Source organism: Thalassobacillus sp. C254 (assembly GCF_001310615.1).
Genome location: NZ_BAXQ01000007.1, coordinates 57672 through 115342 on the forward strand (window position 1 = coordinate 57672; position 57671 = coordinate 115342).

The window sequence follows — 57671 nt, forward strand, 5'->3', positions numbered from 1 at the left end:
GGGAGTTATTTCAAGTAAGAAAGATTTTAGAAACGGGGATTGCTGAAACAGCAGCGCAACATCGATCACCAGAAGATATCAAGGAAATTGAGACTCTTATGGATAGTCCGTTAGATGGCTGGGAGGCAGATTTTAAATTCCATTTAACAATTGCCAAAGCTACAAAGAACCAAATTATCATTCAGCTCCTTGAATTTATTTCAGCCACGACGAAACAGGCCATGAAAGATTTTCATGATTATATTCAACAGGATCCTGAAAACTTACGAATTATTCTCGATCAACATCTAACTATTCTTGAAGCAATTAAAACAGGTGATTCAAAACAGGCAAAAGAAGCAATGAAGGAACATTTAAACTATGTCGAAGGCTGTTATATGATATTTTTTCCGAAGAAACGACAGCATGATATGTAAGCGCTGTTATATATATTTTATCAAATAAAGAAACATGGTTTCCTATTACGAAACAAAGAGGTGTGAAAATGATTACTTCCAATTTATTAAGCGACTTGAGGGGATTGCTACCTGAGACTGAAATTGAAGAAAGAGGCACTCCAAATCATCTATTAGGAAATGACGGAGATATAGTCATTTATCCTACATCAGAAGAAGAAATTTCCCAGATTCTTTCTTATGCAAATGAGAATAACAAGAAGGCAGTAATAAGTGGTATGGGGACGAAAAGAGGATACGGTGGGGTGGAGGAAGCTGCAGATATCTTACTATCTTTAACCAACTTCAAAGGGATCGTTGAACATACTGTCGGAGATATGACTGTTACCGTAAAACCAGGTACTCCGTTTAAAGAACTTCAGGAACATCTTGCAAAGCATGATCAAAAAATCGCATTAGACCCTCCATTTTCTGACTTTGCTACGATAGGAGGTATCATTGCTGCAAATGAAAGCGGTCCCAAAAGACTTGGCTACGGGTCGGCAAGAGATTTAGTTATAGGATTAAAGGTAGTTTACCCAAACGGTGAAGTTATTCGTACAGGGGGCAAAGTGGTGAAAAATGTTGCTGGGTACGATATGAATAAATTGTTTATTGGTTCCATGGGGACTCTAGGTGTTTTATCAGAAATCACCTTAAAGCTTCGCCCAATACCTAAACATGAAAGCTTGGTACTTCTATCTTTTGAAGAGTCTTCTTTAGAGAATATCAAACAGTTAGCTGTGAAAATTCTGGATTCTTTAATCGAACCCGTCTCCCTTCAACTGTTAAATCCTTCGGCTGCCCAGGAATTGACCGGAAAGTCAAATTATACTCTCGCGATTGCATTTGAGGATGTTGAAAGCTCGGTTAAATACCAGGAAGATTTTATAAAAAACCTACAGCCAGAAAACACATCCTTCACGCTTCTTCAAGAAGAAGAGGCAAAGGAATTCTGGCAGAAGTTCAGCAACCTGGCTCCAAATGGAATAATGACCATCACAGGTAATGAAACAGAAGCTGCTTTAAAAGTTGGTGTCAAAAACCTGGACGTGTTCAAAGTAATACGGGAATGTGAGCTGTTAGAGGAAGGATTTAACGTTAAAGTGATCAGCCACGGCGGCCTTGGCCATGGCTGAGTGAGGTGATCATAAAAGGTGCAAGTGAAAACGTCCTTGCAGCCATTCACAACCTGCGAGAGTCAGTGAAAGAATTAAAAGGGTATGCAATTGTGAAATATCTTCCTTTATCAATGCGTCAAACAATGAATGTCTGGGGTGACAAACCCTCTTATTTCTTTCTTCTGGAAGGAATAAAAACAAAAATAGACCCAGCCAAAACGTTAAACCATAAACGTTTCATAGGAGGTTTGTAACATGAGTATTAAAGAAAAAGAAGTTCTTCAGGATCCGCCATGCAGTTCCCAAAGTCTTGGAAACTACCTCTGGGATGATAAGCCAGATCCAGATAAATGGGCCGATTGTGTGCACTGCGGAATGTGTCTTGAATCTTGCCCAACCTATGAAATCACCGGGCAAGAACAGCATTCACCTCGCGGCAGAGTTCATCTTATCAAGTCAGTCGCTGAAGGAAAGCTGGAAGTGAATGAACAGTTTCTCGATCCCGTATTTGCCTGTCTGGACTGTCGCGCCTGTACAACTGCTTGTCCGGCAGATGTAGATGTAGGCGGGCTCATTGAAGAAGCAAGAGGTCAAATCCGTCAGGCCATGCCTCTAACTGGCTGGAAAGGCCAGGTAAGTAAGTTATTCCTTAAAGGATTGTTTCCTCATCAAGAGCGCTTGAATTCCATCGGAAGCCTGTTAAAGTTCTATCAAAAGAGCGGGGTACAAAAGGTGGTACGAAAAACGGGGCTCATGAATGTTATGCCTCCGCATCTTGTACAGATGGAAGCGATTATGCCTGATGTTAAACAGCCTGTACGAAAGAAATATAAGGATGAAGAAATTGTAAAAGCAAAAGGCGAAACAAAAGGTGAAGTTGCATTCTTAACAGGTTGTGTAATGGATGTCATGTTTAGTGATATTAATGATTCTACTGTTAATGTTCTAACACGAAACGGAAACGATGTAGCCATTCCGAAAAATCAAACCTGCTGCGGAGCCCTCCATGTTCACGCAGGTGACCGTGATACAGGCCGAAAGCTTGCTAAGCAAAATATAGAAGCCTTTAAAGATGCCGACACGATTGTAGGTAATGCTGCAGGCTGCGGTTGTATGCTGCAGGAATACCCTGAGCTTTTCCATGAGGACCCAGAGTGGAAAGAAAAAGCAGAAGAATTTTCTGCTAAAGTGGTCGATGTTTCCAAGTACCTCTATGATACCGGTTACGAAAAGCCAAAAGCGGAAATTAACACTCGTCTGACGTACCATGATGCTTGTCACCTCGCACACGGACAGGGAGTAAGAAAAGAACCGAGAGAGCTTCTTATCGATATTCCAGGTGTTGAAATGGTTAATATGCCTAATGCCGATCGCTGCTGCGGAAGTGCCGGGGTATATAACATCACAAATCCTGAAATGGCAGATGCTGTTCTTGAAAGCAAAATGGAAAATGTGCCGGATGATGTAGAAATGATTTCTATGGGGAACCCAGGTTGTATGCTGCAAATGGCTATGGGGGTTCAGAAGTATGGACGGAATCAAAAGATAGTTCATACCATTCAGCTCCTTGATTGGGCTTACCAGAAAGAGGACAAAGAAAAGGAGGGGAAATAATGTTTAGCACAAAGAAAAAAATCAAAACAAATGACAAGCATATTAAGAACCTTGCAGCTATAGCAGGCGGGGCCGACTCTATTCTTTACCATAAAGAAGACCTTCTTGCCTATGACTGCGATGGATTTGTCATTCACAAACACCTTCCAAAAGCAGTTGTTTTCCCGAAAAATACTGAGGAAGTTGCAGAGCTGGTAAAGTACTGCTCTGCAAACAACCTTCCTTTTTTGGCCCGCGGGGCAGGTACTGGACTAAGCGGCGGTGCGATTCCAGTCAATGGAGAAGTGGTAATCAGTCTCGTCAGAATGAAAAAGCTCTTAAGCGTGGACCTTGAAAATCGAAGAGCAGTGGTAGAGCCAGGCTATATTAATCTAAAACTGACTAACTCAATTTCTGATAAGGGATATTATTACGCTCCTGATCCATCCAGCCAATATTGCTGCACCATTGGTGGAAATGTGGCTGAAAATGCAGGAGGGGCTCACTGTTTAAAGTATGGGGTAACAACAAATCATATCTTGGGTTTGGAAGTAGTCATGCCAAACGGCGAAATCGTGGAAATTGGAAATGATGGGATTGCCGATGCTCCAGGCTATGATCTATTGGGCTTGTTGACAGGATCTGAAGGCACTCTTGGCATAGTCACAAAAATAACGGTAAGGATTTTGAAAAACCCTGCCGCCAAACAAACAGTGCTTGCTTATTTTGATGATGTAGCTGATGGCAGCCAGGCTGTCTCTGACATTATATCAGCAGGGATAGTGCCGGCAGCTCTTGAAATGATGGATAAGATTGCTATTGAAGCAGTTGAAGCAGCTGCGTTTCCAGTTGGACATCCAAAAGACATTGAAGCACTGCTGCTCATTGAAGTAGATGGAATTGCTGCAGGGATTGATGAGCAGATTGACCAGATTCTCGATGTTTGTAAAAAGAGGAATGTCCGAACCGTTAAAGTAGCACAAGGTGATCAGGAGCGAGCCAGTTGGTGGGCAAACCGGAAAACAGGATTTGGAGCCATGGGAGCCATTTCTCCTGATTATCTCGTACAAGATGGGGTAATTCCACGGAGCAAGCTGCCTCAGGTTCTAAAACAGATTAATGACATCAGTGACGAGTACGGCTTGCGAATTGCTAACATTTTTCACGCAGGTGATGGGAATCTCCATCCTCTCGTATTATTTGATTCTGCGAAACCAGGAGAAACCGAAAAAGCACTTGCAGCGGGAAGTGCCTGCCTGCAGGTCTGCGCGGACGTAGGAGGTTCAATTACTGGCGAGCATGGTGTCGGTATTGAAAAGAAAGAGGAAATGCGTTTTATTTTCACAGATAAAGAAATTAAAGCTCAAACAGATGTTAGAGAGGTATTCAATCCATCTAACTTATTGAATGCAGGAAAGCTTTTCCCTTCTCCTGGCCGTTGTGCTGAAGTAAAGAAGGAACTGAAAGAAGCAGCAACGACTTAGAAGAGAGATAGCGAAATTTTGAGAATATTATTGAATATTAAACGCTTTCATGTTAGAATTTAGGAAATTGGAACGATAGGAAACAATGTTTCCTAATAAGAAACGAATGTAACTATATCTAAGGAGGCACTACTATGTCTGAATACGTTAAAATCGGAAACATTCAAGTAGCAGATGTACTACACAAATTTATAAATGAAGAAGCTTCCAAAAACGGGATTAGATAAAGAGCAATTCTGGGCCGACTTTGATAAATTAATTCATGAACTTACTCCTGAAAACAAATCTCTCCTTGAAAAACGAGAGGAAATTCAATCACAACTGGATAATTGGTATAAGGAAAACAAAGGAAGCTTTGACTTTGATAAATATAAAGCATTTCTTGAAGAAATTGGTTACTTAGAATCTGTTCCTGAGGACTTTGAAGTGACCACCAGCAACGTAGATGAGGCTGTGACAAAGCAAGCAGGCCCACAGCTTGTGGTGCCAGTAAATAATGCTCGCTACGCTATTAATGCGGCAAACGCCGTTGGGGAAGTTTGTATGATGCACTTTACGGAACGGATGCAATCAGTGAAGAGGGCGGCGCTGAAAAAGGCCCAGAATACAATCCTGCACGCGGGGACAAAGTTATTGCATACGCAAAAGAATTTTTGGACAACACCATTCCGTTGCAGGAAGGATCCCATAAAGATGCAGAGAAATATGAGATCAATGATAACACTCTATCTGTTACTCTTTCAGGAGGAAACAAAACGGGACTAAAGGATGCAGGAAACTATTAGGTTACCAGGGAGTATCAGAAGATCCTTCTGCCATCTTATTTACAAATAATGGATTGCACTTTGAAATCCAAATTGATCCGTCCCATCCAATCGGAAAAACGGATAACGCCGGGGTGAAGGACGTACTAATGGAGTCAGCTCTTTCAACAATTATGGATTGTGAGGATTCCGTTACAGCTGTGGATGCGGAAGATAAGGTCCTGGTATACAGGAATTGGCTCGGCTTAATGGATGGAAGCCTTTCCGTTTCATTTTCCAAAGGCGGCAAGACAGTAGAAAGAACATTAAACCCTGACCGTACTTATACTGCACTTAACGGCGGAGAAATATCGTTATCAGGACGTTCTCTTATGTTTATCAGAAACGTAGGACACCTTATGACAAACAATGCCATCCTTGATAAAGACGGGGAGGAAGTTCCTGAAGGGATCCTTGACAGCGTGATTACCAGCTTAATTGCTAAACACGACCTATTGAAGAATGGTCCTTATCAAAACACCACAGAAGGCTCTGTATATATTGTTAAGCCAAAAATGCACGGGTCAAAAGAAGTGTCATTTGCCAACAAGCTGTTTAACAGAGTCGAAGACCTCCTGGACCTGGAAAGAAACACATTGAAAATTGGTGTCATGGATGAGGAGCGCCGCACTACGTTAAATTTAAAAGCATGCATCAATGAAGTAAAAGAAAGAGTAGTCTTTATTAATACTGGATTCCTTGATCGTACAGGAGATGAAATCCATACTTCTATGGAAGCCGGGCCGATGATTCGCAAAAGCGAAATGAAAACTTCAGCATGGCTTCAAGGTTACGAAAAATCAAATGTAGCAGTGGGACTTGACGTGGGCTTAAAAGGAAGAGCCCAAATTGGAAAAGGTATGTGGCAATGCCAGATTTAATGGAAGAAATGTTGAAGCAAAAAGGCGGACAGCTAAAAGCAGGCGCCAATACTGCCTGGGTTCCTTCCCCAACTGCTGCCACACTGCACTCACTTCATTACCATGAGATCGATGTGAGTGAAGTACAAAAAGAGCTTGCAAAAGACACCACTGATTACCGCAACGATATTCTTCAGGTCCCTGTAGCTGAAAACCCTAACTGGTCAGCCGAGGACATCCAAGCAGAGCTTGATAACAACGCTCAAGGTATCTTGGGTTATGTCGTTAGATGGGTAGAACAAGGAGTTGGCTGCTCTAAAGTACCTGATATTAATAATGTAGAACTAATGGAAGACCGTGCTACACTGAGAATTTCCAGTCAACATATGACTAACTGGCTGTATCATGGAATTTGTTCAGAAGAGCAGGTATTGGAAACACTAAAACGTATGGCGAAAGTTGTGGACGAACAAAATGCTGGAGACCCGGCTTATCGCCCGATGGCACCTAATTATGATGATTCAGTAGCATTCCAAGCGGCTTGTGATCTAGTATTTGAAGGACGTAAGCAGCCAAGCGGGTATACTGAGCCAATCTTGCACCGCAAACGTATCGAAGCTAAGGCCAAACTTGCTCAGCACCTAAGCTAATATATATATCATCTTTCAGTAATGGTGATTTCCTTTTCAGGATCACCATTACTTACTGAATAATTATTGATAGTCGTTGACAGAAAGGACAATGTATATGAAATTCGTTAGATTTAAAAACAATTCAGATATGTTAACCGGAGAATTGACAGCAGAAGGGATCAAGGAAATCAAGGGAGATTTGCTTGGAACCTGGGAGTACACAGGAAAAACATTTCAAGAAAGCGAAGTAACTTTAACTGCTCCCCTTGAGCCTAATCAGATTATTGGTATTGGAGCTAACTTTGTAACGAAGACCGAAGAACTTCCAGAAACTTTACCTGAAATTCCAGTATTCTTCTTCAAACCTACTTCGTCTGTGATTGGCCCGGAAGAAGATATTGTTATCCCAGAAGCCATCGAGGAAGTAAAGTTCGAATCTGAACTGGCTGTTATCATTGGAAAAGATACGAAGGACGTTTCTGAAGACGAAGTACTAGACTACGTGTTTGGATATACGGTTGGAAATGACGTAACTGCACCTCAATATTTCCATGAAGCAGGCCATTGGACAATTGGCAAATCCTTTGATACTTTCACTCCGTTAGGACCTGTCATAGAAACTGAACTGGATCCACTTTCTATTAGAGTGGAAGCCCGACTTAATGGAGAAGAAAAACAAAACAGCGGAACAGAACTAATGATTGTACCTATCAAAAAATGATTTCGTACTTATCCTCTGTAATGACCTTGAAAAAAGGCGATGTGATCTTAACAGGCAGCCTGTAGGAGCTGAATTAGTTGGAGAGAACAATGAGATTGAGTGTGAAATAAAAGAAATAGGTGTTTTGAGAAACAACTTTGTAAAAGCAAAGAAAACAGCTCAATCACTGTAAAAATGATATGCTGACCTCCTGATAAATCAGGTGGTCGGCTCTCCTTAGATTAGAGAATAAATTTTTTATGTGTAGTATTTACTGAATAATCTAAATTGTAGAATGGAACTTTACGTACATTCATTCATTCAGTAAACATAATTATTAAAGCGCTTTCATATTTTGCAACACGAGTACATGCTTTGCGAAAAGGGGTTATAAACTGTGGTATAGAATTTTGATAAGCATTTGGTACCCCATTAAAATTCTCCACCACAGGTTATATTTATATAAGTTTTAGCATTTTTTTACCTTTTAAAAGGAAAGGGGAGAACGTAGTGGGAACTGGATTATTGGCTTTCTTATCATTATTGCCTATTATTGTGGTTGCTGTATTCCTGGTTGGTCTTCGATGGCCTGCAAGTAAAGCTATGCCTATTTCATATTTTGTTGCAGTTGGTCTTGCATTATTTATTTGGGGGGTTCCAGCTAACAATGTCGCTGCAGCATCTGTACATGGACTTATAACAGCAGGTACGCTATTATACATTATATTTGGAGCTATTTTGCTCCTCAATACCCTCCAGGAAAGCGGAGGAATCAAAACAATCAGGCAGGGATTTACTGATATATCTCCTGACCGCCGAATTCAAGTCATCATCATTGCCTGGCTCTTTGGGTCTTTCATTGAGGGGTCGGCCGGATTTGGTACACCTGCTGCGGTGGCGGTTCCATTACTAGTGGGGCTCGGGTTCCCGGCAATGGCTGCCGTTGTTGCTGGTATGACCATACAAAGTACTCCAGTATCCTTTGGTGCTGTAGGGACACCAATGCTTGTCGGTGTACAATCCGGGCTGTCTGCTGACGCCAGTATTACTGATAACTTTTTAGCACTAACTCATGTCATTGCAGGACAGACTGCGATTTTACATGCAGTAGGGGGTACGCTCATACCTTTATTTGTTATCGCTATGATGACCAGGTTTTTCGGTAAAAACAAATCCTTTTCTGAAGGGATAAAGGTCTGGAAGTTTGCTTTGTTTGCCGCCTTTGCGATGACCATTCCGTATGTCATTGTGGCAAATGTACTAGGGCCGGAATTCCCATCAATGATAGGGGGACTTGTTGGTTTACTCATTGTTATAACAGCTGCTAAAAAAGGTTTCTTAATGCCAAAAGAAGACGAAACATGGGATTTCGATGAGAAGTCCAAGTGGGATCCTGAGTGGATTGGAAAAATCGAGATTAAAGACATTGCCATAAGAGCGGAAGCATGAGCATGGTTCGAGCCTGGACTCCTTATATTCTTGTAGGGTTGTTCCTTGTAATCTCAAGACAGGAATTTCTTCCTTTTAGAGAGTGGCTTCAAGCATGGGTAGTGGGACCTGAAAACATTTTTGGTTCAGAAATTTCTTCTACCTTCCAGCCTTTGTTCTCACCAGGTTCAATTTTCATTCTAGTTACTCTTATTACATTCTTTATTCACGGTATGAGTACAAGTGCTTACAAAAGAGCATGGGCTACTTCTGGAAAAACCACTCTGGCAGCGTCGGTGGCCTTAATCTTTACTGTGCCAATGGTTCAAGTATTCTTGAATTCCGGGGGAGGCACTGCAGGCTATGATGGTATGCCGATCGTGCTGGCCAATGCCGTAGCTGCTATAAGCGGCGATTATTGGCCGTTGTTTGCAACCTTTATTGGCGGCCTTGGAGCATTTATTGCCGGCAGTAACACTGTAAGTAACATGATGTTCTCTTTATTCCAGCATGATGTGGGATCACAAATGGGTGTCACTGCTTCCTGGATTGTAGCTTTACAGGCAGTAGGCGGTGCTGCAGGTAACATGATAGCGGTACACAATGTAGTAGCAGCTTCTGCAGTTGTTGGTTTAGTTGGTAAAGAAGGAATGATTATTAGAAAAACAGTCTTTCCATTCTTATACTATGTAACAGTAACGGGGGCTCTTGGATATTCCATTGTTTGGTATGGTGAGAAAGGACTCTTTAATCTTGGAACCTTTATCGTACTGGGAATTTTCCTTTCAGCATTCTATATTATTTCCTCAAACAGGAAACGTGTGGATATCATCCAAAAAAATACGACGGTTGGTTTCAAATAAAAAAAGAAAAAAGCTTGTCTCCAGTAAAGGAGGCAGGCTTTTTTATAAATAAAAGAATGTTTTCTTCCATCTATTCTTTCTTCGAAAGTAAAAGAGTAAAATAAAGAAAAGGTAAAAGGGAGGCCTGTGTATGGCTCGTTCTGTGTACTATTACGCTGTAATGTTTATTACCTTAATGATGATGATAGGAGGTACAGTGGCTGCTTTTATGAATGGAGCCGACCTCGTGGTCCCTCAGGGCTACTATCTTACCTATGAAGAGTTCAAGGATGAACAGGCTTATAAACTTGAGGAAGGTACAGTTACAGAAAGAAGAAGCGAAGAAGCTTTAGCTGCTGATTACGATCGTCAAGTAAAGGAGTTTACCATCATAGAAAAACAGCGAGCCATGAATGATTTAATTAAAAACATTGGGTGGATTATTATCCCGTTTCCAATTTTTTCTCTTTGCGAGTAACCAGGTTCGAAAAAAACAAAGTAGTGGTACGTCTTCAATTTAATTGCTCCAGGAAGAATTTCTTTTAGCGAAACTAGGAATAGCTAAAAGAAAACAAAGGAGTTGAAGCAGGATGGACCAGCACACATATATAGACCAGCTTGAAAAGCTTTACGTTCTTATGGAGACAAGACACATGCTTAAGGAAAAGATAGAGGTTTCATCTTCTGAATCAGCGCCAGCTGCTGTTTTAGAAGATATTAAAAAAATTGAAGAGGAGATTGCTTTCTATTCTGGAGGGCAATCCATTGAAGAAATTGAAGCTTCATTAAATGCTCCCCTTTTTAACCCTTCATATATAGAGGAAGAAGAGAGTTAATTCTCTTCTTTCTTTTTCTTCAAGTGAAATAATAACACACTCAGATATAAGAGCGCCCCAATTAAGTCTACGATAACATGAGGAGTGATCAACAAAAGAGAAGAAATGAATAATACGGCCTTTTCCAGAAGGGATAATTTTTTCTTTATATAGCCAATAATCACAGAAGATAGACCCGCGATCCCCAAGGTTGTAAATAAAATGTTCCATAAAATTTCGAAAAGAGAACCTTGCATTAACAATGATTCATTATATACAAAGGCAAAGGGAATAATAAAGGCAGACAAGCTCAGCTTAAAAGCGGCAAGTCCTGTTTCACCAGTTTTGGAACCTGATATGCCAGCTGCACTGTATGAGGCAAGTGCTATAGGGGGAGTTATCATAGAGAGCACTGCAAAATAAAGCACGAACATATGGGAAGCGAGAGGACCGATACTAAAAGCTTGCAGTGCTGGGCTAATAAAATTGCGCCCATAATATAAGCAGAGGTGGTTGGCATTCCCATTCCCAGTAAAATACAGCCACCTGCAGTTAAGATTAACGCAATGATCATAATATCTGAAGACAACAATGTAATTAGACTTGTGAATTTCAAGCCAAGGCCAGTAAAGCCGATTACCCCTACAATAATACCTGCTATTGCACATGGAATCGTGACATGTATTGCTTGTTTAGCTCCTTTATTTATTGCTTCTATGATGGTGTGTCTATTCAGCTGATATGGTTTCCGGGCCCATCCGAGTATAATAACTGCCCCAATTGCCCAAATGGCTGCACGATGAAGTGAATACCCAGTAAAGATTAAAGTGACTAATAAAATAAGTGGTAGCAGTAAGTGAAGACGAATGATGATGTTATCCATACTTTCCTTGACTTGGACAATGGAGAGCTGTTCTTTTGATGCTTTTAGGTGGACAATAATGAGTAAGGAAACATAATAAAGAAAAGCCGGAATCATAGCAGCAACAATTAATTCTACATAGGGAATGCCAATCATTTCAGCCATAATGAAAACAGCAGCACCCATTATGGGAGGCATCAACTGCCCACCTGTAGAAGCAAGGGATTCAATCGCTGCCGAATCTTTTTTTGAGTATCCGGCTTTTTTCATCAGTGGAATTGTGAAAATTCCTGTACTAGCTACGTTAGCAACAGCACTTCCGCTAACGCTTCCCATTAAGCTGCTGGAAATGACTGCCGCTTTTGCTGGTCCGCCCTTTGATCTTTTAGTTAGGCGAAAGGCAATGTCATTAAAAAGCTGACCTCCTCCAGATACATAAAAGAAAGCTCCAAAGATAACAAAATAAAATACATAATCTGCAGCTACACCAACGGGTATTCCGAAGATCCCGTCTGTTGAATAAAACAGCAGATCTATGAGATGAGGGAAATCTAACCCCCGGTGTCCTAAAAGGCCTGGAAAAAGTGGTCCGGCCAACGCATAAACGATAAATACCAAGGCCAAATATGTGATCATTTTCCCAACGATTCTTCTCGATATTTCAAGCAGTAATAACAGGTAAAGAAATCCAGCAAACAAATCTAGCGGGGAAAGTGTATCGACAAATTGAATTCTTAAATCTAGACGTGGCATGTGAAAAAGAAAATAAGCGCCCAACACCAACGGAATAAAAGGTAAAAGTATATTTAAAACCCGCTTAAATAGTTCCTTCCTTTTCATGGGTAAAGGAAAAAGGGAATATGAAAGAGACAAAGCAAAAGACAGATGGATAATTCGTTGCTGCATAGCAGGGAGCATGCCATTAATTGCTGTATAGATGTGAAAAGTAACCCAGCCTATAGCAATCAAAGTAGATAACAGAAGGTGTTTCTTTTTCATGGCGCTCCCTCCCATTTCCTTTCCGTTTTGTTTAGTCCTTAATCCAATTTCTTTCCCGATAATATTTCTCTGCTCCTGGATGAATTTTAATTGTCTGCAAATCTAGCCTTTCTATTGTTTGCTTAGGGTTAAAATCTTCTAATGCCTGATGCCCTTGGCTGAGCCTTTGTTTATTTTCAATTAGACTCTTTGTTATTTCATAGGCCATATCATCAGAAAGGTTTTCATTTGCGATCAAGGTTGTTGCAAAACCTACCGTTTCAATTTCTTTCGTTTGACCTTTAAATACATTAGCAGGAAATACAGCTTCATCAATTCCTGATGCTAAAAGCTCTTCTCTATATTCTTCTTCAATGGAAAGGAAGGTGACTGGTGTCTGCATAGCTATTTCTGTAAAAGAAGGGTGGCCGACTGTCATCATTTGTATGAACATATCTGCTCGCCCGTCATTAAATGAGGAAGAGACTACATCAAAGGACGTATTTGTTACCGAACCGCCATAAGAACGTAAAACATCATAATCCAAATCATGGGCATTGAGAATTTCTCTTGCTAAAAACTCTCCTTGACTACCACGGTTCATGGTGTAAAGATTAACAGGAATTTCTTTAGCCTTAATATCGCCAATAGACTCAATCCCATGTTTCTCTTTAAATTCATCCCGAATAATAATTCCAATGTAATAATGATCAAGGCCATCTAATAATAAAGTCAGGTTTTCATATGGAGTATCATAAGCTGCAGAACCCTCAGCAGCCCACTGGTTGTTTACACTGAATGTTAATCCTACATCCGCTTCCCCTTCAGCAACCACCCGCACGTTACCAAGACCTCCAGCATAGGGGAGAACATCAATCTGATTTACATCGGTCATTTCTTCACGTAATATTTCAGCCATCGTTGCTCCATACACATACCAACTGCTTCCTTGAGAAAAGGTAGCCAGCTTCAGCGTGTCGTTCTCTTCTTTGCTACTAAAAGAAAAACAGCCGCTTAGTATAAGGACAGAAGTTAGCATCAGAGCCGCCCAAATCCGTATTGTTTTCATACACTTCTCCTTACGGGTATTCAATTAATTTATATAATACGGTATGAATTCCTTCCGTTTATGGGTGGGTGTTTATCTATCTTTTCCATAAAAAATAGGCAGAACAAATTAGTTCTGCCTAAAGAAGAGCCAGTACACTTTCATTAAGTACCAGGAAAAAGGGTTACCGTGTAAAATGATTAGCATATCCTGAGGCTATTATTGCTTCAGGTTTAATTTTAGGTTCCACCCCCATAGACTCCATACGAGAAACCATTTCATTTACAAATTCTCTTGTTTTATTTCTCGGCCCGTCCCCAATATCAATGTGTCCTTCGATACTAAAGGAGGATCCATGATAAATATAGGCAGTATAATATTAATCAGGTTATTTTTTCGTTCCTCTGTAAATAAACTAACCACTTCTTCAGTTAATGATGTCTCATAGGATATTCGCGGATGAAGGATATCCATTCTTCTTGGTACTACTGTTTTTCTGTAGCATGCCCATACGCCTTTTCCTTTTCTCTGAATCGCCACTCCCGTGATAAAACGAGTAGACCGAGAATGAACCTGGGAATCTGTTCCAACCATAAGCCTGTAATTTCCACGAGGTTCCTTTTGCATAAATCGTTCAATACGTTGATATACTTGTTCAAATGTCATTGAACGTTCCGATAAATTTTGAAAGCTCAGATCATATACTTCGAGGTGTCTCATAATTTTTTCACCTGCCTATTATTATTGTTTAGGCTAGCAAGGGCTTTTATATCCTTCTTACTACGTAGTATTGATTCAAAAGGGTGTATTTAAGTTTAGCAAATCATTCCTATTTGATTGATTTACTATATCTTATGTGAGAGGTCTAAATACTTGTCACATTTATGAGAAATTGGAGGGAATTAGGTATTCAGGCAAACATTATAAAGGCTAAAAGAACGGACAAAGGATAGAGTAAAAGTAAAAAGGAGCTTTCAAAATGAGAAATAAAGGTTATATATTTATTTTACTTTTTCTACTTTGTAATATCATCTTATCTGGCTGTAATGGAGGGGGAGACACACAAGAAGGTGCACAGGGAGGGACAACTATCCAAGGAACACAGCATGGTGCTCAGCAGCAAAGAGGCCAGAACATTGAAAGAGAGTGGTTTGCTGTACCTTTTCCAGGGATGCCTGAACAAAGAGAAGGGGAAGTAAGGATCCCTGATCCAAACCAAAACTTAGATGAAGAGCTGGACCCGAACCAGCCAGATCCAGACCCTAACGGAAATATTGGACAGGATCCAGAACCCGACACTGAATTAGGACAAGAGGAACAAAGGCCCGAGGAGCTGCAGCCAAGAGAAGGGGAAGAAGACAGAGATGCGCAGCAGGAGCCCGAGGCTCAAAATATCAGAGAAGAAGTCATCAGACTGACAAATCAAGAAAGAGAGCAAAACGGGTTAAACAGTCTTGAACAGCATGGCCAGTTAATGGACGCTGCACAAGCAAAATCTGAAGACATGGCTGAACAGAATTATTTTTCCCATACTTCCCCAACATACGGTACACCTTTTGAAATGATTGAGGATTTTGGAATCGATTATCAAAGTGCTTCAGAAAATATTGCAGCCGGTCAGCAATCAGCAGAACAAGTAGTAAGGAACTGGATGGAAAGTGAAGGTCACAGAAGAAATATTCTTGATGCAAATGTGACTCACATTGGTATCGGCTTTGAGGATGATGGAAATTATTGGACTCAATTATTTATTCAACAATAAAGAATTTGAAATCCTGGTATTCCAGGGTTTCTTTTTTTTGCTTGTCTTACCTATCCATATGATTTAACTTCAGCAGGAAAGGGAAGAGACCATGTAAAAGCAATTGGATTGGAAGGTGTAATAAACATGGATGAAGTGTTAAAAGAAGTATATCACTCAATCACTAAAAGGAAGTCACCAGCTTTACCAGAAGTATCCTTACCAGAGAAAGAAACCAAGGGACAAAAACAGCTTGTTTTTTGTCTGTTACAGATCACAGGGGAAGAGCATACGTAACAAGAGGAGCCCATACTTCACTTTCTTCAGCTATTGAAGGAGCAATACTTTCCTTTTTTGAAAATATGGACTCTCCTCACTTTCAATCTGAGGCAGTCAAACTAGATATTATGACATCTGTTCGCCCGATGAAAAAGGAACAGCCATTCATACATATAAAGAAGGATAAGATAGGGTATAAGCGGGGGCTTCATGGTATTGCTTTTGGAGAGGACTTAGAATTAGCATTTCTGCCTGAAGAAGTAACTGCTTACCAAATGATAAAGGATAAAAAAATTAATCCTGATAATGTTTTGGCGGCCTTTGGAAAACATTTTTCTACTTACAAACCAGGAGAAAATCAAGCTGTTGAAAGGCGATAAAGAAATAAAAGCCTATAAATTTCAAACTCAATCGTTCTATACAGATGGAAAAAAAGTAAAAGAACTGTATCGAGGGCATCCAATGTATAAGGATGTTACTAGCGAAGATGTTCAAGAAGCGATTGAATGGACAAACAACTATTACTTTAAAGAAGTGGTTAATCAAAATGGCAGCTTTACTTATTCCTACTTGCCTCAAGAAAACCAGCAAGAAAAACGATATAATATTTTACGTCATGCCGGTACAGTATACTCCATGTATGAAACATATGAACACACTAAGGATGAGCAAGTATATCAAGAAGCGTTACGTGCCTTGGATTATTTATTAGAACAGGTAAGAAACCATAAAATCAATGAAGAAACTGTAAAAGTTGTCGTGGAAAAAAATGCGATGAAGCTAGGGGGCAATGCCCTTGCGATTATTGCCCTGGCTAAATATACAACGTTAACAAAGGATACACAGTACCTTTCCATTATGCAGGACCTCGCAGCCTGGATAAGTGAAGTTCAGAATGAAGAGGGTCGCTTTACTATTCATAAACAAAAATACAGATCAGGGGAAGTGTCAGATTTTGTTTCCCACTTTTATCCCGGCGAATCAATATTAGCGTTAGTGCGTCTTTATCAAATAGATAAAAATGAGAAATGGCTGGATGTAGCAGAAAAAGCTGCTCACTACCTGATAAACATAAGGGACAAAAATGAAAATGAAGATACCATTGCGCACGATCACTGGCTGTTGTATGGGTTAAATGAACTTTACCGTGAAAGATCAAAAGAGTTATATAAAAATCATTCGTTTCTTGTAGCAGAAGCAATCATGAAAACCCAGTTTGTAGACCACGCCGATGAGCCGGATTGGCTTGGAGGGTATGCAGTGCCAAGGACTCCGCCTGAATCTACACCTGTCGCTTGCAGAAGTGAGGGATTGTGTGCTGTTTACAAATTAGCAAAAGATTATCATCAAGATGAATTGGCTGACCGGGTAAAAGAAGCAATTAGAAATGGTATTGGGTTTCAGCTTCAAATGCAGCTTCGCCCAGAATCAAGCTTATACTATGAAAATAAAAATCTTTGTTGGGGAGCTTTCCAGCGAAGCTTAAATCGCTTTGATTTACGCATTGATTACACGCAGCATAATATTTCCAGTTTTATTGCTTTTTACAACATTCTAACTCGTAAAGATCAGGAAGCGGCTGCAGTCAGTGAATAACTTGAAGAGACGGACATATTGTCTGTCTCTTTTTACTCGTCGAAAGCAAAGCTTATGGTATGATAATGGATAAACACTTTCGATGATCCTATTGTTGAGGAATGATGTGTATGTATCTGGCATTTCAAGCGTTTTTAGAGCCTGGTGACATTTATATCAGGCTGGTGGTTGCCTTTATCTTCGGTGCCATTATTGGATTAGAGCGTTCACTCAAAAGAAAAAACGCTTCGATAAAAACAACCATTGTGCTTTGTGTAACAAGCTGTGTAGTTACAATTGTAAGTATTTATTCTGCCCAAATTTATTCGGAAATGACCACAAGCACCTTAATGGATCCTTTGCGTTTGGCCGCTCAGCTTATCTCAGGTATAGGGTTTATTGGAGCAGGCGTCATTCTTGTCCGAAACAATGATGTGGTTTCCGGCATAACCACGGCAGCGATTATGTGGGCCTCTGTAGGTCTTGGGATTGCTATAGGAGCAGGGTTTATTGCAGAGGCATTTATGGCACTTGCCTTATCATGGTAGGGGTAGAATTTTTACCACACCTTTTTAAAATCCTCGGACCTGCATCACTGCGGGAAAAAGAATTAAAATGCAAAATTATAGTCGATAACGAAGACGTAATGACAGATATTTTAAAGGAAATGAAAAATAATGCAATGAAGCCAAGAAAGGTACGAGTAAGAGATCTGCGCGATTCAGACAACAAACAATTGGATCTACTTTTATTAGTAAATGAAAAGAGGTACACGACAGACGTCTATCACCATCTGAAACAAATTAAAAACATCATAAGCGTTGACATCGAGTCCCTAAACTAGGGACTCTTTTTTGTGGTGCCTGGCACCCTGAGTGTCTGTAACAAAAAAAATGCTAGAGATACTGGTAAATAAGGATAAATTATTACAGCGGCAAAGGGGTGCCAGGCACCTATGAAGGTACCTCTGTATGAAACCCGGGCAATGAGGAATGCTATTTGTAAGAAAGATGAAAGGCATTGAAGAAAGAGAGGTACATATCAATGGGCCAGCCATTAATTTTTTCTGCCTCGATTGGCCATGGGCACAATCAGGCAGCAAAAGCCATTCAACATGAATTTAATAATCAGGGATTTACCCAATAGTAATAGATACCTTTCAAGAAATTAGTCCTCTTCTTCATAAATGCATGGTAAAAAGTTATTTTCAGCTTATTAAGACGGGTCCCCTCTTGTGGCGGAAAGCATATTTTTATGCTGAAAAAAACCCTATATTTTTATTATTAGACCGGGTGGCGACGCTTTTTTCTGACAAGCTGTTCAGCTTGATCAAAAGTTATCGCTGTAACTTTATCATTTCAACTCACCCGTTTGTAACAGCATTTCTGTCCAGAGTAAAAAGAATAAAGAAATTAAAGCAGCCTTTTTATACCATTATTACTGATTTTGTCCTTCATCCAGCGTATGTAAGAAATGAAATTGACGGGTATTTTACAGCATCCCCTCACATTGAAACATTTGCTGAAAAACATAAAGTATCTGCTGAGCAGTTTTATCACACGGGCATCCCAATTATTAAAGATGACGTTATTTCTTTGTCCAAAACCTATGCCCGCTTTCAGCTTGGTCTAGATCAAACTGACAAAATATCCTCCTCATTGCAGGAGGAGGATTGGGCTATGCGAATTATGTGAATATCATTCGGTCTCTTGACAACCTTGAAAAACCAGTCGAGATAATTTGTATGATGGGGCACAACAAGAAAGCAGAAGAAAAAATCCTCAGGCTTCGATCGAAGCATTCCATCAAAGTCGTTGGGTTTACCCAAGAGTTTCTCATCTATTTACGGGCCAGTGATTGTATCCTTTCTAAAGCAGGCGGATTAACGATGGCTGAATCACTCGCTTGTGAGACACCTATTATTATCTATAATCCTGTTCCAGGGCATGAAGAGCATAATGCTCGCTATCTTGCTCAGGAAGGAGCAGCTCTTTTTGTCAAACATTCTCATGAGCTTCCTGCAAATTTAGAAAAAGTATTATACGACCAGTCCTTTTATGACCGATTGCAAAAAAGAGCACAGTTGTTAAAAAACCAGATGCTGCTTCTGAAATCGTTCGAAAGATCACGTTATTATACGAAGACCAGCAAGCTAATGGCTGACAAGGGGAAAACAAGCCTCTCCTGTGATTGGTAATATAAGGATGTTTCTCAGGGGCATTTCTTGCAATTTATCTTTTGTTGCAAGGGTCATTATAAGGTTTATTTTATTTAAGGAGTTATAAGTAAAAATTATCCATCTTATCATCAATTTCTTTTTGAGTAATTCCGATATAATCTTTTGTAATGGCAGGGGTAGAATGATTAAATATTTCCTGAAGGACAGCGACATCCTTGGTTTGATTATAAAAATGGTAGCCAAGTGTTTTTCTCATGGAATGGGTGCCAATTTGTTCGATCCCTGCTTTACCAGCCGCTTTCCGCAAAATTCTGTAAGCCTGGACTCTAGTAAGGGGAAGATTGGTTTTTCTTGAAGGAAAAAGGTATTCTTCATCTTGCATATCCTCTGTGTAATCTGCAATATCCTGCCATAGTTCCCGGTTAATCCGAAAAGTGCCTGACTTCCTCGTTTTTGTTTCCTTCACTCTTATGTGTGTTTTGTTCCGGACATCTTTTACTTGAAGGGGAAGGATGTCACTAATTCTCATCCCTGTGTTTAAGCCCAGCACAAACATAAAGTAATTTCGCAAACTGTCTCTTTTCAATGCTCTTTTCATTCGGTCAATAGCTTCAAGTTCTCTGATGGGCTGTACCTTTTGCATTCCTTGGGTCCGCAAGGAATGGTAGTCGCTCATTTCTTTTCTTTTATCCCCCGTTTGTTTTTGCCTGCTTAATAACGAGATTTTCTGCTGCAAGAGCCGGCTGCCAAATGTCTCTTGAAGCTTTTTCGCTTCTTCTTCGGTTAAAAACACATCTGGTGCAACCTCTTTTTTTCCATTCTGCTCACCTCTCAATATGTAACCTCTAATGTAACGTGAATTTAATATGTTACATTTAGAGTAGCATAGTAGACAGTGGAAAACCATATTTATAAAGGCAGACAGGCAAATTAGTGAGTGTCTGTCTTAATGTAACAAAATGTATAGTTTGTTACCTATTAATTAGCTTACATAAGCGATCTGGCAAAGAGTTTACATGCTCCTTTATAAGTATGGTAAAAACAATACGGAAGGACAGCTAAGAAGAGGAAAAGACCCTTACAGTGTCAAAGCTTTAATTGAGAACGAAAAAAATACAGCTGTTAAGCCTGCAAGGTCATATTATGTAAACTGAAGAAAAGAGGGGGAAAGGAATGGAACAGTGGATTGAAAAAGAAATTGCCGTTGGGGAAAACGCAAACATAAAAGGTACACTGGCAGTCCCTGCAAAGCTTAAAACAAATGAGAAGGCACCAGCTGTTATGATTATCCCAGGAAGCGGACCAATTGACAGAAACGGCAATGTGAACAGAAAATTTACCTTTAACATCTATAGAGAACTGGCTCATTACATTACCAGTTTGGGCTTTATAACGTTCAGATATGATAAACGAGGAGTGGGAGAGAGCAAAGGGGATTATTATTCAACTGGTTTTTATGATTTGGTTGATGATGCCCAAACAGTGTTTACTTTCTTATCCTCACATCCAAACGTGATAAAAGAACAGATCATTGTCGCAGGACACAGCGAGGGTACGATTATTGGAACAGCATTATCAGAAAGAAGAGACCTTGGGGGGCTGATGCTGTTGTCTGGTGGCGTGGATAATCTCGATCAGGCCTTGAAAGGTCAGAGACAACGTGCCTACAAGGAATTAATGAAGAAGCCAGGCTTGATAGGATGGCTGAACCGTAAGATTAAGATTGATGAAAAGAGCGAGAGAAAAGTTGATAAGCTGACTGCACGAATGGCTTCAGAAGATAAGGACGTTATTCGATCCCTCTTTTTCTTTAAGCAGCCCGCTAAATGGATGAGAGAGCACTCAGCCTATGACACGAGATCAGCTTTACGCACTGTTAGCTGCCCGGTACTTGCAATGAATGGGGACAAAGACAGCCACGTGAACATTGAGGTGTTGGAAGAACTAGAGAATTTAGTTCAGGGGGAAGCTGAATACCATATTATTAAAGACATGGAGCATGGTTTAAAGGAACAAAGAAAAGAAAAGTCTATTCTTCAGGTCAAAAAACTCATGAAAGAAAGCATGAATAAACCCCTTCACCCTGAAGCAAAAGCTGTTATCAGGCAATGGTTATTCTCTCATTATAACCCTCTCCATGTGTAAGGCGGGGGTTCTTCCTATTTCGGTAATGTTTGAAACCGTTTATGTGATTCTACGTATACGTAAGTAATAGAGAATAAAAAGAGGGCGATTTATATGAAAAAACAAGAAAAGATGACTGGAGTATTCCTACGATTCTTGGCTGGACAGCTGACCTTTTCTTACTAGCACCGCGAGCTATTATTAATTTTTTCAGAAACGTTAATTAAAAAAATGAAAAGAAAGTAAGACAAACCTGGTATGAACTTATTTCAACTGCCATCTACCCATCCAAATTAGAAATCCAACATTACATAAAAAACAAGAAGGAAGAAAATATAAAGAAGCAAGGTAAGAATTCGAAATAAACTTTTACTTCCCCACATGACACGGACAATTCTTTTACTATGTTTCATAGTGGTGCACCTGAATGCATTTATTCCAAACGTTGCGGAAGTTCTTCCTGCACCGTAAAGAGAGCCTGCCAGAAATCCATACATGGGTTCGTAAAGGAACCCTGTAAAGAAATACAGATAGCAAAAGGTGGTAAAGGGGATATAGGTAAACATTCCGCTCCCTAAAATAAGACCCCACACGAGCATATTAAGGTTTCTCGAACCTTGGAGCCAAGAGGATGGCACCTGCCATTTAACACTAGGCAGCCGTAAAGTAATCAGCTTACATTCATAAAGAAAAAAAGTAATACTAAGAAAGAAAAGAAGAAGGACCTTCATCTCTATACTTATCCAAAAGGTCAGTGTATAAATCATGAATGTGAGAAAAAATCCTATAACTGCTCCTCCAATGACTGCTGAGAAAAAGTACAATACAAAACGTCTCCAGCTTTCTCTCCAGTTCCTCTCCTCACCGAGGGGGTCACCGCAAGGGTAACGTTAATCCCTCAGTAGGTGCATATAGTGGATACCCCGGCTAATAGCGCCAAAATAATAAGCAGCCATTGATCTAGTTGGCCACTCGATAGTTGATCTATCACCTTCAAATCCCTCCCGCTGGTCACAAAGTATGCTGACACTGACAATCATTAACATGCCTCCTATACGGGTTGTTCCCGAGAGGCGTACAGTCACAGCAGACTTTTGAAACATGAGGCAGAGCTACACACCAGCAGCCTGTAGTTGTGTATCCATAGGCGTATGATATTTGATAATCTTTGGGACAGGGAGAAGAGACATCGCAGTGCTTGCAAAGTCCTTGCCCAAAAGGAAAATAACAGTCTCGAAGCTGGTACCACACCTCGCACCACTTATTTTCAGAACCTCTTTTAGTAAAGGGATATCTGGCTTTTCTTATTGAACTATTGAAAATAGCTGAAAGCCCGTTTTGATTCTCCGTTTTCCGCATTACATATTCCCCAATTCTTCTCGACAGAACCGAAAGGTAAACCATATATTTTCACGCTCACTTTTCCAAGGAGGATAGTAACTTCGTCAAATGTTTTTCATCATTACACAATCCCTTATCCAAAATCATTCTCTTTTCGTCTGTCATAAAAGCGAAGGGAGTAACTTTGACCTTACAAGCAGAAAAAAGTTCGGCAGCAGGATCAAACAAAAGATCGCCATTCCATTCTTGTGCAGCTGTTTCTTTTTCCTCCTTTCCTAAAAAACAGTAATAAAATTAACGTTTGTCTCATGCTTACTTTTCATCATATTCCAGTGAGGAATCAGATCGGTACATGCTTTACAGCTTTGGGAGGCAAACAGCACCAGGTTGGTTTTTCTTCCTCCGTGTGAAAGCTTATTGGCTTATTGTGGGCTTGCAAAGATTCCACAGATTCAACAGCAGGAAGCCTTTCTCCAATTTGCAATCCATCCTTTGATACGGACGAAGCAGACCTTACATATACTTCTCCAAATTGACGGTAAAGAAGAAAAAATTAAAAAAAAGAACCAGCACCTGGATCAACCATAAGAGAATATGAGAATAGAGAAGAATTTGTTCCATGTCACCCATCCTTTATTTCTTTTTTATCTGCATCATGGTTTCTTGATGAGAGGTCCAGGCAATCTGAGATATTAGCAAAATCAAGGTAAGAGAAAGACCCAGTAAGAATGGAGCGGGGGTAAAACCCCAAAAAGTGGCCTCTAAAAATACTAATGGAAGGATAAGTCCACTTAAAAAAAGGAGAAAAGAAGTTTTAAGCAAGGTAAAGTGATCAATGCGACTCTTTATGTATTTTCCATAGCACCCGCAAGTTACACTCTTCCTGGAAAGAACAATCACGATCGTATGAATTAAAAAAAGTAGTAATAAAACAGTGACAAGAATCCAGCCCAGGAAAAATGTCCGTCGATTCACAAGCAGCAGCGCCCCTGCTAATTCAAGAAAAGGCAACAAACTTAAAAAAAATGACCGATACTTCGTTGGGATATAAGCTACGTTTACGTTCAATTTAATAAAATGACGAAGACTGCTTAGCTTGGTCAAAGCCGATATGATAAAAAAAGAGGAAAGGCAGCATAGGATAGAAAGGAAAACAACATCCATAAAATCCCTCCTGTTTCTCTTTTCTTAATTTATTTTCCAAGAAAGATATATATACCTGAAATAGAGAGACTTACTATTATTCTCAAAAGGCAGCATGTGCAGCTGCCTTTTTATTACTTACCAGCCTTTGAAGGAAGTACCTACGATAACTAACAGGATAAATAACACCACGATTAATGCGAATCCTCTTCTGTCATGGTGTCTTGGATGAGCGAAACCAGACATGATTTCACCTCCCTGTAACAAAGTAGAAGGGTGATCCTTCACTACTAAAATATGTCACCACGGCCATCATGACTGGACAAGAGTGTATAGGTCAGGAAATCTGGACATTGGCTTGGAAATTAAAAGAAATTAATTTTTAAATAGAGCAGGAATTTTCCTGTTATATGAAAAATAAGTAAAGTAGGCAGAAATGAAAAATGTCGATATCCTATAGGTCCATCAATGAAAATGACTGATTATTCATTCACTAGAAGGAGGGGAAGATATGCCAGCTCCATTGTATCTGCAGGAAGAGCACCAGGTCTTTCGCTATTCTCTTCGAAAATTCCTCGAAAAAGAAGCCGCTCCCCATTATGAGAAATGGGAAAAAGATCGACTGATCCCACGGTCATTTTGGGAGAAAATGGGGCAGCAAGGTTTTCTCTGCCTTGTGTTCCTGAAGAATTCGGAGGTACAGAAGCTGATTTTAGCTATTCGGTGATTATTAATGAAGAGCTTGAAAGAATTGGCTCGAGTTTAATTGGAATAGGTCTACATAACGATATTGTCATTCCTTATTTTCTTCATTATGGAACGACAGAACAGAAGAAAAAGTGGCTTCCTGGATGTATCACAGGTCAGACCATTACAGCGATTGCCATGTCTGAACCAGGAGCGGGCTCGGATCTATCCGCCATTAAAACAACGGCCGTGCGTGAGGGTGACCATTATATCGTTAATGGGACCAAAACATTTATTACAAATGGGATACACAGCGACCTGATCGTTATTGTCTGTAAAACTGATCCGAAAGCCAATCCGCCCCACAAAGGATCAGCCTCCTAGTCGTTGAAAAAGATACACCTGGTTTTACCCGGGGAAAGAAGCTTGATAAGGTAGGGCTTCACAGCCAGGACACAGCCGAGTTATTCTTTGAAGATGCCAAGGTTCCTGTTTCCAACCTTTTAGGAAAAGAGGGAAAAGGATTCTATTATTTAATGGAACAGCTTCAGCAGGAAAGGCTGATTGTTGCTATTTGTGCCATTGCAGGAGCGGAAAGAATAATGGAGCTGACTCTTGATTACGTAAAAGAACGCAAGGCATTCGGAAAATCCATTTCTTCTTTTCAGAACACACAGTTTAAGCTTGTGGAACTACAGACAGAGGTGGAAATCGGCCGTACCTATCTTGATCAGCTGATAATGCGGCATATCAACGGTGAAGATATCGTTAAAGAAGTCTCTATGGCGAAGTGGTGGACGACAGAACTGGCAAAAAAAGTCTCTGCTGAATGCGTTCAGCTTCACGGAGGATACGGCTATATGGAAGAATACGAGGTTGCAAGAAGGTTTCGAGACATTCCAGTAGCTGCAATTTATGCAGGAACAAATGAAATTATGAAAACGATTATTGCAAAAAAAATGGGGCTGTGAGAATGAATAATCTTCTAAAGGGCGTTCGCGTTCTTGACTTTTCAATGTACCTGCCAGGCCCTTTTGCTTCCATGCGCCTGGCTGACAGGGGAGCGGAGGTTATCTCCATTGAACCAGTTCAAGGCGATCCTTCAAGGCACATGGGTATACAAAGAGAAGGAACCGGCGTAGTCTTTCTCGCAGTGAACCGTAACAAAAAAAGTGTAGCTCTGGACTTGAAATCTGAAGAAGGCCGAGAAGCGGTCAAGGAATTAATACAAATCTCAGATGTTTTAATAGAAAGCTTTCGGCCGGGAGTGATGGAGCGTCTAGGCTTAAGCTATGAGCAGAGTAAAGAATGGAACCCTGGACTTGTCTACTGCTCGATTTCAGGATACGGGCAAGACACGGTAGCCTTAAACGGATTTGGAAGCCATGATTTAAATTACATGGCATTAACCGGCATGCTTGCCCAATTAACGACAGTAGAAGGAAAACCAGCTCATCCCTCCATTCAATTTGCGGATTATATCGGAAGCTTTGGTGCCTGTGAAGAAATTCTTGCGTCTCTTTTGCACCAAAAAGAAACCGGAGAAGGAACTCACATTGATTTAGCTTTAACGGACAGCCTTCATTCCATCCTTGGTGTTCATTCACTTATCCACCAGGAAACAGGAAGAGAATATGGAATTAACGAGCTGAATGGAGGGGTGGTTTGTTATGGAATTTACGAAACATTGGATGAGAGGTTTATCACTCTTGCTGCATTAGAACAATCCTTTTGGAGGAACTTTTGTACGCAGGCAGGTAAGAAAGAGTGGATCTCTAAGCAATTTTCTCCTGCAAAGGATGGAAGCGATGTATTTGAGAAGATGAAATCCTTGTTTAAAAGCAGAACCTTTCGTGAGTGGTCTGAATTTTCCAAACGAGTAGATTGCTGCATGGCACCGATTCTGCGCTTATCTGAAACAGAAGACCATCCTGTCACCCAGGAGCGGGGAATGTTTTATGAGCTCGGAGGCGGATTGAAACAGGTTGCAACTTCCACGGTGTTTTCACAGAAAAAAACCATGCATCCTCCTTCCATTGGTGAACACACAGAAGAAGTATTAACCTCACTGCTTGGATGGCCTGAAGAAAAAGTTAAGCGCTTACAATCTAATCACTAAAAGGAGGAACCATTATGATGAAAGAAGCAGTCATAATTGAAGCAGTCCGAACACCAATAGGACGCAGAAACGGTAAATTAAGCAAAGTTCGTCCGGATGATCTATTAGCAGAAGTATTAAATGAGGTCGTTACACGAGCTGGTGTCCCAGCAGAGGAAGTAGAAGATGTGATTGCAGGGTGTGTCTCCCAAGTAGGAGAGCAAGCACCGGATATTGCAAGAGCAGCGGCATTAATTGCAGGTTTTCCTAAAGAAGTCCCTGGAGTTACAATCGACAGGCAATGCGGCTCTAGTCAGCAGGCTGTTCATTTTGCTGCTCAGGCCGTTGTGAGCGGAGATATGGATGTTGTTATTGCCTGTGGAGTGGAAAGTATGTCCAGGGTTCCCATGTTTTCAAATGTTCAGGGAGCATCTTACAGCCAAAAATTAACTGATCAGTATGAAATCATTAATCAAGGATTGTCTGCTGAGCGAATTGCTAAAAAATGGAACCTTTCAAGAAAAGTATTGGATGAATTTTCTCTTTCCAGCCACCAAAGAGCGGTTACTGCCCAGGAAGAAGGCCGTTTCTCTCGTGAACTCATGGCTGTAGATGCAGAAAATGAAGACGGGGAAATCATCTCTGTAACAGAAGATGAAGGTCCAAGAAAAGGAACGACTTTAGAAAAGCTGGCCTCCTTGAACCTGCCTTCCAAGATGGGGCGTGATTACCCCGGGGAATTCCAGCCAAATCAGTGATGGAGCCGCTGCCCTTCTTATCATGTCAAAAGACAAGGCGGAAAGTCTTGGGCTTACTCCTCGCTTTAAAATCACTGCAAGGAGCGTTGTCGGCTCTGATCCTACGTTTATGCTGACCGGTCCTGTTGCCGCTACTCAAAAGGTGCTTAAGAAAGCAGGGCTGACTCTTGAACAAATGGACCTTTACGAAGTGAATGAAGCATTTGCTCCTGTACCATTGTATTGGCAAAAGGAATTAAACGCAGATCTAACCAAACTTAACGTAAATGGTGGTGCGATTGCTCTGGGGCACCCTTTGGGGGCAAGTGGGGCCAGGGTTATGACAACTCTGATCCATGAACTTGAGAGAACAGAAAAGCGATATGGCCTGCAAGCATCTGTGAAGGGTTTGGAATGGCCAACGCCACTATTATTGAAAGAATAGAAAGCTAGAGAGATAGGAGAGAAGCCATGAATATTAATGATGCTACTGTACTTGTTACCGGCGGTGCTTCCGGACTTGGAGAAGCGACTGTACGAAGACTGGTATCCCAAGGAGCTAACGCAGTCATTATCGACCAAAATGAAGAACGTGGGAAACAATTAGTGGAAGAATTAGGAAAACGTGTTCTTTTTTACAAAGGAGACGTCACATCAGAAAAAGAAATTACAGAAGGATTAGATGAGGCAGAAAAGACATTTGGCAGCTTGCACATTCTTGTAAATTGCGCCGGCATCGGCGTTGCTGAAAAAGTATTATCTCGAAAAGGCGCTCATTCCTTTGACTTGTTTTCGAAAGTCATCCAGATTAATTTACTTGGAACGTTCAATATGATTCGCCTGGTCTCTGAGAGAATGAAAGAAAACAAAGAAGATTCACAGGGGGAAAGGGGAGTAATTATTAACACGGCTTCCGTCGCTGCTTTTGAAGGCCAAATAGGCCAGGCTGCTTATAGTGCTTCCAAAGGGGGAGTGGCCAGCATGACTCTGCCTGTTGCCCGGGAACTTGCCCGTTACGGTATACGCGTTATGACTATTGCTCCAGGGCTCTTTGAAACCCCTATGTTTGAATCCCTGCCTGATGAAGCAAAAGAAGCGCTCGGGAAAATGACTCCTTTTCCGAAAAGACTCGGGCAGCCACTAGAGTATGCAATGCTTGCAAACCAGATTATCGAAAATCCCATGCTGAACGGAGAAACGATTCGTCTGGATGGAGCTATTCGGATGCAGCCAAAGTAAAGAAAATCTATTAAATAAATGGAGGGATTCTTATGATGAATGTACCTTTGCTCATTCCTAATATGATAGAAAGAGCAGAAACTTATTTTCCGAAAAAGGAAGTCGTTTCAAGGACAAGCTCTGGCATACAACGTTTCACTTACGCTCAAATAGGGGAGCGGACAAGGCGATTATCCATGCTCTTCAAAAGCTTGGGGTAGAAAAAGGAGATCGTGTAGCTACGTTTGGCTGGAATGACAACCGCCACCTGGAGGCCTACTTTGCCATCCCGGGATTAGGTGCAGTTCTTCATACCATTAACATCCGGCTTTCACCTGAGCATATCATCTACATTGTCGATCATGCCAAAGATAAAGTTCTTCTTATTGATGAAACTCTGCTGCCTTTGATTGAAAAAGTGAAAGATGAATTAAACAGTGTACAGGCTTTTATTGTGATGAGTGATAATGGCCTGCCAGAGACCTCATTACCGAATGCTTACTCTTATGAACAGCTTTTGGAAGAAGCTGATCCCTCCTTTCAATTCAGAAAAGACATAGATGAAAACGCCAATGCCGGGCTTTGCTATACATCCGCTACTACCGGAAAGCCTAAAGGTGTGATGTACAGTCACCGGGGCATCGTGCTCCATAGCTTTGCTTTAGGCCTGGCAGATACAGCTGCTCTTTCCGAGGGTGACCGTATGCTCCTGTTGTTCCGATGTTTCATGCGAACGCGTGGGGACTTCCGTTTGCAGCTGTTTGGTACGGTACCTCCCAAGTCCTGCCAGGACCACAGTTTACCCCTAAGCTGCTGGCAGAACTAATCCAGGACGAAAAGGTTACGATTACTGCGGGAGTTCCTACCATCTGGCTGGGACTTTTAAAAGAAATGGAGACAGGAAACTACGATACCAGTTCTTTACGGGCGGTGTTATGCGGAGGCTCAGCTGCTCCTCCGTCCATGATCGAAGCGTTTGAACGCAAATATAACGTTCCTTTCTTGCATGCTTATGGCATGACTGAAACGAGCCCGCTTGTAAGTGTTTCCACTCTCAAAAGCTATCAGGACAGCCTGACATCGGACGAAAAGATGGAGATCCGGTCAAAACAAGGACTCGTGGTTCCAGGACTTGAGATATCCGTCGTCGGTGTGAATGGAGAGGTAGAAAAAAACGGCGAAGAAATGGGAGAGCTTAGAATTAGAGGTCCATGGATTGCTGATGAATATTACAATGATGAGCGAAGCAAAGAGGCCTTTAAAGACGGCTGGCTTTATACAGGGGATGTAGCCACTCTTGATGAAGAAGGCAATATAAAACTGGTAGATCGAACAAAGGATTTAATCAAAAGTGGAGGGGAATGGATCTCTTCTGTAGATTTGGAGAATGCTCTCATGGCTCACGAAGAAGTATTTGAAGCTGCTGTCATTGCAGTACCCCATCCTGAATGGCAGGAACGGCCACTTGCATGTGTAGTGTTACATGACCCTTCTAATAGCAGTGTCTCTAAAGAAGAGTTATTTGATTTTCTAAAACCTCAATTCGCGAAATGGTGGCTTCCGGAAGATATCGTCTTTTTAAAGGAAATTCCTAAAACTTCCGTTGGGAAATTTTTAAAACGAGCTCTCCGGGATGAACTTCAGGAGCATTATCAAGCATAAAAATCGAGAAAAGAGGAGGGACCTTGATGACTATGACGCTGAGAGACATGTTCGAGCAAGCGGTGCTGAAAAACCCTGAAAAAGAAGGACTTTATGATGTTCGGTTAAATAAACGCTGGACCTTTAGAGAATGGGATCATGATGTGAATCGTCTTGCAAACGCTTTTCTATCTGCAGGAGTGAAAAAAGGGGACCGAGTGTCTGTTTTCATGTTTAACACCAGCGAGTTTGTCACTGCATTGTTTGCCTGCACAAAAATAGGTGCTGTCTTTAATCCTATTAACTTTCGCCTGATGACAAAAGAAGTAGAGTTTATTATTAAGGATGCTTCCCCTAAAGTTTTTCTTTTTGAAAAGGCAGTTGAAGAACAGGTTATGCCGCTTGCCAAGGTATTTCCTTCTGTTTCATTTTGGTCCATTGAAAAAGAAGTTCCTGAATTTGCGTCCTCCTACTATAAAAAGATGGAACAAGAAAATGATCGTCGGCCTTCTGTTTTGCTGTCAGAAGAAGATACGTATGCATTGATGTATACAAGCGGAACGACGGGTCAACCAAAGGGCGTTGTACACCGTCACCGGGACATGATGGATCAAAGTCTGGTAATGCTTGCATCCTTGCGTCTTACACCGAAGGATAAAGGCTTGACCGTTGCACCGCTGTTTCATTGCGCTGAACTGCACTGTGCTTTTTTCCCGCGGCTGCACCTTGGATGTACCAATGTTCTCCTTCATCATTTCGATCCAAAAAAGGTACTGGACGTAACAGAAGAGGAAGAGATCACGACCATGTTTGCTGCCCCTACGATGTGGAACATGCTTCTCCAAGAAGACTTGGCTAACCGGACCCCGTCTTCCTTAAGGCAAGGCTTATATGGAGGAGCACCCATGGCACCTGCTCTTGTGAAAAAAGTGGCTGAGCAGTTTAAGGCGGATCTTATCCAAGCCTATGGCATGACAGAAATGGGACCTGCGATCACCTGCCTATTTGAATACGAACAGCTTTCAAAAGCAGGATCTGCAGGAAAGGCGCTGATCAATCACGATATAAGAGTGGTAAGGACCAGAGAAAACGGACCGTCTGAGCCAGATGACATTCTCGAACCAGGAGAATTAGGAGAAATTATAGTTAAAGGTCCCAGCATGATGGTGGAGTATTATAACCGGCCTGAAGCTACTGAGGAAGCCTTGTACAAAGGATGGTACCATTCAGGAGATATAGGTTACTTTGATAAAGACGGCTACCTTTATGTGAGTGACAGAGTTAAGGATATGATTATCAGCGGTGGAGAAAACATCTACTCCAGAGAAGTGGAGGATGCTTTATTTGAACATCCAGGTGTCCTGGATGTAGCGGTTATTGGGGAGCCCGATGAAAAATGGGGAGAAAGAGTTGTTGCCCTGATTGTGAAAAAAGAAGAATCCCTACAGGAGGATGAACTAGATCAATTTTGCAAAGAAAGTAACAGGCTGGCAAACTATAAACGCCCTCGCCGCTACGAGTTTGTTAATGAGCTTCCTCGAAATGCGAGCGGAAAATTACAGAAATTCAAATTAAGAGAACAGGTTAAGCAATAAGAAAAAGGAGGCCACATCATGGTCTCCTTTTTCTATTCTATGGTGTAATTTATTTTTGCTTCATGATTTCAGCTATGATCTCATAAGATCGAAGCCTTGCTTTATGGTCATAAATTTGAGTGTTTACCATAACCTCATCTGCCTGCGTGTCATCCAGGAACCTCTGTAGCTGTCCTTTCACCGTCTCAGGACTGCCAAAAATTGAGCTTCCTAATTGCTGCTCTAAGGCATTCTTTTCCTGCTCTGTCCAAATCTCATCCATGTTTTCAACAGGTGGCTGAAGAGGCTGTTCAGTATTTCTGACCAGATTTAAAAATTGCTGCTGCAACGTTGTTCCTAAATATTCTGCTTCTGCATCCGTCTCCGCAGCAACAATGTTCAGCGCAACCATCGCATACGGTTCATCGAGGACCTCTGATGGCTGGAAGCTTTGATGATACATCCGAAGAGCAGGAATCGTATTGGCCGGCGAAAAATGGCTGGCAAAGGAAAAAGGAAGGCCCAGTTGTCCTGCAAGCTGAGCACTAAATCCGCTGGATCCAAGCAGCCAAATCGGAATATCAAGCCCTTGACCAGGGATCGCGCGAACCGGCGCTTTTTGGGATGGAGAAGCAGCAAAATATGCTCTCAACTCCTCAAGCTGTTCCGGAAAATCATGTCCGCTGCTACGAAGGTTACGGCGTAAAGCCTGGGCAGTTAGTCCATCAGTACCCGGTGCCCGGCCAAGTCCAAGATCAATTCGTCCGGGATGCAGGGATTCAAGAGTACCAAATTGTTCAGCAATCACAAGCGGGGCATGATTTGGAAGCATAATTCCTCCAGAACCTACACGAATGGTTGAGGTAGCTGCTGCTACATGCCCGATAAGTACAGATGTAGCAGAACTGCCGATAAAGGGCATATTATGATGTTCAGCCATCCAATATCTTTGGTATCCCCAATTTTCAGCATGCTGTGCCAGATCTACTGTTTTTTAAACGACTCTGCCGCTGTTTCCCCTTCAATAATGGGAGAAAGATCAAGCACGGAAAAAGGGATAGATCCTATATTTGTCATAAATTTCAACTACTTTCTGTTCAATGTAAGGATAAGGATTACTTCATCCTAGAGGACATTTTATCAACAAAATTTGATGATCAAAAGTAAAACGATTTGTTCGTTTTCAAACTCACTTATAGCTTTCCTCACACGCCTTGCGTTGATTCATATGGGCAGGTACGATAAAAATAACTGAAATGCACTGCTTATATAAAATAAAGGAGGAGTAAGAATGGAGAAACCTTTGCCGCCAGGGCAGTTTGAAACGAAAAATTGGCCTATATTACATCAGGGGGATGTCTATAGATTTAATGAAAACGAGTGGAGTTTTGAGTTGTTCGGGGAAGTGAAAGAGAACGTTTCTCTCTCATTTCAGGAGGTTATGAAGCTGCCCAAAGTGACATCAACGATCGATATGCATTGTGTAACGACTTGGTCAAAATTCAATACTGCTTTTGAGGGGATTCCCTTACGGAACTTTCTTGAATTAGTTACGCCGAATGAAGATGTGGAATTTGTTAAGATATATGGGTATTACAATGGAGATCGTTTTGGCTATTCAGCTAACCTGCCATTAAAGGACCTTTTAGGGGATGATGCCCTGTTTGTATACCGCTGGAAAGATGAAGGAGGAGAGTGGCAGGATATAAGTCCAAAGCATGGATACCCCCTTCGTTTTATTCCACCTGAAACGTTCTATTTATGGAAGGGATCAAAATGGGTGTCCGGCATTCGATTTATGAAAGAAGACGAGGAAGGATTTTGGGAAGAGCTTGGGTATTCAATGACGGCAAATCCCTTTAAAGAAGAAAGGTATCAATAGCATCATTTAGGAAGTGATGATGAGGTAAGAATTTGCAAATTCAAGAACTGAGAATAAAGATTTGCCAGGAGTACATAAGTTTGATTTTCCATCCTTTATAAACTACTTTCTTCTTTTCTTGAAACGCGTTATGATACGAAAGGAAGAAGGATGGTGAAATAATGAAACAAGATCATGTACTCCTTGTAGATGGCATGGCTTTGTTGTTTAGAGGTTTTTTTGCAACTTCAGTTTACGGAAATTATATGTATAATCATAAAGGGCAGCCAACAAATGGGGTTAACGGATTTACAAAATACTTTTTACATGCAGTGGAGACTTTTCTGCCCACTCATATTATTTGCTGCTGGGATATGGGAAGCCAGACGTTTCGTACAAGGCTGTTTCCTGAATACAAAGCCAATCGAGCCGAGCCTCCTGTAGAACTGCTGCCCCAATTTGACATGGCAAAGCAAGTTATGGAAGGCTTTGAAGTTCCTAATATTGGTGTGAAAGACTATGAGGCAGATGACTGTATAGGAACTCTTGCAACCCAGCTCGCACCAGAGCGCAAAGTATCAATCCTTACCGGGGATCAAGATATGCTTCAGCTTGTAGATGACAATATCCACGTGGTTATTATGAAAAAAGGCAGAGGAAATTACCAGCTATTTGATTTAGATACTCTGGAAGAAGTGAAAGGCTGTACTCCAGGACAGATTGTTGAAATGAAAGGTTTGATGGGGGATTCAAGTGACAACTATCCAGGTGTAAAAGGAATAGGGGAAAAACAGCCTTAAAGCTTTTGAAAGAATATGAATCTATTGATCAACTAATAGATAAATTAGATGAGCTTCCCTCAGGGATTAGAAGAAAGATAGAAAGTGACAGACAAATGTTATATTTATCAAGAGAGCTGGCAGAAATACGTACTGATGTGCCGATAGAGGCTCCGATTGACACATCCGTCTGGAATCCTCCTAATGAAAAAGCTTCCCAAGTATTGGGTGAATTAGGTTTGAAAATTCCACTATTAAAAATCTGACATTCTTTCATAGGGCCCTGAACTGGGCTCTTTTTTTGAAGTGAAAAAAGAGGTCTGGATTAAGGTTTCAAACAAACTCAAAGAGGTAATGGAAGAGAAAAAGGAGGTATGTATATTATGGCTAATAATAGTGCTTCAGATAAGTTCAAGAGCGGGGTAAGCAAGGCTAAAGGCGAAATTAAAGACCAGGTGGGAAATGCAACCGACGATAAAGACATGCAAAGAGACGGAAAAAAAGACAAAGTCAAAGGTGAATTCCAGGAAAACGTAGGGAAAGCAAAAGATAACAGATAAAAAGAAGCGAGTAACAGCTCGCTTCTTTTTAATTGACGCCAAGCAGTTTAACTAACGAAAAGGTTAGTATGGTTTGGTTATTCTCCCATTCAAGCTTATTAATTTTCCCAATAGCATAGGCTCTGCCATCCTCTGATTTTTTAACTTGAATCTCTTCATCCATTGGATAAATGCCGTAGCCTTCCTCAATTACTTTATAAGAATCGCCCTGACCCGTACTTCTTTATGATTGGTGATAAGAACCTGAGGGATGTAAAACTGAGTATGCATATATGTTCCTCCTCTATCAATGTCAGTCTTACTTATGTAATACTTCCTGGCTTTGTAAAATTCCTTCTTGCATAGTTGTATTTAATGGAAATTAGTGAAATTTAAATGAAGGGCCAGAAGTGCCCCTTGTATCTGCACACAGAGAAAGCAGCTTTTTATATTTTACTAGTTAGCTGCTCTCTTTGTTATATGTTGTAACCTTTTATAAAACATCATGGTCATATTGTTGGATTCGTCTTAGGAGTTCAGCTGGATCAGTTTTTCCTTCGTCATATTCGATTCTAATCTCGCCCTCTTCAACTTCAACCAGGTCCTATCCACACCTTCCAGCCCCAGCATTTCTTTTTGGAACTTTTCTATGGTTTCTTCACTTGACCTTTTGTTTATTTGAATGGTCAATTGTTTCATTTAATCACCTCCTCCTCTTTAATCCTTTCATTTATATACCCAGTATCCTTCACACCTATTCTGAACTCTCATGAAGTAACCCTTAGTATGGTAAAAATTTTAATAAGACTCTTCCTTTATTTCCTGCTTAGATTTCCTGTACTCCTTTGTTTTGCTTTCAGAGTGATGGACGTCACAGAGAATAAATTTTCATTGCTTTACAATAAGCAGTGAGGACCCATATCCAGACAAGACAATGTAACCAAAAGGGGTGGGAATATGGAGGAGCAATACAGAACTCAAAGGTGGCATGATAAACATGTAAATCGGGTACTTCAGGATTTGGACACGGACATTACTGAAGGTCTTTCCAAAGCAGAAGTTGAAGTCAGAAAAGAGACGTATGGGAGCAATGAACTTCCAGCTGGGAAACAGGAGTCGTTGTTTAAAAAGTTTGCAAAGCAATTTAATGACATATTAATTTATATCTTGTTAACGGCAGCTGTTGTAACGCTTGTTCTTGGTCATTACATTGATACAGCTGTAATTGTTATGGTGGCAGTGATTAACGCTGTATCGGCTACTTTCAGGAGAGCAAAGCCGAAAAAGCCCTTCAAGGAATTCGAAACATGCTCTCACTAAAGGCAAACGTAATTAGAGAAAGAAAGACTTTGGAAATAGACTCAAAGGATCTAATTCCTGGAGATATGGTAAAACTCCAAACCGGCGACAAGATTCCAGCAGACCTTCGATTAGTCTCCTGTGAGAATTTAAAAATTGAAGAATCTCCACTGACAGGGGAGTCAACAGCCGTAGAAAAATCTTCTGAAACACTGCCCGAGGATACCGTTCTCGGAGACAGGGTAAATATGGCCTTTTCCGGAACGTCTGTTGCTTCTGGAACAGGAACAGGAATTGTGACAGCAATAGGTAAGGATACTGAATTAGGCAAAATCAATAAATCTCTCACTGAGGTGGAAACAACACAGACACCTCTTCTTCAGCAAACTGCAAGATTTGGCAAAGGGGTGGCCTATGTCATTGCTGGATTATCAGTATTCATCTACCTGTTTGGTCTCTTGTTTAGAGATTACGGTGCCGGAGAGCTGCTTCTTGCGATTATTGGCCTGGCTGTAGCAGCGATTCCAGAAGGCCTTCCTGCCATTATTTCAATTATCTTATCTATTGGTGTACAAAACATGGCAGGACGCAAAGCGATTGTAAGAAATCTCCCTTCCGTAGAGACACTAGGTGCAGTTTCTGTGATCTGTTCAGATAAAACAGGGACTTTGACAAAAAACGAAATGACAGTTACCAGCATTGTAACCAGCCGAAACGACTATGAGGTAAGCGGAGTTGGGTACTCTCCAAAAGGGGAAATAACATGTGCCAGGGGTTCGGCTGATCACACTCATACTAGCGAGGAGCTGTATTCGTTTCTAACCTGTGTTACAACATGTAATGAAGCAAGCTTATCTCAAGACGAAAACGACCAGTGGGTGATAAACGGTGATCCTACTGAAGGATGCTTACTTACAGTTTCTGAAAAAGCTGAGGACATTATAAACAAACTACCCGTTTTATCCAAAATCCCATTTGATTCAGAATACAAATACATGGCTGTTCTCGCCGAGGATAAAGGAGAGAAAATTATTTTCATCAAAGGTGCTCCCGACCGTCTTTTTGGTATGGCTGAAAAGAACAGTAATGAATTTAACCGCTTATTTTGGGAGAACAAGGTGAAAGAAAAAGCAAAGCTTGGACAGCGGGTCATCGGTGCCGCTGTAAAAAGAGTTCCGAAAGATACTAAAGTCATCACTCACGCAGATCTTGAAGAAGGCATTGTCATGGTGGGTCTTGCCGGTATTATAGACCCGCCAAGAGAAGAGGCGATCGAGGCAATAAAAGAATGTAAGAAAGCAGGCATAACTGTAAAAATGATCACGGGCGATCATAAAGATACTGCCATGGCAATTGGCATGCAAATGGGTCTTGGTGATGGAGAGCTTGCCCTTGAAGGAAAGGAGATAGACAGTTTATCTGATGAAGAGCTTGCTGACACAGTCTTGACGTATGATATTTTTGCTCGTACGAGTCCAGAAAACAAGTTGCGACTTGTTAAAGCTCTTCAGGAAAAAGGACAGATTTGTGCAATGACGGGTGATGGAGTCAATGACGCTCCGGCTTTAAAAAGAGCAGATATTGGAGTGGCAATGGGGATCAAAGGAACGGAAGTAGCAAAGGATGCTTCGGAAATGGTACTGGTGGATGATAATTTCAAAACTATTATTGATGCAGTCGAAGAAGGAAGAAGAGTGTATGATAATTTAAAAAAGACCATTCTTTTTATACTGCCGACAAACGGAGCCCAAGCTTTTCTCATTATAGCAAGTATCTTATTTGGAACGATGATGCCTTTAACCCCTGTTCAGATTTTGTGGGTAAACATGGTTATCGCAGTAACGGTTTCTTTAGCCCTGGCTTTTGAAAAGGTTGAAAGAGGAGCCATGCGCAGACCGCCAAGAGAACTGCATACTCCGCTTCTCAGTCAGTATTATATTTTCCGTATCATATTTGTAGCCTTGCTCATAGGAGGATCTACCTTAGTATATAATTCATATCTCATGGAAAACGGCTACTCTCAGCAATTTGTAAACAGTGTAACTTTGCATACTATAGTAATCCTTCAGTTGTTCCATTTATTTAACTGCAGAAGTGAAAGGGATTTTGCCTTAACCAAGGACTTCTTTGCCAATAAGGCTGCCTTCCTTGTTTCTGGTATTCTAGTTATGCTGCAAATAGCTATTTTATATGTTCCCTTTATGAATACTATTTTCGGAACTGTTCCCATCGGTATATCTTTCTGGGTGATCCCCTGCTTAATAGGGCTGGTGTGTTCCTCGTAGTAGAGGGAGAGAAATTTATAACGAAGAAACTAAGCATGAGAAGAGGAAAGCAGGCAGACTCCACTCGAGATGAGACTAATTTTAAAAAAGCAAGTTAAATCGGATAAAGAGAAGAGCCCTCGTCATCAGGTGAGAGCTCTTTTTTGGGTTTTAGTATTCTATTGGTTGATTGGTCAAAGGTTCACTCGCATGTACCAAAAAGGCACAAGGTTTCAGCTAACCGGGGAAGATCACCCGATGGACCGTTAGCGATGGCTTTTCCCGAAGCGTCTCGTGATTTTTAACTATCAACGACTATTTTCTTTTTTTAATTTCTTCACTTACGACAAAAGCGAGGTCATCATTGCCAAAGAGAGAAAGCACCCCTAACACAGTGTCATCCGGAATATCACCCGCCTCTTCCTTTGGCACTGTCAATGAAATACCATTGAGTAATGCCGGGTTTTCTCCTTGATCAGGATAAGCCTGCTTGTAAAGCTGTGCTGGATCAAGATCATTATTAATACACCACTGAGCAAACACGAGAACCATCATATTCTCATCCTGTTGAAAGTTGCTTATAATTTTTTCTTCCATGTCTTTTTGATTCATAAGGGACTCCTTTTTGCTATGAGTTGACACCATTATAACAAGTTCCTAACCTGAACAATATCTTTTAGCCTCTAGTAAAAAGAAGATTTATTGAGAGGGGGAGAAGGAAGTTGAGGTTTCCTCTTTCACTGATATAATAAATGGAGAGATTTTAAGAGTATAAAAGAAAGTTTGAAAAGAGTGATATCATGGAATTACTTGTTTTAATTTTAATTATTATCCTCATAGCCGCTGTCGCTCCAAAATTAGTTCGCGGGATCTTTAGAGGGTGCGGATGTGTGATATTTTTAATCCTTGTCAACGTTGCTTTATTTACCTTAGGAATTCTTTAAAAAAGTGGTTCACCTTCTCATAACACAAGGTTGTGAGAAGGTTTTTTTCTTCTACTTAATGTTTTTCTGTTTCCTGCATAAGAATAAAAGAGAAGGAAAAAATTGAGTAATCTTGAAACATCGCGGAGGACTCTATCGTAGAGCAAAAAGAACACCAAGCTATATCAAGATAAGGGGGCCATCTATGTGAAAAAAAGGAAACCGTGGAGGTCTTTTTTTATTTTTTTAATGTTAGGAACTATAGGCTGCTTAAGCCTCTACCCTGTAACTCTTACGTTAATAGAACAACAGCTTCAAGGATTAGGAATTGATCTGGGTGGAATTCCTATTGAAGTGGTTGCTTTTTTAAGCCTGATTAACCCTTGGATTCTGACTCTTATTGCCATATGTATCGGCCATTTCCTTGCAGAAAGGGCCGGACTTACTTCGTTTATTTACAACAGGGATGTGTACTCTATTCCTTTTTGGAATTCGTTTAAACCAACACTGACAATCGGCATTGGCAGCGGAGCTGTAGTTGGTGGAGTTCTGATGTTAGGTGATTTATTATTCCAGCCTTGGCTGCCTCAATCCTTACAACCCACGTTTGAATTCCCCGGCTTGTTACATACTCTTTCTGGTATCTTATATGGTGGAATTGTTGAAGAAATAATGATGCGTTGGGGATTGATGTCTCTCCTTGTGTTTCTTTTATGGAAAATAGCCGCCCGAAAAAAGAAAGACCATCTCCCCCAATCTATTGGAGTGCAATTATTATTTCTTCTTTCGTATTTGCTATCGGCCATTACGGAGCTACTATGGCGGTAGCTCATGAAATGACTGCGGTTGTATTTCTGAGAATGATGTTGTTAAATGGAGCAGGGGGCTTGGTTTTTGGCTGGCTTTTTTGGAAAAAAGGGCTGGAGACCGCAATAACTGCCCATATGATGACTCATGTAACAATAGGTGTGGTGTCATTTATTGCTGCCATGTTCATCCGTTAAGTTTATTCATTATTTAAAGCTTTCAATGGTGCTGTTATAAGAGGGTGGGACCATACGCTGAATTCCGACCATAATTTATGCAGAAGCTGGAGTTTCAATAGATATAAGGATAAGTAAAGGGGGGGTACACATGGATAGCATAGTAAGAAGTAATATAGACAAATGGGTTAATGAGATTCATCCTTCCATGATTAAATGGCGAAGAAGGTTTCATCAGCATCCGGAAACAGGGTGGACAGAGTACATAACAACCTATGAAATTGCAAAGAATCTGGAACCACTGGGCTTTCGTTTATTTATCGGGGAAGAAGCAATTCTTTCAGAAGCAAGAATGGGAGTTCCCAATGAAGAAGAGCTCATCACGGCAGATGAAAGGGCTGGCGCTTACGGAATATGTGATGAGTTTCTTGAGAAGGTAAAAGGCGGACACACTGGGGTTGTAGCAAAAATTGACAGTGGAAAACCTGGTCCTCATTTTGCTTTTCGCTTTGACATTGATGCTCTCCCCGTCTTTGAAGATGAGCAGGCTTCTCATTTTCCATACGAAAAGGGATTTAGCTCAAAAGAAAGGGGAAAGATGCACGCCTGTGCCCACGATGGCCACACGTCTATCGGACTTGCCTTTGCCCATTTTTTATCAACACATTTGGATAAATTAAGGGGCAGTTTTACACTATTGTTTCAGCCCGCGGAAGAAGGCAGCCGCGGAGCGAAAGCAATGGTTGAAAAAGGATGGCTCGATCATGCAGATTGGTTTATCTGCGGACATATTGGGATTAAAGACCTTACGATTGGCCAGCTTGCAGCTACAACAACTGATTTTCTGGCGACCACAAAATTTGACGTTTCGTTTTCTGGAACTGCTTCTCACGCCGGGGCAAAACCAGAGGAAGGAAGAAACGCTCTTCTGGCCGCTGCTGCCTGTGCCCAGCACCTTCATGCCATCTCACGTCATTCCGAGGGAACAACTCGTTTAAACGTAGGAACTTTACATGCTGGCACTGGAAGAAACATCATACCTGACAGGGCTGTGTTAACTGGTGAAACAAGAGGGGAAACCAACGTGTTAAACAGGTATATGTATGAGGAAGCAGAGCGTATTGTAAAAGCTTCGGCTTCCCTTTACGGGGTAAATTCAGCCATTTCCATTGTTGGAGAAGGAATCTCTGCTGAATGCGATGAGGACTTTGTTTCCATTATCGAAAAGGCTGCAGACCAATCGAAATGGTTAGAGAAACCAATGAAACAGATCTCAGCTGGTGCCTCTGAAGATGCTACTCATATGATAAAAAGAGTTCAGGAATCAGGAGGAAAAGCAACCTACATGATATTTGGCACGCCCCTTGCAGCAGGCCATCATCATCCTTCCTTTGACTATGATGAAGATGTTCTGCTGACTGGTTTATCAGCTTTGATTTATACAACTCTTCAAATATTGGAGGAAGGGCAGGGAGAAAAGGAAGCCTAAGAAGAATGACAAAATAGTGCAGATACTTCATTAAAAACTGGGTGAGAGAAATACGGCAGCTTTCGCCAGACGATCCCTTGGGAAAGTTGCGTTTTAGTAGGTATTACGAGTAGCTTAAAGCTTTTTCAGCACCTCTTTGATTTTTTCACCTGTAAACTATTCTAATGATTTTATTAAATGGACATTTTGCTTCTCTATAGAGTTTAAACTTCCGTTGTAAAATCGGTTTGGTACATACCAGCTTTTTGAAGAAAAGTACTGCCTTAAGTCCTTTGAATTGAAAACATACCCGTTTCGTGCATAGATTTCATTGCGGGCGATTCGTAACTGGTCTTTTGTTAACCCACGTAATTCTGCAGATGATATTAGCCGGAAATGGCTGTCAGGAAAAATAAATTCATTGCTCGAAAGATATACTGGTGTTTCTATAGTTACGATCTCTTTTTCGGCTAGTTCCTCTTTCTCATCAATGAATAAGGAAGCACTGGTTTCTTTATTAATGACTATAGGTTCACTAGTGACGATCTGACCAGAAATTTCTTTTTGACCGTAAATTTCAAGAGATCCATCTCCAGGCACTGGGCCAAACTTGGAGGTGCCATTTATAACCACGCCGGTATCTTTACCGTTTGCAAATAGTTTCACGTTTTTCTGATTACTAGTGACTTCTATAAAATTTCCGGTAACATCTAGTTCAATTGTTTTTTCCCCTTCATCAGAAAACAGCTCAATATGCTGTGAGTCATGGACAGTAACAAATTCTTCCTCATTAATTGCTTCTAGCACATATAATCCTGGCAGAAAAGGCCAAATTCTTTTTCAGCAGAAGCTGATACAGGGCCATTGATTTCTTTGTCATTCAATAAAAGGCTGGTCTTTTCTCCTTCTATTGTGGCTTTTATAAAAAACGACTTCGGATGAATAACATAGACCTTGGAGAACAAACCTTTGTCTTCTTCCTCAAGTGAAAAAAGAAAGTTCTCACCCTTTACATTTTCCGCCAGTTGCTGTGTCATTTCATGTTCTATTTTTTCATAGGCTGATGGGTGCTCCTGCAAAAGCGAGAATAAGGCTTTATACTATCTTCATCAATCATCATTCTGCTATCTTTTGCCTTTACATATTTTAATACATTACTCGGTTCCTGTTCCTGCAAACCACTAAGAAAAGTCCTGACAACTTCTTCTTTACTTGTCTGAAGCATAAAGTGCATACTCATAAGACCTCCGACTATTGTAACCAATGCTGTAAGTAGTACATAAAACGTTAGTGATTTTGTTCTGTTTGCATTTTTCGTTCTTTTTTCTTTTATTTTCTCTCGAAATCTCTTTCCCGCAAGAAGGGCAAAAAGTATTATCTCCTGCCTCATCTCCGCAATGACTACAGTATTTCATCCCTTCCCCCCTCCCGTTAGATAACCCACTTTTAACCTATTTGTTCCGTTCATTGAATATGTAACTTATCTTTTAAGACAAAGGTCTAACGTGTTGAGTATTAAAATTTTTCCTGTATTCCATGCAATCCTGAACAAAAATATGTTACTTTTCACTAATCAATACCAAAAGGAGTGAAGGAATTGATAAATTATAATGGTCGAACGTTTGTATCTGTTTCGAATACGGAAAATGGAGAGGTTTCTTCGCTAACCCGTTTCAGCTACCATCAGAAAAATAATATCCTTACCGCGGAGTACGGCGGGGGAGAAATCCAAGAAGGACGATTAATAGGAGTAGTTAAAGAAGATGGCACTCTCTTATTTAGATATAGTCATATAAATGAATCCAATGAACTTCGCAGCGGTGAATGTGTTTCAACGCCAATGGAAATGGAAAACGGCAAATTAAGACTTCATGAAAAATGGAAATGGCTCGATCAGGATCAATCTGAAGGAGAATCCATAGTAGAGGAAGAGTGAAAAGTAGAGTCACCAAAGCAGTGATGTTGATTTGAAAAAGCCCCTGTTAAACAAAGAGAAGTCGTTAGCAGTTGAGTCTCAATTTTAATGTACATAAGTTAACGGGAAGTTATGCTCAGGAAGAATTTGATAAAACGTTTTTTCTGAATTATCCGTTACTAAATAATTAGGAAGTGTTAAAAGTGTTAAAATGCACTCATTGTAATGCTTCGTTTAAGTGGAGTAAAACCTTAAAAGGGAATTGGATGTTTAGTACAATTCAATGTAATAAATGCGGAAAAAAGTCTAAGATAACTTACTTTTCAAGGTTAATAATAGTAGCTTTAACAGTAGTACCTCTTTTAATTTTTGGTTTGTTTTTGTCTCCATTCGAAAATGTCCTTATTACAATTATTGTAGCTATTTTAGTGGCTCACTGCTAACTCCATATTTAGTAAAATATAAGACAATTGAGTAGTAACGAGAAAATCAAAAGCAGAGATCAACTCAGCTTTTGATTTATTTTCATTTTCTGAGCCACTGGGGTACTCATATTTAAAAAAAGTCATTGGAAGGATTCGCATATGTATGGTATAGCTAGTAAGAGAAACATGCAAAACACTTACTTAATAGGCACTTTATTTTTAATAGGGTCAGCGGTTTTAACATCCATAAACCAAGTTTTTTTATGCCAGCCAAGTCCAAACTATTAGCCCATTTACTTTTACTTTTATTAGTTTTCTTATTACTGCTGTTTTTTTTATTGTCATTTCTAAAAAGAAGGGTGGAAATGTAAAAAAATTAGATAGTCAAAGTAAGAAAAACTTTATTTATTTGAACTTAAGTACCGCGCTAGCTTTTATGAGCTTTTTTTATGCTCTTAAGTATGTAGAACCAGCAATTGTTAGTGCTATTGAAATGGGTGTGGGCCCAATGTTTGCCTTAGTTTTGGCCAAGGCAGCAACACCTAAAGTGAAAACTCTTCGTTTAGATTCAACTGTTGCGGCGGGAACCCTGGCAGGGAGTCTTTTGCTTGTATGGGCAACCTTCACGGGGAGATCAGGGTTAAATTTTGTACCTTCTTCAGAATTTATTTTTGGAGTAGCTGCTTCTTTACTATGTGGGTTTGGAGCGGTTTTGGCTGCTGATTATTCAAAAAACTTAGTGTAAAAGGGTGGGGTTCTTCTTACATTCTAGCCCACAGATTTTACTTTATTATAGTAGCATCCTTATTTTTATCAATTCTAGAAGGTGATTTAGGGGCTCACTTGTCAAATCACTTGTTATGGATAGTTATCGTAAGTGTTTTGGGGGTTCTTTTGCCATTATATATGCTCCAGGTTGGAATCAAACATTGTGATACTTTTTTTGTTATGGTTTCAATTGCTTTTGTACCGATTTTTACATTTGTATTTCAGTTGTTAGATCCTCGAATAGCTTGGTCTAATACTACACTTATTGGTATATCAATTCTAACTTTTTTTGCTTTATTGAGTGTCTTTCTTAAAAATAAAAGGTGAGTGCATTCTATGAAGGCATGTTTAATTTATACCTAAGAACCATAACTATTAGATTTTTAAGGAAATATATAAGTCCACAAAAAAGAGGGTAAAACCAAAGTTCTCATATTGGTTCACCCTCTTTTTGCTAGCTATTACTTAACTCATTTATCGATACCTCTTCTTCAGGGGGATTCGTTCTTTTAATAAATAAAGAAAGAATAAACCCAACAATGGCAAATAAGAGCGCGACAGTAAATGCCAGTTGAACTCCTGCTGTCATGGCTTCCGCTTCCAGGCTCCCTCCACCTTGCACAGGATTTTCCATATAATTCATGGTCCCGGCACTCATAATACTAATAAATAAAGCAATTCCGACAGCACCTCCGACTTGGGTCAGAGTGTTTAAAATTGCAGTTCCATGAGGATAATACTCTCTTGGCAGCTGGTTCAAACCGTTTGTTTGTCCAGGCATCATAATCATTGAAACAGCGATCATTAAGAGAGAATGCAAAATGATAAAAGTAGTCAGGCTGGTCGAGGTGGTTACATTAGTAAATTGCCAAACCACAATCATCAAGAGAGCTGTCCCTGGAATTAAAAGAATTCTTGGACCAAATCTGTCGAATAGCCGTCCAGCGACGGGTGACATTAATCCATTTAATACTCCTCCTGGAAGAAGGGCTAACCCTGCTACAAATGCACTTAACAGAAGGCCGCTTTGTAGAAACATTGGCAGGATAATCATGGTAGAAAACATTGACATCATGACAATGATTAATAAAACAGTTGTCAATGAAAACATAGGTGATTTAAAAGCACGGACATTAAGCATGGGTTCTTTTAACTTCAGCTGTCTAATAACAAATACAGCAAGTGACACGAACCCTGTGATGATCGATAGGTATACCTGAGGGCTGGCCAGGCCGGCATGACCTTCACCTGCACTGCTGAAGCCAAAAACAATCCCTCCAAACCCAAGTTGATAGAATAATTGATAGTGGATCCACCTTCGGCCTCGTTAGAATAGAAACATTCTTTAAGAACAAAGCAGCAAAGGCAAGTGAAAACAAAGCGAAAGGGATAACGATAAAAAACAGCCATCGCCAGTTAAACGCCTCAACAATAACGCCTGACAAAGTAGGACCGATCGCTGGGGCAAACATAATAACAAGGCCAACCATCCCCATTGCTCCGCCTCTTTTTTCAGGAGGAAAGATTAATAGAATCGTATTCATCATCACTGGAAGAAGGAGGCCTGTCCCACTCGCCTGAATAAGTCTGCCAACAAGAAGAATCTCAAAGGAGGGGGCAAATCCGCATATTACAGTTCCTAAAGTAAATAGACTCATAGCTCCCAAAAATATTTGTCTTGTTGTAAACCAGCCACTTAATAAAGCCGTAATGGGAACTAATATACCTACCACAAGCATAAACCCTGTGGTTAACCATTGAATAGTATTAGCTGTCACACCAAATTCCGAAATTAAATCTGTCAGTGCAACATTTAGTAATGTTTCATTTAAAATGGCGAAGAATCCGCCAATAATTAAGGAAAGCATGATGGGAGCTTTTTTAATCTCTTGAGGGACCCCCACTTCTTTCTTAGCTGTCAAAGAACCAGCCTCCATGTTATTACCTCCAATCTAGTTAGACCAGTCTATATAATTAAGGACTGAGTGTGATTTATTATATAGAATCAACGTTATGCAATAAGCTTGGAATTTGCTCAGCAATCACTTCAAAAGGAAGCGAAGAATCCTTAGCTGCTGAAAGGGTAACGGCTCCTTCGAGCATCATAATGATCAGTAAGCTCTTATCTGCCGCATCTTTATGCTCCATCCCTGCAGAGATCAACTTCATTTTAAAAATTTCCTGCCATTCTTCGTACGTTTGCTGGCAAATAACACGTAAAGGCTCGCTCATTTGGGACGTTTCAAGAGCAAGCAATCCAATAGGAAGGGGTTCTTCTTCATTTTCTTTGCGGTTCATTATATATTCTTTAAACCCTATAAAAAATGCTTGAATAGCAACCGCCGCATCGGGATGAGAGTGAAGAGTTTCTTTTACAGCAGCGCTTGCTTTGTCTTTAGTAATACGGACTGCTTCCACTGCCAGTTCCTCTTTCCCATTGGGGAAATAGTGATAAAGAGAACCTTTGGGAGCTCCGCTTTCTTTAATAATTTGATTTAAGCCTGTTGCGTGGTAGCCCTGCTCTCTAAAAAGCCGGGCTGCTGTATTTAGAATCTTACATTTGGGAGTGTCTTTTGTACTCATTGATGAGGGCCTCCATTATAACGATTGGTCTACTTAAGATACTATACAAGAAATAAAAACAAATGCATAGGTAAATCACCTATCAACTTCCTGAAATAAAAGAAAATAAAACAAAATGGTATATATTGTCCCAATTTGTAAGGGAATCTACCAAACTTTTTGTATGATATAAGAATATTGTAATAATTTAAAAACAAGATCATGTTATGATATTTTAAAAGCTTATCTAGGGGTGAAATCCATTGGCCCAATCGAAAGAATTCATGAATATTGTAGAAACCGAAGAAGAACTCAGGTCGATTATCGGTGTTCCTCACGAGGCGGTGGAAAAAAAAGTTATTACCTCCTTGGATGCTCACTGCTCACAATTTATTTCAAAATCTCCCTTTCTAGTTATTTCTTCCTCCGATAAATTCGGTTTTTCTGATATCTCTCCTCGTGGTGACGGGCCCGGCTTTGTTTTCATCCGAGATGAAAACAATGTAATCATCCCCGAAAGGCCCGGCAACAGAAGAGTGGATACACTCAGAAATATTCTTGCACAACCGCAAGTAGGCCTGCTCTTTTTTATTCCCGGACTAGGAGAAACCCTTAGAGTCCATGGTCGGGCGACACTTATAACTGACCAGGACATCCTTGAGGAAATGGCTGTAAATGGAAAAAAGCCCTTGTTAGGCATCAACGTTGAAGTAGAAGAATGTTTTGTGCATTGTGCCAAAGCGTTTAAGCGTTCAGGCTTGTGGAATCCTTCTACGTGGGAAACCGTTGATGATCTGCCTCCTGCGGCAAAGATGATAGCAGACCATATGAAGCTTCCCAATATTGATACTGAATTGGAAGATCAAAAAGCATGAAGTAAGTTAAAGACAAATCATACGATGAAAAAGGGAGTGCGTCCTTTGTTGCAGCTCCCTTTGTTTCTGTATAATGTTGAAGGATACCTAAATTAAACAAATTTTTTCGGATCTAACGCCTCTGCTGCTTCCTGTGAATACAACCCCAATTCCTCTAACACTTCCTTAATAGTCTTGTTCTGCTCATCTGCCTGCATGCCAATTTGTGAAGCCATATCATACCCCATACTAGGACTCAGACCGGTAACAAAAGAAAGACTCGACATCATCCAGTTTCGGCAATTTTCTTCCTTTGCTTCAATACCATATACACATTTAGAAACCAGTGTATGAATCCCATTTGAAAGCAGTTCAATGGATTCAAGAAGGGAATAAGCCATAAAAGGCATCATGACATTGATCTCTAATTGTCCGGCTGTCCCTGCCGCAGCCATAGCAGCTTCATTTCCAATTATGCGGCAGCATATCATATGAACCATTTCCAGAATCGCCGGGTTTACTTTTCCGGGCATTATGGTTGAACCAGGCTGAACGGGGGAAGACTGATTTCAGCTAATCCAGTTCTCGGTCCAGAGCTTAGAAGGCGTAAGTCACTTGTAATTTTGATTAAATGGACGGCAAGTTCTTTTAAAACGGACATCATTCGCAGGGCAGCATTTCTGTTTTGCATGAAACTAAACATTTCAACAGGCTGTCGAAACGGATAGTTGATTCGACTATTTATTTCTTGGATGACCGTTTGAGGATAATCTGGATGTGTATTAATAACCGTACCTATCGCATTTCCACCTAAGCCAATTTCATAGAAAGGGTCTAGGGAGGCTTTTATATTTTCATACACAAACCGGATCGTATCCGTATAACCAGCAAATTCCTGTCCAAGTTTCATTGGTACGGCATCATGCAAGTGAGTACGACCAGACTTTATTATTGAATTAAATTCCTCAGACTTCACGTTAAGTTCCTTTACTAACCGTTCAATGGCCGGGAGAAGCTGCTCGCTTATATTTTCAACGGTCGCTATGTGCAAGGCAGAAGGGAAGGTATCATTAGTGGACTGAGACATATTAACGTGGTTATGAGGATGAACCCGAAAATCGTTAGCTGAAGGGTCTAATGAACTCCCTAACAGTTCAGTTGCTCTATTTCCAATAATCTCGTTCACATTCATGTTTTGTGACGTTCCGGCTCCAGCCTGGTAAACATCCACAATAAATTGATGATCCCATTTTCCTTCAATCACTTCTTCTGCCGCCTGAACAATCACTCTACCTATGTTATCAGGCAACTCGCCAAGCTTCATATTTGCTTGGGCAGCGCTCGCTTTAATAATACCTTGAGCTCGAATAAAAGAACGAGGAAGCGTGATTCCGCTTATTTGGAAATTATCAGCTGCCCTTTGTGTTTGAGAACCATAATAAGCATAAGCAGGTACTTTTACTTCTCCTAATGTATCTTTTTCAATACGAAATTGTCCTGTGGATGACATCTTTATCTCCCATCTTCCTACATTGTTCTTTACAAAAGAGGACATATAAAAGAGATCGGTTACTGCCCTCCTTGTGGTTTGACGTCCTTTTCTTCTTGACCTATCGATTCCATCCCTATTTCTTCTTGTACACTTAACTGGACTTTCTTTTCTGTAAGGTCCTTATTTTTAAAATGTAGATCAGGCTGAATATTGTTATTTCTGCTGGCTTGTTTATTCCAATCGCTCAAGAGTGGCACCTCCAACATCATTTGTTCCCTAGTATTTGTTAAGAAGAGAGGGATTATAACCTTTGTATCTCGTTTGGAGAAGGGCATAAGGCTCCGATGGAGCATCAGCAAGACAAGAGAGGAGGTATTTTTATAATTCCATTACAAAAAAGAGAGCCTATTCAAACGAATAAGGGACTCTCATAGTAAGGTGTCAAAAGGGTTCAATTTTTTTAATCACGACTTATTAATTTTTTAATGGATTTCTTGTTTTCATTTAATTTAACTTTTCCGTCCTCTTGTTCATCAATGACAACTATATCTTTAGCCTTAAGTTGTCTGCTCACATTTTCTACATGAGAGTAGGATTTTGCTTCCACATCCTCAATAATCTTTTTGTATTCAAGTTCTCTCCTTTGAAGAATTTCAATCTCCTTTTCCAGTTCTTTCGCTCTTTGGATTAATTCTTCTTTTTCCTGGTCATTTTGAGTGAAACTTGCCTTTTTATATAACTGATTTGTCTCCGCCGTTAATCTTCCTTTATCGGCTTCTTTTTTATCTTCAAATTTATGCTTTAACTTGGTCATTATAAAGGTGATCAGTTCTTTTCCGTATATTTCCAGTATGCTTTTAAGAACGGGCATAAGCAAACGGATGAAGATTCTCTTCATAATAAATCCCTCCCCTTTGATTGATTCCCTCTCTGTTTGTTCAGCAACCTTTTTATTTTGTTTCTTCTATTCGTACTCTCCAGCTTTCAAAATAAAAACCCATTAATTCACTATTGAATTAACTGATTCATTTTTAAATCGAAGAAATGGGCTCTAGTAGCGTTGTTTGATTCATAAATGAATTATGGAATGAATGCTTATAGTTGATAAGGAATGATCTTTAAGCCGAAATAGCGTGATTAACAAGCATTTCAGCTGCTTTTTAACGACCCCTCTACGTTGGCACAAATCTTGCTTATTAAGTAGGTACCGCGATTAGCTCCCAGTTAACCTGCAAAATAGTTTGTGGCGGAAAATATTTTCAATGTATAAGGAGTGATTCCCGTGCACTTAAGACTAAATGACGAACAAAAGATGGTCCAAGAAACGATCCGGAAGTTTGTGGAAAAAGAATTAATTCCACTAGAAAATGAAGTCCTGCGAAATGAGAGAGAAGGAAAACCGAGTCTCCCTGAAGAAAAACAAACAGAGCTGCAGTTAAAGGCGAAACAAGCAGGATTTTGGGGAATCAACACTCCAGCTGAGTATGGTGGTGCAGAGCTTGGGCAGATGATGCAGGCCATTGTGTCCATGGAAGTTTCTAAAACCTTTGTCCCTTTTAGGTTTGGGGGGTCTGCTGATAACATCCTGTACTACGGAAATGAAGAACAAAAAGAAAAATATCTCCTCCCAACGATAAACGGAGAGAAAAAATCCTGTTTTGCCATTACAGAACCAGGAGCGGGATCTGATACAAGAAATATAAAAATGACCGCTGTAAAGGACGGAGATGAATGGGTCCTCAATGGGGAAAAAACATTTATCACCGGAGGAAACGAAGCGGATTTTGTTATGGTTATTGCCATTACAGATAAAGAAAAGCACAGAACAACAGGAAGAGAAGGGGTAACTTGTTTTATTGTGGATCGGGAAATGGGCTGGATCTCTGAGTATATAGACACCATGGGAGGAATGGGGACCAGCTGGGTTAGTGTTTGATAACGTAAGAGTACCTGAAGAAAATATCTTAGGAGAACTGCACGGAGGGTATAATCTGGGGTTAGAATGGATTGGTTTCGCGCGCTGGATTGTTGGCGCCCGGGCTGTTGGGGCCGCTGAAAGGCTGCTGCAAATGGCAATTGATTATGCAAACGAAAGAGAAACGTTTGGCCGGCCGATCGCAGACAGACAGGCTATTCAATGGCAGATTGCTGATTCAGCTGTTGAAATCGAGGCAGCAAGATGGCTGGTGTTAAATGCAGCTTTTACAATGGATCAAGGAGAAGATAATCGCCATTTAGCATCTATGGCTAAGCTGTACGGGGCAAATATGGGGAACAATGTAGTAGACCGTGTTCTTCAGATTCATGGAGGAATGGGTTATACAAGAGAACTGCCAATTGAGCGCTGGTACAGGGAAGCAAGGCTTTGGAGAATATACGATGGGACAGATGAGATACAGCGTTTGATTCTTTCTAGAAATCTATTAAAAGGACACGTAAAGGTAGGTCAATATATTTAAAAGATGGGGGATTTATTATGAGCGGGAGATTTGAAGGAAGAACTGCTTTGATCACAGGAGGGAGCAGAGGAATAGGCAAAGCTATTGCTAAACAACTTGCCGAGGAAGGGGCAAATATAGCACTTCTTGATGTGAATGAAGAGGCGCTTAACGAAGCGAAAAAAGATTTCGAAAATTCTGATCTTAATGTGATTACAAGTCAAGCGAATGTAGTAAACAGCCAGGATGTACAATCAGCTGTGGATGAAGCTGTAGAAGCCTTTGGTTCTCTTGATATTCTTGTAAACAATGCAGGTATTATAAGGGACAATTTGCTGTTTAAAATGTCTGATGATGATTGGGAACAGGTCATTGATGTCCATTTAAAAGGATCTTTTAATGCTGCCCGGTCAGTTCAAAAATACATGGTTGACCAGAAATTTGGTCGAATAATAAACATTTCTTCCACATCAGCCTTAGGAAACAGGGGACAGGCGAATTACTCAACAGTGAAGGCGGGACTTCAAGGATTTACGAAAACTCTCGCTTTGGAATTAGGGAAATTCGGGATCACTTCCAATGCAGTGGCCCCAGGGATTATTGAAACCGAAATGACGAAAGCAACAGCTGAGCGTGTAGGTATACCATTTGAACAATTTATTGAAGCAAGAGCAAATGAAATACCTGTGAAAAGAAGTGGACAGCCAGAAGATATCGCTAATGCTGTAGCTTTTTTGCCGACGAGAAATCTTCCTTTGTCAATGGCCAGGTTATGTATGTAGCAGGCAGCCCAAAAGCCTAGTTAAGATAAATCTTGCGCAGGAGGAAATCTATGTATAAGAGTGTAATAGGCAAAAAATCGTCCAAGGTAAAGAATACAGTGGAAAGAGGCATGGTTAAGAGATTTGCAGAAGCTATTGGTGATCCACACCCAATTTACATTGATGAGGAAACAGGGGCAAAATCCAGATATCAATGTAATATTGCACCTCCTACTTTTCCAAGAGCGTTTGATTACGGGGAAATAAGCGGACTTGATCTTCCAAAAAAGGGTCTTATCCACGGGGAGCAAAATTACCATTATGAGAGACCTCTTTGCATAGGAGAAGAGCTGTATTGTTATTTTGAAGTGAATAACTACTATGAGAAAGACGGAAAGAACGGCCTCATGGGGTTTCTAGTCATTAAAAGATACGGTGAAGATCCAAATGGTACTCTTATTTTTACTGAAGAGATGACTGCTATTATTACGGAAACTGTTCGAAAGGCGATGAAAGTATGAAGGCGATTGGGGACATCCAGAAAAATAGTGTCTTTGAAGAGACTTTAGCACCTGTTTCCCGGATGGATTTAATTAAATATGCAGGAGCATCAGGTGATTTTAACCCGATTCATACGATTGATGAAGAAGCGTCAATGCTGGGCTTCCTGGTGTCATCGCTCATGGTATGTGGACAATGGGGAACCTTGCTAAACTTTTTACCCCTTATTATGAAAAAGGCTTCATTCAAGATTACAAAATCAGATTTGCTGGAATGGTTTTTCTTCAGGACGTTATTACTTTAAGAGCCACCCTACTTGAAAGAGACCAGCACACCTTGCATTTTAAAGTAGAGGCAGTGAATCAGAATAACAAAGAAGTGATCAAGGGTAACGTTACATTTACATTATATGATGAAGACAAGGAGTGAAGATAGATGACGAATGAGGCTGTTATTGTATCTGCCGTACGGACACCTATAGGAAAAGCAGGAGGGACATTAGCGTCTGTACCGGCTCATGTCTACGGGGCTGAGGTAATTAAACATGCAGTACAACGAGCAAATCTCCAACCTGAAATGATAGATGACGTCATATTTGGAAACGTGCTAAGCGGTGGAGGGAATATTGCTCGACTTACTGCATTAGAGACCGGATTATCCGTAGATATACCGGGTCTTACCGTAGATCGTCAATGCGGTTCAGGCATTAACGCTGTCATGCTTGCCGCCCAAGCCATTCAAGCGGGGGCAGGAGAGGTATATGTGGCAGGGGGAACAGAAAGCATGAGCCGTGCACCTTATCTGATGGAACGACCAGAACGTCCTTTTAGCCAGTGCCTCCAAAATTCAGAAAGTCACAGCTGTCTCCTGACGAAATAGGTGACCCTCCCATGGGTATTACAGCAGAGAACCTGGTAAAAAAATACGAAGTGAGCAGGGAAGAACAGGATGAATATGCTCTTCGCAGTCAACAACGAATGGCAAAAGCCATGGAAGAAGGCCGCTTTGACGAACAAATTGTCCCTATTTCCGTTCCTGTACGAAAAGGAGAGCCTATTATTTTTGAAAAAGATGAGCATCCTCGTCCAAACGTTTCAATGGAAGGACTGGCAAAACTGTCTCCGGCCTTTTTACCAGAAGGAAGCGTGACAGCAGGAAATAGTTCTGGTTTAAATGATGCAGCATCGGCTATCGTTGTCATGTCGAGAAGAAAAGCAGAAGAATTGGGTGTTAAACCTCTGGCAGTTATTAAAGAATCAGCTGTAGCAGGTGTGGATCCTAACATCATGGGAATTGGCCCCGTCCCCGCAACTAAGAAAGTCTTGGATCTTTCTGGATTAACTTTAGAGGAAATAGATCTGGTAGAGTTAAATGAAGCATTTGCCTCCCAAGTGATTGCCTGTAACCGCGAGCTTAACATAGACCCGGAGAAATTAAATGTAAATGGGGGAGCGGTCGCTCATGGACATCCATTAGGTGCTACCGGGGGGATTCTCATCACAAAAGCTGTCCACGAACTACACCGTTCAGGAGGAAAAAACGCTCTGATTACCGCATGTATTGGCGGAGGGCAAGGTATAGCATGCATCATTGAACGAGTGTAATTTATATAAATGGTTTCTTCTTTGAATATTTGAAAGCGTTATCATAATTATTTGATTGAGTAAGGATCTCAAACTATGCAGTAATAAACCTCTTTTCTAGCTTGTTTACCTGCGCAGCAAAACTTTTGGAAAATTTATATGTATGTTCTTCAACAGGTAGAGTCACTTACGTGATGCAAGGACTTTATGAAAAGAAAAGGGGAAAGAGCATGCTATTAAATAAGCTTGATGATAAGCTTAAAGATACGAAACTAACCGAGGTGGAAAGGCCCCCGAAGAGAGAAATGTGGGCCTACGGAGCAGGCAGCTTTGGCATTTTTGCTGTATGGAGTTTCATGGGTTCGTTCTTGACATATTATTACACTGATGTAGCAGGGATTTCCGCAACAGTGGTAGGAACCCTTATGCTGATTGCCCGTCTGTTTGACGGAATCACAGATATTGGAATGGGCTCTGTTGTTGACAGGACAAAGACCAAATACGGTAAGGCCCGCCCATGGATTCTCTGGCTGTCCGTTCCTCTTGGCATCTGTACAGTATTACTATTTTCTGTACCTGACACAAGCGCTGGTGCACAGATATTTTATGCCTATGTTACTTATTTCCTTTTCGTGCTAATTTATACGGCTGTCTCTATTTCATATAAAACATTGCTTGGAATAATGACCCAGCATCAGCATAGTCGTTCAATGGCCAATATTTACGCTGCTATTTTTATTTTAAGTGGAAATCTACTCGTTGTTACTTTAAGCCAACCATTAGCGGCTGCCATTGGCTGGACTTCTCTTGCAGTGATTTATGGGGTGGTTACGGTCATCTTTATGTACATTACCTTTTTTGCAGTAAAAGAAAGAGCCGCAGTAGCAGCTCATCAGACTGAAATAAAAAAGGTTCCTTTAAAAGATGGGTTGGCAGCACTTTTAAAGAACAAGTACTGGTTTATTATTACTGCTTATTGTGTCACTTTTTATGCGGCTATTGGGTTAACACAGGGGGCAGCCATGTATTACGCCCAATACGTTATCGGCAACGTAAATCTCTTTCCAGTGATTGGACTGGCCTCGGCGGTTCCAATGCTTCTTGGTGTTTTTTTCATTGGGCCTTTTGTAAAAAAATATGGAAAACGAAACGTTGCCATCGTTGGAGCGATGGTTTTTATTGCAGGGCAGCTCATTAAGTTTATAGACCCTTCGAGCCTTATCGTGTTTCTAACAGGCCACGTATTAGTCGGATTTGGAATAATGCCTTCCATTGCATTAGTATTTGCGATGATTAATGATACGATTGAGTACGGCGAATTAAAATCAGGTCTGAGAACCGAAGGATTAGTGAACAGTGGTGCCAGCTTTGGCATCAAAGTGGGTACTGGAGTCGGGTTAGCCTTAATTGGATGGCTGTTAGGATACGGCGGGTATATCGGTGGTGCCCCGGATCAATCGGCAGCTGCACTCCAAATGATTTTAGCTCTTAACCTCCATATACCCTGGCTTTAGGTGTCATTCTTGTCATTCTTCTTTGGCTGTTTAAAGTAGATAAAGAATACCCGGCTATTCTCGCAGAGCTTCAGGCACGGAGCAATCAATAACATATAAAAGACCAGATCCATTGGGATTTGGTCTTTTTATTTTGGGCGGAAATATGTGGAATATTTTTCTATGCGGCTAAGAAATTATACTTATATAAAAATGCTAAAACACCGATTGAATCCCTCCTTTCTACTCACAGCTTTTCAAATGACTCTTCATTTCTTTGAGCAATTTACCTTAAAGGTAATTTATGTTAGAGGAAAAAAGAAGTAATACACACATAATAAAAAAGTATCTTGTAGATTTTAACGTATTACGAAAAGAAGAGGAGCAGATGATGAAATGAATGAAGAAGAGAAAGAGGAGTTACATTTACAAGCAGAAACCTACGACCCTGGTGAAAATTCTTATTTAAGCGAATATCCAACTGTTAAAGAAGATACCCAAAGCTCGAGAGAGGAGATGAATCAGAGTTTAGAGGATGCTGAATTTTCAGAGGAACTTTCTGACGGAGGGGAAAGAAACGAGTTTGCTATGAGGCAAAGCACCGTAAAGAAAGAAGATAAAATTAATTCAGAGAAATTACGTTACAGCCATGCCGACGACATTTATGAATAATGAACAAGAGTGTGGGAGATATAAATGAAAGAAGCTCGTTTACTGAGCTTCTTTCGATTGATTGTTTATTTTTTTCCGAAAAAATGTCCTATAGTCATACCTATCAATGCTGGAAGGATCCAGCCCAAATTCAAATCAAAAAATGGAAGGTTTC

At 40.6% G+C, this 57671-nt stretch carries 49 protein-coding genes and 21 pseudogenes (2 of these 70 cut by a window edge); 49 read left to right on the plus strand and 21 right to left on the minus strand.

Annotated elements, in window-relative coordinates:
- From JCM19033_RS08900 to JCM19033_RS08940, 12 genes and pseudogenes are all read left to right on the plus strand, one after another.
- Window positions 1-416, plus strand: partial view of a FadR/GntR family transcriptional regulator gene (locus tag JCM19033_RS08900; protein WP_054636052.1) — the 3' portion only. The gene continues 286 nt to the left of window position 1, outside the view; 416 of the gene's 702 nt are visible here — the last part of the coding sequence; its start codon lies beyond the left edge, outside the window; its stop codon occupies window positions 414-416.
- 68 nt (window positions 417-484) lie between these two features.
- Window positions 485-1809: pseudogene (locus JCM19033_RS08905) on the plus strand (FAD-binding oxidoreductase).
- A 1-nt stretch (window position 1810) separates the two neighbouring features.
- Window positions 1811-3169: a (Fe-S)-binding protein gene (locus tag JCM19033_RS08910; protein ID WP_054636053.1), complete on the plus strand. Its 1359-nt coding sequence runs from the start codon at window positions 1811-1813 to the stop codon at window positions 3167-3169.
- Window positions 3169-4632, plus strand: coding sequence for an FAD-binding oxidoreductase (locus JCM19033_RS08915; protein ID WP_054636054.1), 1464 nt, complete (start codon window positions 3169-3171; stop codon window positions 4630-4632). The genes JCM19033_RS08910 and JCM19033_RS08915 overlap by 1 nt, the downstream gene beginning before the upstream one ends.
- A 195-nt stretch (window positions 4633-4827) precedes the next feature.
- Window positions 4828-4908 (plus strand): annotated as a pseudogene (locus tag JCM19033_RS28075) (hypothetical protein); the annotation flags it as partial.
- A gap of 377 nt (window positions 4909-5285) precedes the next feature.
- Entirely contained in the window at window positions 5286-5417 is a 132-nt protein-coding gene (locus JCM19033_RS28080) for a hypothetical protein (RefSeq protein ID WP_374701222.1), read from the plus strand.
- A gap of 377 nt (window positions 5418-5794) precedes the next feature.
- Window positions 5795-6411 (plus strand): annotated as a pseudogene (locus JCM19033_RS28085) (malate synthase G); the annotation flags it as partial.
- Window positions 6412-6429: 18 nt separating this feature from the next.
- Window positions 6430-6945, plus strand: coding sequence for a hypothetical protein (locus tag JCM19033_RS28090; RefSeq protein ID WP_374701224.1), 516 nt, complete (start codon window positions 6430-6432; stop codon window positions 6943-6945).
- 97 nt (window positions 6946-7042) lie between these two features.
- Window positions 7043-7820: pseudogene (locus JCM19033_RS08925) on the plus strand (fumarylacetoacetate hydrolase family protein).
- A gap of 317 nt (window positions 7821-8137) precedes the next feature.
- Window positions 8138-9918, plus strand: a pseudogene (locus JCM19033_RS08930) (L-lactate permease).
- A gap of 130 nt (window positions 9919-10048) precedes the next feature.
- Window positions 10049-10375: a hypothetical protein gene (locus JCM19033_RS08935; RefSeq protein ID WP_054636055.1), complete on the plus strand. Its 327-nt coding sequence runs from the start codon at window positions 10049-10051 to the stop codon at window positions 10373-10375.
- A gap of 112 nt (window positions 10376-10487) precedes the next feature.
- The gene (locus tag JCM19033_RS08940; protein WP_054636056.1) at window positions 10488-10733 is read left to right on the plus strand and encodes a hypothetical protein; all 246 of its coding nucleotides are present in this window, start codon (window positions 10488-10490) and stop codon (window positions 10731-10733) included.
- Here the strand turns inward: JCM19033_RS08940 and JCM19033_RS08950 are convergent.
- From JCM19033_RS08950 to JCM19033_RS08960, 3 genes and pseudogenes are all read right to left on the minus strand, one after another.
- Window positions 10730-12588 (minus strand): annotated as a pseudogene (locus tag JCM19033_RS08950) (TRAP transporter permease). The gene JCM19033_RS08940 and the pseudogene JCM19033_RS08950 overlap by 4 nt on opposite strands.
- A gap of 16 nt (window positions 12589-12604) precedes the next feature.
- Window positions 12605-13621: a TAXI family TRAP transporter solute-binding subunit gene (locus JCM19033_RS08955; protein ID WP_054636059.1), complete on the minus strand. Its 1017-nt coding sequence runs from the start codon at window positions 13619-13621 to the stop codon at window positions 12605-12607.
- Between the two features lie 163 nt (window positions 13622-13784).
- Window positions 13785-14320, minus strand: a pseudogene (locus JCM19033_RS08960) (ribonuclease H-like YkuK family protein).
- Between the two features lie 259 nt (window positions 14321-14579).
- Between JCM19033_RS08960 and JCM19033_RS08965 the strand changes: the two are divergent.
- The 8 genes from JCM19033_RS08965 (at window position 14580) to JCM19033_RS08995 (ending at window position 19392) form a co-directional block, all read left to right on the plus strand.
- Window positions 14580-15362, plus strand: a complete 783-nt coding sequence (locus JCM19033_RS08965; RefSeq protein WP_054636060.1) for a CAP domain-containing protein — start codon at window positions 14580-14582, stop codon at window positions 15360-15362.
- 126 nt (window positions 15363-15488) lie between these two features.
- Complete coding sequence (locus JCM19033_RS23370; RefSeq protein WP_157049815.1) at window positions 15489-15638, plus strand: hypothetical protein; 150 nt, start codon at window positions 15489-15491, stop codon at window positions 15636-15638.
- Entirely contained in the window at window positions 15602-16000 is a 399-nt protein-coding gene (locus JCM19033_RS08970) for a hypothetical protein (protein WP_157049816.1), read from the plus strand. Before JCM19033_RS23370 ends, JCM19033_RS08970 begins: the two co-directional genes overlap by 37 nt.
- Window positions 15987-17216, plus strand: coding sequence for a beta-L-arabinofuranosidase domain-containing protein (locus JCM19033_RS08975; RefSeq protein WP_054636062.1), 1230 nt, complete (start codon window positions 15987-15989; stop codon window positions 17214-17216). The genes JCM19033_RS08970 and JCM19033_RS08975 overlap by 14 nt, the downstream gene beginning before the upstream one ends.
- Window positions 17217-17326: 110 nt before the next feature.
- Window positions 17327-17743, plus strand: a complete 417-nt coding sequence (locus JCM19033_RS25465; RefSeq protein ID WP_054636063.1) for an MgtC/SapB family protein — start codon at window positions 17327-17329, stop codon at window positions 17741-17743.
- Complete coding sequence (locus JCM19033_RS25470) at window positions 17737-18039, plus strand: hypothetical protein (RefSeq protein WP_054636064.1); 303 nt, start codon at window positions 17737-17739, stop codon at window positions 18037-18039. The genes JCM19033_RS25465 and JCM19033_RS25470 overlap by 7 nt, the downstream gene beginning before the upstream one ends.
- A gap of 346 nt (window positions 18040-18385) precedes the next feature.
- Complete coding sequence (locus tag JCM19033_RS08990; RefSeq protein WP_054636065.1) at window positions 18386-18889, plus strand: hypothetical protein; 504 nt, start codon at window positions 18386-18388, stop codon at window positions 18887-18889.
- The gene (locus JCM19033_RS08995; RefSeq protein ID WP_054636066.1) at window positions 18868-19392 is read left to right on the plus strand and encodes a glycosyltransferase; all 525 of its coding nucleotides are present in this window, start codon (window positions 18868-18870) and stop codon (window positions 19390-19392) included. The genes JCM19033_RS08990 and JCM19033_RS08995 overlap by 22 nt, the downstream gene beginning before the upstream one ends.
- Before the next feature lie 82 nt (window positions 19393-19474).
- On the opposite strand, the gene JCM19033_RS09000 is transcribed toward JCM19033_RS08995, so the two are convergent.
- Window positions 19475-20017, minus strand: coding sequence for a site-specific integrase (locus tag JCM19033_RS09000; RefSeq protein WP_054636127.1), 543 nt, complete (start codon window positions 20015-20017; stop codon window positions 19475-19477).
- A gap of 530 nt (window positions 20018-20547) precedes the next feature.
- Between JCM19033_RS09000 and JCM19033_RS09005 the strand changes: the two genes are divergently transcribed.
- Window positions 20548-21519 (plus strand): alpha/beta hydrolase, encoded by a 972-nt coding sequence (locus JCM19033_RS09005; protein ID WP_054636067.1) that lies wholly within the window; start codon window positions 20548-20550, stop codon window positions 21517-21519.
- An 869-nt stretch (window positions 21520-22388) separates the two neighbouring features.
- Here the strand turns inward: JCM19033_RS09005 and JCM19033_RS24210 are convergent.
- The 3 genes and pseudogenes from JCM19033_RS24210 to JCM19033_RS22105 all read right to left on the minus strand — a co-directional run.
- Window positions 22389-22601 (minus strand): hypothetical protein, encoded by a 213-nt coding sequence (locus JCM19033_RS24210; protein WP_198153460.1) that lies wholly within the window; start codon window positions 22599-22601, stop codon window positions 22389-22391.
- A gap of 871 nt (window positions 22602-23472) precedes the next feature.
- Window positions 23473-24003, minus strand: coding sequence for a MauE/DoxX family redox-associated membrane protein (locus JCM19033_RS09020; RefSeq protein ID WP_054636070.1), 531 nt, complete (start codon window positions 24001-24003; stop codon window positions 23473-23475).
- 117 nt (window positions 24004-24120) lie between these two features.
- A pseudogene (locus JCM19033_RS22105) lies at window positions 24121-24192 on the minus strand (YjcZ family sporulation protein); the annotation flags it as partial.
- Between the two features lie 301 nt (window positions 24193-24493).
- On the opposite strand from JCM19033_RS22105, the pseudogene JCM19033_RS28095 reads away from it, so the two are divergent.
- The 8 genes and pseudogenes from JCM19033_RS28095 to JCM19033_RS09050 form a co-directional block, all read left to right on the plus strand.
- Window positions 24494-24786, plus strand: a pseudogene (locus JCM19033_RS28095) (acyl-CoA dehydrogenase family protein); the annotation flags it as partial.
- 81 nt (window positions 24787-24867) lie between these two features.
- Entirely contained in the window at window positions 24868-25053 is a 186-nt protein-coding gene (locus tag JCM19033_RS28100; RefSeq protein ID WP_374701225.1) for an acyl-CoA dehydrogenase family protein, read from the plus strand.
- Between the two features lie 152 nt (window positions 25054-25205).
- Window positions 25206-25640, plus strand: coding sequence for an acyl-CoA dehydrogenase family protein (locus JCM19033_RS28105; protein WP_374701223.1), 435 nt, complete (start codon window positions 25206-25208; stop codon window positions 25638-25640).
- 2 nt (window positions 25641-25642) lie between these two features.
- Window positions 25643-26788, plus strand: a complete 1146-nt coding sequence (locus tag JCM19033_RS09030) for a CaiB/BaiF CoA-transferase family protein (protein WP_054636071.1) — start codon at window positions 25643-25645, stop codon at window positions 26786-26788.
- 17 nt (window positions 26789-26805) lie between these two features.
- Window positions 26806-27957: pseudogene (locus tag JCM19033_RS09035) on the plus strand (acetyl-CoA C-acyltransferase).
- 18 nt (window positions 27958-27975) lie between these two features.
- Entirely contained in the window at window positions 27976-28743 is a 768-nt protein-coding gene (locus JCM19033_RS09040) for a 3-hydroxyacyl-CoA dehydrogenase (protein WP_054636072.1), read from the plus strand.
- 32 nt (window positions 28744-28775) lie between these two features.
- Window positions 28776-30384 (plus strand): annotated as a pseudogene (locus JCM19033_RS09045) (long-chain fatty acid--CoA ligase).
- Between the two features lie 26 nt (window positions 30385-30410).
- A complete protein-coding gene (locus tag JCM19033_RS09050) occupies window positions 30411-31958 on the plus strand; it encodes a fatty acid--CoA ligase (RefSeq protein ID WP_054636073.1) in 1548 nt (515 codons plus the stop codon).
- A gap of 49 nt (window positions 31959-32007) precedes the next feature.
- Here the strand turns inward: JCM19033_RS09050 and JCM19033_RS09055 are convergent.
- Window positions 32008-33014: pseudogene (locus JCM19033_RS09055) on the minus strand (LLM class flavin-dependent oxidoreductase).
- A gap of 214 nt (window positions 33015-33228) precedes the next feature.
- Between JCM19033_RS09055 and JCM19033_RS09060 the strand changes: the two are divergent.
- The 3 genes and pseudogenes from JCM19033_RS09060 to JCM19033_RS22110 all read left to right on the plus strand — a co-directional run bounded on the left by JCM19033_RS09060 (window position 33229) and on the right by JCM19033_RS22110 (window position 35137).
- Window positions 33229-33819, plus strand: a complete 591-nt coding sequence (locus tag JCM19033_RS09060) for a molybdopterin-dependent oxidoreductase (RefSeq protein WP_054636074.1) — start codon at window positions 33229-33231, stop codon at window positions 33817-33819.
- Window positions 33820-33980: 161 nt separating this feature from the next.
- Window positions 33981-34843 (plus strand): annotated as a pseudogene (locus JCM19033_RS09065) (5'-3' exonuclease H3TH domain-containing protein).
- A gap of 117 nt (window positions 34844-34960) precedes the next feature.
- Window positions 34961-35137 carry a CsbD family protein gene (locus tag JCM19033_RS22110; protein WP_083465356.1) on the plus strand — a complete coding sequence of 59 codons (177 nt, stop codon included), beginning with the start codon at window positions 34961-34963 and terminating at the stop codon, window positions 35135-35137.
- Window positions 35138-35165: 28 nt separating this feature from the next.
- Here the strand turns inward: JCM19033_RS22110 and JCM19033_RS22115 are convergent.
- Window positions 35166-35330, minus strand: a pseudogene (locus JCM19033_RS22115) (DUF2584 family protein); the annotation flags it as partial.
- Window positions 35331-35644: 314 nt separating this feature from the next.
- On the minus strand, window positions 35645-35815 hold the full coding sequence (locus tag JCM19033_RS23375; RefSeq protein WP_157049817.1) for a hypothetical protein: 171 nt from the start codon (window positions 35813-35815) through the stop codon (window positions 35645-35647).
- Window positions 35816-36073: 258 nt separating this feature from the next.
- Here JCM19033_RS23375 and JCM19033_RS27360 point away from each other — a divergent pair, with 258 nt between their 5' ends.
- A complete protein-coding gene (locus tag JCM19033_RS27360) occupies window positions 36074-36436 on the plus strand; it encodes a cation-transporting P-type ATPase (protein WP_306301289.1) in 363 nt (120 codons plus the stop codon).
- On the plus strand, window positions 36424-38700 hold the full coding sequence (locus tag JCM19033_RS09070) for an HAD-IC family P-type ATPase (RefSeq protein ID WP_306301290.1): 2277 nt from the start codon (window positions 36424-36426) through the stop codon (window positions 38698-38700). The genes JCM19033_RS27360 and JCM19033_RS09070 overlap by 13 nt, the downstream gene beginning before the upstream one ends.
- 294 nt (window positions 38701-38994) lie before the next feature.
- On the opposite strand, the gene JCM19033_RS09080 is transcribed toward JCM19033_RS09070, so the two are convergent.
- Window positions 38995-39291, minus strand: a complete 297-nt coding sequence (locus tag JCM19033_RS09080; protein ID WP_054636076.1) for a hypothetical protein — start codon at window positions 39289-39291, stop codon at window positions 38995-38997.
- Between the two features lie 188 nt (window positions 39292-39479).
- Here JCM19033_RS09080 and JCM19033_RS23380 point away from each other — a divergent pair, with 188 nt between their 5' ends.
- The 4 genes from JCM19033_RS23380 (at window position 39480) to JCM19033_RS09095 (ending at window position 42074) form a co-directional block, all read left to right on the plus strand.
- The gene (locus JCM19033_RS23380) at window positions 39480-39623 is read left to right on the plus strand and encodes a hypothetical protein (RefSeq protein ID WP_157049818.1); all 144 of its coding nucleotides are present in this window, start codon (window positions 39480-39482) and stop codon (window positions 39621-39623) included.
- A gap of 228 nt (window positions 39624-39851) precedes the next feature.
- Entirely contained in the window at window positions 39852-40430 is a 579-nt protein-coding gene (locus tag JCM19033_RS25475) for a hypothetical protein (RefSeq protein WP_269758097.1), read from the plus strand.
- The gene (locus JCM19033_RS28110; RefSeq protein ID WP_054636078.1) at window positions 40421-40606 is read left to right on the plus strand and encodes a CPBP family intramembrane metalloprotease; all 186 of its coding nucleotides are present in this window, start codon (window positions 40421-40423) and stop codon (window positions 40604-40606) included. Before JCM19033_RS25475 ends, JCM19033_RS28110 begins: the two co-directional genes overlap by 10 nt.
- A 130-nt stretch (window positions 40607-40736) precedes the next feature.
- The gene (locus JCM19033_RS09095) at window positions 40737-42074 is read left to right on the plus strand and encodes an amidohydrolase (protein ID WP_054636079.1); all 1338 of its coding nucleotides are present in this window, start codon (window positions 40737-40739) and stop codon (window positions 42072-42074) included.
- A 156-nt stretch (window positions 42075-42230) separates the two neighbouring features.
- Here the strand turns inward: JCM19033_RS09095 and JCM19033_RS09100 are convergent, their stop codons facing one another.
- Genes JCM19033_RS09100 through JCM19033_RS24220 form a run of 3 tightly spaced genes read right to left on the minus strand, consistent with a single transcriptional unit; the run spans window position 42231 to window position 43443 of the window.
- A complete protein-coding gene (locus tag JCM19033_RS09100) occupies window positions 42231-42860 on the minus strand; it encodes a YARHG domain-containing protein (RefSeq protein ID WP_054636080.1) in 630 nt (209 codons plus the stop codon).
- On the minus strand, window positions 42854-43090 hold the full coding sequence (locus tag JCM19033_RS09105) for a hypothetical protein (RefSeq protein ID WP_054636081.1): 237 nt from the start codon (window positions 43088-43090) through the stop codon (window positions 42854-42856). The genes JCM19033_RS09100 and JCM19033_RS09105 overlap by 7 nt, the downstream gene beginning before the upstream one ends.
- Window positions 43091-43098: 8 nt before the next feature.
- The gene (locus JCM19033_RS24220; RefSeq protein WP_054636082.1) at window positions 43099-43443 is read right to left on the minus strand and encodes a hypothetical protein; all 345 of its coding nucleotides are present in this window, start codon (window positions 43441-43443) and stop codon (window positions 43099-43101) included.
- A 207-nt stretch (window positions 43444-43650) separates the two neighbouring features.
- Between JCM19033_RS24220 and JCM19033_RS09115 the strand changes: the two genes are divergently transcribed.
- The 3 genes and pseudogenes from JCM19033_RS09115 to JCM19033_RS09120 all read left to right on the plus strand — a co-directional run.
- The gene (locus JCM19033_RS09115; protein WP_198153462.1) at window positions 43651-43989 is read left to right on the plus strand and encodes a n-acetylglutamate synthase; all 339 of its coding nucleotides are present in this window, start codon (window positions 43651-43653) and stop codon (window positions 43987-43989) included.
- A gap of 182 nt (window positions 43990-44171) precedes the next feature.
- On the plus strand, window positions 44172-44411 hold the full coding sequence (locus JCM19033_RS28115) for a TIGR04104 family putative zinc finger protein (RefSeq protein ID WP_198153463.1): 240 nt from the start codon (window positions 44172-44174) through the stop codon (window positions 44409-44411).
- Window positions 44412-44673: 262 nt separating this feature from the next.
- Window positions 44674-45138, plus strand: a pseudogene (locus JCM19033_RS09120) (EamA family transporter); the annotation flags it as partial.
- Between the two features lie 477 nt (window positions 45139-45615).
- On the opposite strand, the pseudogene JCM19033_RS09130 reads toward JCM19033_RS09120, so the two are convergent.
- Together JCM19033_RS09130 and JCM19033_RS09135 are read right to left on the minus strand one after the other, a co-directional pair.
- Window positions 45616-47098, minus strand: a pseudogene (locus tag JCM19033_RS09130) (DHA2 family efflux MFS transporter permease subunit).
- Window positions 47099-47156: 58 nt separating this feature from the next.
- On the minus strand, window positions 47157-47744 hold the full coding sequence (locus tag JCM19033_RS09135; RefSeq protein ID WP_054636085.1) for a TetR/AcrR family transcriptional regulator: 588 nt from the start codon (window positions 47742-47744) through the stop codon (window positions 47157-47159).
- Window positions 47745-48007: 263 nt separating this feature from the next.
- Between JCM19033_RS09135 and JCM19033_RS09140 the strand changes: the two genes are divergently transcribed.
- Window positions 48008-48598, plus strand: coding sequence for a pyridoxamine 5'-phosphate oxidase family protein (locus JCM19033_RS09140; protein ID WP_054636129.1), 591 nt, complete (start codon window positions 48008-48010; stop codon window positions 48596-48598).
- A gap of 92 nt (window positions 48599-48690) precedes the next feature.
- Here JCM19033_RS09140 and JCM19033_RS27365 read toward each other — a convergent pair whose 3' ends face one another.
- From JCM19033_RS27365 to JCM19033_RS09150, 4 genes are all read right to left on the minus strand, one after another.
- A complete protein-coding gene (locus JCM19033_RS27365; RefSeq protein WP_306301291.1) occupies window positions 48691-49110 on the minus strand; it encodes a hypothetical protein in 420 nt (139 codons plus the stop codon).
- Window positions 49110-50087, minus strand: coding sequence for a lyase family protein (locus tag JCM19033_RS09145; protein ID WP_306301292.1), 978 nt, complete (start codon window positions 50085-50087; stop codon window positions 49110-49112). Before JCM19033_RS09145 ends, JCM19033_RS27365 begins: the two co-directional genes overlap by 1 nt.
- A 59-nt stretch (window positions 50088-50146) precedes the next feature.
- On the minus strand, window positions 50147-50317 hold the full coding sequence (locus JCM19033_RS24225; RefSeq protein ID WP_198153464.1) for a hypothetical protein: 171 nt from the start codon (window positions 50315-50317) through the stop codon (window positions 50147-50149).
- A gap of 212 nt (window positions 50318-50529) precedes the next feature.
- A complete protein-coding gene (locus tag JCM19033_RS09150; protein ID WP_054636086.1) occupies window positions 50530-50967 on the minus strand; it encodes a hypothetical protein in 438 nt (145 codons plus the stop codon).
- A 384-nt stretch (window positions 50968-51351) separates the two neighbouring features.
- On the opposite strand from JCM19033_RS09150, the pseudogene JCM19033_RS09155 reads away from it, so the two are divergent.
- The 7 genes and pseudogenes from JCM19033_RS09155 (at window position 51352) to JCM19033_RS09185 (ending at window position 57517) form a co-directional block, all read left to right on the plus strand.
- Window positions 51352-52528 (plus strand): annotated as a pseudogene (locus tag JCM19033_RS09155) (acyl-CoA dehydrogenase family protein).
- A gap of 17 nt (window positions 52529-52545) precedes the next feature.
- Window positions 52546-53309: pseudogene (fabG, locus tag JCM19033_RS09160) on the plus strand (3-oxoacyl-ACP reductase FabG).
- A gap of 30 nt (window positions 53310-53339) precedes the next feature.
- A complete protein-coding gene (locus JCM19033_RS09165) occupies window positions 53340-53789 on the plus strand; it encodes a MaoC family dehydratase N-terminal domain-containing protein (RefSeq protein ID WP_054636087.1) in 450 nt (149 codons plus the stop codon).
- Window positions 53786-54198 (plus strand): annotated as a pseudogene (locus JCM19033_RS09170) (MaoC/PaaZ C-terminal domain-containing protein). Before JCM19033_RS09165 ends, JCM19033_RS09170 begins: the two are co-directional and overlap by 4 nt.
- 6 nt (window positions 54199-54204) lie before the next feature.
- Window positions 54205-55373, plus strand: a pseudogene (locus JCM19033_RS09175) (acetyl-CoA C-acyltransferase).
- Window positions 55374-55582: 209 nt separating this feature from the next.
- Window positions 55583-56866 (plus strand): MFS transporter, encoded by a 1284-nt coding sequence (locus tag JCM19033_RS09180; protein ID WP_269758091.1) that lies wholly within the window; start codon window positions 55583-55585, stop codon window positions 56864-56866.
- 375 nt (window positions 56867-57241) lie between these two features.
- A complete protein-coding gene (locus JCM19033_RS09185) occupies window positions 57242-57517 on the plus strand; it encodes a hypothetical protein (RefSeq protein ID WP_054636088.1) in 276 nt (91 codons plus the stop codon).
- A 65-nt stretch (window positions 57518-57582) separates the two neighbouring features.
- Here JCM19033_RS09185 and brnQ read toward each other — a convergent pair.
- Window positions 57583-57671: pseudogene (gene brnQ / locus JCM19033_RS09190) on the minus strand (branched-chain amino acid transport system II carrier protein) (it continues 1221 nt past the right edge of the window).

Bases quoted from the DNA above. Each gene is read 5' to 3' on its own strand.
- JCM19033_RS08910 (WP_054636053.1), top strand. From the start codon at position 1,811: ATGAGTATTAAAGAAAAAGAAGTTCTTCAGGATCCGCCATGCAGTTCC.
- JCM19033_RS09040 (WP_054636072.1), top strand. From the start codon at position 27,976: ATGAATATTAATGATGCTACTGTACTTGTTACCGGCGGTGCTTCCGGA.
- JCM19033_RS08940 (WP_054636056.1), top strand. From the start codon at position 10,488: ATGGACCAGCACACATATATAGACCAGCTTGAAAAGCTTTACGTTCTT.
- JCM19033_RS09165 (WP_054636087.1), top strand. From the start codon at position 53,340: ATGTATAAGAGTGTAATAGGCAAAAAATCGTCCAAGGTAAAGAATACA.
- JCM19033_RS09140 (WP_054636129.1), top strand. From the start codon at position 48,008: ATGAATATTGTAGAAACCGAAGAAGAACTCAGGTCGATTATCGGTGTT.
- JCM19033_RS28110 (WP_054636078.1), top strand. From the start codon at position 40,421: ATGGCGGTAGCTCATGAAATGACTGCGGTTGTATTTCTGAGAATGATG.
- JCM19033_RS09145 (WP_306301292.1), bottom strand. From the start codon at position 50,087: ATGTCATCCACAGGACAATTTCGTATTGAAAAAGATACATTAGGAGAA.
- JCM19033_RS23380 (WP_157049818.1), top strand. From the start codon at position 39,480: ATGGAATTACTTGTTTTAATTTTAATTATTATCCTCATAGCCGCTGTC.
- JCM19033_RS08935 (WP_054636055.1), top strand. From the start codon at position 10,049: ATGGCTCGTTCTGTGTACTATTACGCTGTAATGTTTATTACCTTAATG.
- JCM19033_RS08955 (WP_054636059.1), bottom strand. From the start codon at position 13,621: ATGAAAACAATACGGATTTGGGCGGCTCTGATGCTAACTTCTGTCCTT.
- JCM19033_RS09105 (WP_054636081.1), bottom strand. From the start codon at position 43,090: ATGACACAGCAACTGGCGGAAAATGTAAAGGGTGAGAACTTTCTTTTT.
- JCM19033_RS09135 (WP_054636085.1), bottom strand. From the start codon at position 47,744: ATGAGTACAAAAGACACTCCCAAATGTAAGATTCTAAATACAGCAGCC.
- JCM19033_RS09050 (WP_054636073.1), top strand. From the start codon at position 30,411: ATGACTATGACGCTGAGAGACATGTTCGAGCAAGCGGTGCTGAAAAAC.
- JCM19033_RS09070 (WP_306301290.1), top strand. From the start codon at position 36,424: ATGCTCTCACTAAAGGCAAACGTAATTAGAGAAAGAAAGACTTTGGAA.
- JCM19033_RS09030 (WP_054636071.1), top strand. From the start codon at position 25,643: ATGAATAATCTTCTAAAGGGCGTTCGCGTTCTTGACTTTTCAATGTAC.
- JCM19033_RS23370 (WP_157049815.1), top strand. From the start codon at position 15,489: ATGGATGAAGTGTTAAAAGAAGTATATCACTCAATCACTAAAAGGAAG.
- JCM19033_RS09060 (WP_054636074.1), top strand. From the start codon at position 33,229: ATGGAGAAACCTTTGCCGCCAGGGCAGTTTGAAACGAAAAATTGGCCT.
- JCM19033_RS25470 (WP_054636064.1), top strand. From the start codon at position 17,737: ATGGTAGGGGTAGAATTTTTACCACACCTTTTTAAAATCCTCGGACCT.
- JCM19033_RS08990 (WP_054636065.1), top strand. From the start codon at position 18,386: ATGGTAAAAAGTTATTTTCAGCTTATTAAGACGGGTCCCCTCTTGTGG.
- JCM19033_RS09005 (WP_054636067.1), top strand. From the start codon at position 20,548: ATGGAACAGTGGATTGAAAAAGAAATTGCCGTTGGGGAAAACGCAAAC.
- JCM19033_RS25475 (WP_269758097.1), top strand. From the start codon at position 39,852: ATGTTAGGAACTATAGGCTGCTTAAGCCTCTACCCTGTAACTCTTACG.
- JCM19033_RS22110 (WP_083465356.1), top strand. From the start codon at position 34,961: ATGGCTAATAATAGTGCTTCAGATAAGTTCAAGAGCGGGGTAAGCAAG.
- JCM19033_RS09180 (WP_269758091.1), top strand. From the start codon at position 55,583: ATGCTATTAAATAAGCTTGATGATAAGCTTAAAGATACGAAACTAACC.
- JCM19033_RS09000 (WP_054636127.1), bottom strand. From the start codon at position 20,017: ATGCAAAAGGTACAGCCCATCAGAGAACTTGAAGCTATTGACCGAATG.
- JCM19033_RS08965 (WP_054636060.1), top strand. From the start codon at position 14,580: ATGAGAAATAAAGGTTATATATTTATTTTACTTTTTCTACTTTGTAAT.
- JCM19033_RS24210 (WP_198153460.1), bottom strand. From the start codon at position 22,601: ATGTTTCAAAAGTCTGCTGTGACTGTACGCCTCTCGGGAACAACCCGT.
- JCM19033_RS09020 (WP_054636070.1), bottom strand. From the start codon at position 24,003: ATGGATGTTGTTTTCCTTTCTATCCTATGCTGCCTTTCCTCTTTTTTT.
- JCM19033_RS28105 (WP_374701223.1), top strand. From the start codon at position 25,206: ATGGAACAGCTTCAGCAGGAAAGGCTGATTGTTGCTATTTGTGCCATT.
- JCM19033_RS28100 (WP_374701225.1), top strand. From the start codon at position 24,868: ATGTCTGAACCAGGAGCGGGCTCGGATCTATCCGCCATTAAAACAACG.
- JCM19033_RS27365 (WP_306301291.1), bottom strand. From the start codon at position 49,110: ATGCCCGGAAAAGTAAACCCGGCGATTCTGGAAATGGTTCATATGATA.
- JCM19033_RS25465 (WP_054636063.1), top strand. From the start codon at position 17,327: ATGTATCTGGCATTTCAAGCGTTTTTAGAGCCTGGTGACATTTATATC.
- JCM19033_RS27360 (WP_306301289.1), top strand. From the start codon at position 36,074: ATGGAGGAGCAATACAGAACTCAAAGGTGGCATGATAAACATGTAAAT.
- JCM19033_RS08915 (WP_054636054.1), top strand. From the start codon at position 3,169: ATGTTTAGCACAAAGAAAAAAATCAAAACAAATGACAAGCATATTAAG.
- JCM19033_RS09185 (WP_054636088.1), top strand. From the start codon at position 57,242: ATGAATGAAGAAGAGAAAGAGGAGTTACATTTACAAGCAGAAACCTAC.
- JCM19033_RS09095 (WP_054636079.1), top strand. From the start codon at position 40,737: ATGGATAGCATAGTAAGAAGTAATATAGACAAATGGGTTAATGAGATT.
- JCM19033_RS09150 (WP_054636086.1), bottom strand. From the start codon at position 50,967: ATGAAGAGAATCTTCATCCGTTTGCTTATGCCCGTTCTTAAAAGCATA.
- JCM19033_RS23375 (WP_157049817.1), bottom strand. From the start codon at position 35,815: ATGAAACAATTGACCATTCAAATAAACAAAAGGTCAAGTGAAGAAACC.
- JCM19033_RS24220 (WP_054636082.1), bottom strand. From the start codon at position 43,443: ATGAGGCAGGAGATAATACTTTTTGCCCTTCTTGCGGGAAAGAGATTT.
- JCM19033_RS09080 (WP_054636076.1), bottom strand. From the start codon at position 39,291: ATGAATCAAAAAGACATGGAAGAAAAAATTATAAGCAACTTTCAACAG.